Origin of the sequence: Nitratireductor sp. OM-1 (genome assembly GCF_003296175.1) — a bacterium.
Lineage (GTDB): Bacteria > Pseudomonadota > Alphaproteobacteria > Rhizobiales > Rhizobiaceae > Nitratireductor > Nitratireductor aquimarinus.
Window position 1 is genome coordinate 1973853 of the sequence record NZ_CP029208.1, and the last position, 57154, is coordinate 2031006.

Consider the following 57154-nt stretch of genomic DNA (forward strand, 5'->3'; position numbering starts at 1 on the left):
GCTGTCGATCCAGGTGATTCAGGCAGTGCTCAAGGATGCGCGCATGCGTGAGCAGGCGCATCTGATTCAGGCCGAGGTGGTGCGGCTGATGCAGGATGTGGGCCGGCTTGATGAAAGGGTGCGCAAGCTGCAGACCCACTTCATGCAGGCCAATCGCGACATCGATCAGATCCTGACCTCGACCGACAAAGTCACCAGGCGCGGCGAGAAGATCGAGGCGCTGGAACTGGGCGCGGGTGAGGCGGAGAAACCGGCAAAGGACGACAATCGCCTTGCGCCAAAACCGCCGACCGGCGAGGGCGGTCCCGGCTCCGGCCAGCTACGCCTGCGCGTCGTGGATGAATAGTTCGAATATTTTCGAAATAAGATTGACAGTGCGGGCGCTGGGATTTAGGCGTCCGTACCATGGAACTTGAAACCGCATCCTCCCAGCTTGAAGCGCTCGGCAATCCGGTGCGGTTGCGCATCTACCGCATGCTTGTGCGTGCGGGTGGCGAGGGCATGCCCGTCGGCGGGTTGCAGGAGCGGCTTTCCATGCCCGCCTCCACCCTCTCGCATCATTGCAAGAAGCTTCTGGAAACCGGCCTCATCACGCGCGAGCGGCAGGGCACCACGCTGATCTGCCGGGCGCACTACCCGGCGATGCACGCACTGATCGGTTATCTCGTGGACGAATGCTGTGTCGAAAGCTGCCAGCCCCAGAGCTCCGGGGAAAATTGACGATGGCGCGCGCCCGGACCGCTGAGCCTGGATACAGGCGCATGATTACGGCGCTCGGCATCGCGCAGATCTGTTCCTGGGGCTCGATCTTCTACAGTTTCCCGCTCATTGCCGAAGCCATGCGCATCGAACTCGGCTGGTCGAAGCCGCTTCTTTACGGCGGTGCGACGGCGGGGCTTCTTCTGGCAGCCTTCGCCGCCTATCCGGTTGGCGCGGCCATCGACCGGGGCTATGGGCGCTGGGTCATGAGCGGCGCATCGCTGACGGCGGGGCTCCTCTATCTCCTGTGGTCGCAGGTCGACAGCATCGCCTTCTTCTATGTGGTTGTGCCGCTTCTCGGCGGGCTTCAGGCGGCAACGCTTTACGAGCCGGCCTTTGCGGTGCTGGCCCGCCGTGTCGGTGCGCTTGAGGCGCGGCGCGCCATCACCGCGCTCACCCTGTGGGGCGGCTTTGCCAGCACGGTTTTCGTGCCGCTGGTGCAATGGCTCATCGCGACGCTTGGCTGGCGCGGTGCGCTGATGGTGCTGGGCGGGATCAACGCCTTTGTGTGCGCGAGCCTCTATTTCGCGGTGATCGATCCTGCCCGCGACAGGCCGAAGGAGCCGGCAGCCGAAGGCGCGCGGCCGGTCATGAACGGGCGCGAAGCGGTGTTCTGGGCGTTTCGTCAGCCAGTGTTCTGGGCGCTGGCGCTGTTCCTGGTGCTTTACGCCGGGGTGTTCTCCAGCCTGAGCTTCCACATCTATCCGCTGCTTCTGGAGCGGGGGCTGAGTGCCGCCGAAGTGGTGAGCATCGTCGCGGTCATCGGCCCGGCGCAGGTGGCTGGCCGCATCGTGATCTGGACGTTTGCGCCCAATGCGCCCGTACGCCTCATCGGCGCTGCCATGGTCGCGGTGTTTCCGCTGGTGCTTCTGGGCTATGCTTTCGCGCCGCCGCACGTGCTTCTGATCGCGGCGATTGCAGCCGTTTACGGCGCAGCCAATGGCATGATGACCATTGTGCGCGGCCTTGCCGTTCCCGAAATGCTGAGCCGCGAGGCCTATGGCGCGATCAACGGCGCGCTCATCACGCCGTCACGCACGATCGAGGCGCTGGCCCCGCTGGGCGTCGCCGCGCTGTGGGCGGCAAGCGGCGGCTATGATCTCTATCTGATGCTCGCCTTCGCGGCCACGCTGGTTATGGTGGGGGCGTTCTGGACGGCCTCTTTCATGGCCCGTCCAAAATTTCCGAAAACGCACTAAAACGAGCGAATTCCCGCGATTTTTCCCGAATTCTCGCGAAAACGGGAAAAATCTCTGGCTGTGAAATGTCCAGAGCAATTCCAGGAAAAGCGGGCACCGGTTTTCCGTCCGGAATTGCGCAAGAACTCTAGACCGAGAAGCGGGCCGTCAACGCTTCCAGCGCCGCGGCGTCGGCTGCCGGACGCTCGCGCAGCGCTGCCACGAGGCAGGCTTCGGAACGCAGGATCACGCCATCGTCGAGCACCTTCAGGTGATTGGCGTCGAGCGTCGAGCCGGTCGAGGTGATGTCGACGATGATGTCGGCGGAACCGGCTGCCGGCGCACCTTCGGTCGCGCCGAGGCTCTCCACGATGCGGTAGACCTGAATGCCGTGCTTCTGCGAGAAGAACTGCTGCGTCAGCCGCCAGTATTTCGTGGCAATCCGCAGGCGGCGTCCGTGACGGTGGCGGAAATCGGCGGCCACATCGTCCAGATCGGCCATGGTCGCCACGTCGAACCAGACTTCCGGCACCGCAACCACCACGTCTGCCCGGCCGAAGCCCAGCCGCGCGGCGATCTCCACCTTGCGTTCCCAGTCGGGAATGGTTTCGCGCACCAGGTCTTCGCCGGTCACGCCGAGGTCGACCGTGCCGCGCTCCAGCTCACGGGCGATTTCGGATGCGGAAAGGAACGCGATCTCCACCCCGTCGACGCCTTCCAGCGTCGCGCGGTAGCTGCGGTCGTTTTCCGGCAGGTGAACGGTCAGGCCGGCCTTTTCGAGCTGCGCCAGCGCATTTTCCTTGAGGCGGCCCTTGGAGGGCAGGGCGAGGGTGATGCTCATGCCGCCGTCTCCCTGAGTGCTGCAACGCGATCGAGCCAGATGGAAAAGCCGACGCCGGGAATGGGCGTCTCTGCGCCCAGAAGCGTCAGGAGCCGGTCATAGCGTCCGCCACCGGCTAGCGGCTGCACTGCATCCGAAGCGGCGATCTCGAACACGAAACCGGTGTAGTAATCGAGCGGGCGGCCAAAGCCGGCGTCATAGGTCAGTGCGTCGAGCGGCAGGCCCTCGGCCTCGATGCGCTCGGCACGCGCTGCAAAGGTTTCGAGCGCGTCGTCGAGGATGAGCCCGTTGTCGGCGGCGAAGGCCGAAAGCCGTTCGCCGGCCTCGGCAAAGGGCACGCGCAGGGAGACGAACGCCTTGAGCGCGCTCATCGCCTCGTCCGTCAGCCGCACGCTGCGCAGCTCGGCCTTTTCGATCAGGCGGCGGGCGATCTCTTCGGGCGTGCGCCCGGCGGATGGCGAAAGGCCGGTCTCTTCCATGACCGTGCCGACATGTTCGGCAAGGGCTGCCTCATCGCCCCGCGCCACAAGACCGGCAATCGCGCGCGGCAGATTGGCCGTGCCCTGCGGGTTGGCGAGGTCGTCGAGCGCCGCCTGCAAAAGCGTCTGCGAGCCGAAGGCGCGGGTGAGGCGCATCTGCCAGCCGCGCGGCAGGCCAAGGGCCGCCAGCACCGCTTCAAACACCGCCTGATCGCCAAGCGTCACAGACAGTGTCTCGCCCGGCAGAACGCGCGCCAGAAGCGCATGCGCATCGGCCAGCGAACGCGCATCTGCTCCCGCCCGGTCGCTTGTGCCCAGATCCTCGATGCCTGCCTGAAGGAATTCCGCACCGCCTTCGCGCTGCTGGCGGAACACCTCGCCCAGATAGGCATAGCGCTGCGGCGTGGCGGCGCGCTTGTCGATGTGGTCGCGGCAGACGGGAATGGTGAATTCCGGCCTGAGGCAAAGATTGGCTCCGGTCTCGCTCTCCGTCAGGAAGATGCGGCGGCGCAGATCCTCGCCGGCCATGTCCAGAAACGGATCGGCCGGCTGGATGATGGCGATGTCGGTCAGCGCCGCATCGCGTTCTTCGAAGATCGCTACGATCTCGTCGGCGAAGTCGGGTGCACGCAGGGTCATCGGGCGATCTCCCGCCTCACGCTGCGGGCAAGGTTTTCGCCCGATATCTGGCGTCGGCGCTGCCCCTCATCCGCCTGCCGGCACCTTCTCCCCGCCTGCGGGGAGAAGGAAGATGGCCGCAAGGTTGATGTCTCCCTCTCCCCGCTGGCGGGGAGAGGGTAAGGGTGAGGGGCGAGCGCTGCGCTGCTGAAACTTGCGATGGCGGCTGTCATCACGCCGCCTCGCCAGCCTGTGCGGCGAGCATCTTGCGCACCGCGTCCACCAGTTCGTCTTCGCTGACGGTCAGCTGCGCCACGCGCGCCTCGCGCCATTCTTCATTGCTTTCGATCTCGGCGGAGAGCCGCTTGCCTTCGAGCAGATCCTTGATCTGGATCTCGCCATTGGCGCGCTCGTCCGCCCCCTGAATGATGGCGACCGGGCTGCCGCGCCGGTCGGCATATTTCAGCTGGTTGCCGAATTTCTTCCAGTTGCCCTGATACATCTCGGCGCGAATGCCGGCAGCGCGCAGCTTCTGCGTGAACTGCTGGTATTTCGCCATGGCTTCCGTGTCGCCGTCCATGACGGTGACGAGCACGGGCGGCAGTACGGGGTCCTGACCGAGCTTGCCGAGGTTCTTCAGCGCCGTCATCAGGCGCGATACGCCGATGGAGAAACCCGTTGCCGGAACCGGCTGGCCACGGAAGCGCGACACGAGCCCGTCATAACGCCCGCCACCGCCAACGGAGCCGAAGCGCACGATATCGCCCTTCTCATTGGGGATTTCGGCGGTCAGCTCGGCCTCGAAAACGGGACCGGTGTAATATTCGAGGCCACGCACGACGGAGGGGTCGATGCTGATGCGGCTCTCATCATAGCCGGCTGCGCGGCACAGGCTTTCGATCTGCGCCAGTTCGGAAGCGCCCGACTGGAAGGTCGGGTTCTCGAGACCACCGGCCTTGCCGTCGATGTAGTCGAGAACGATCTGTGCGTTTGCATCATCCAGCCCGGCACCCTTCGTGAAGTCGCCTTCGCCTTCCTTGCCGCCGTCCCAGCGACCGGGGCCGAGAAGCAGTTTCACGCCTTCCGGTCCGAACTTGTCCAGCTTGTCGATGGCGCGCAGCACGGTCAGTTTCTGGCCGTCTTCGGAAACGCCAATGGCTTCCATCACGCCGTCGAGAACCTTGCGGTTGTTGACGCGGATCACATAGTCGCCGCGCGCAATGCCCAGCGCTTCCATCACATCGGCCATCATCATGCACATCTCGGCATCGGCGGCCACGCCCGGCGCGCCCACCGTGTCGGCGTCGAACTGCATGAACTGGCGGAAACGGCCCGGTCCCGGCTTCTCGTTGCGGAACACATAACCCGCCCGGTAGGTGCGGTAGGGAAGCTGGATGTCGTTGAAATTCTCGGCCACGTGACGCGCCAGGGGGGCGGTCAGGTCGTAGCGCAGCGAAAGCCACTGCTCGTCATCGTCCTGCAGCGAGAACACGCCTTCATTGGGCCTGTCCTGATCCGGCAGGAACTTGCCCAGCGCATCGGTGTATTCGAAGATCGGGGTCTCGATCGGGTCGAAACCATAACGCTCATAGACCTCTCGGATCCGCGCGTTCATCTCTTCGACGGCGCGAATGTCGCTCGCATGGCGGTCGACAAAGCCGCGTGGGAGCCTCGCCCGGGTCTTGTCAGCCTTTTTAGCCATGTCGAAATCCGTCCGTAAAATGAAGAAAACCGCGCCCGGAAGGGGGCGCGGCTGTCCTAACCGATCATGGCCAAAGCGGCAAGGGCGGCGTCAGCCGACAATGCGCAGGTTGGAGAGTTCGTCGCCAATGGCCTTGAAGGCGTCGTCCAGATCGCCGCTGGTGGCGTTCCAGAAAAGCTTAACCGGCTTGCCATTGCCGTCCTTGCGGGTGCGCGACTCGGAGGAGCAGGTTTTGAGTGCGTCGATCTGCTTTTTTTCATTGGCGTCGGTCGCATCAAGGTCCAGTGCGACGGTCATGACCATGATTTTGTCCGACTTCGCATTCTCGCAGATCGCACTCATATGGGAGGTCATGGCTTTGGAGTAGTTGCCGTTGGAATAGTCATAGCTGCTTGCACCGGTTGCCCCATCGAAAAGGCGGCTTTTGCCAGCGCGGTTTCGCACATAGCCATAGTTCGAATAGATCGATCTGGAACCGGCCAGATCATTGCCGCCATAGCGATAATAGGAGCCCGAATAGTCCTGGGCCGACACGCTGCCGGGCGTGTAATAGGTGTTCGCGCCATCGGTCAGCACGATGACCACCTTGTCATTGCCCGTTTCGTTGTCGGGGCGGCCTTCGGAGAAGGGCGCGCGTCCCGAAACGACCCGCCAGCCCCATGCCAGCCCCTCGGTCACATTGGTCGCGCCATTGGCTTCCATCGCGTCGATGGCAGTGTAGATGGTGTTGAGCCCTGTGGTCGAGCCCACATCGGTCAGCGCCGTGATGGGCTTGGTGCTGCAGCTTGCATTCGGCCCTTCGTCCATGCCCATGGCGCGGGTTTCATATGTGTCGTCATAGTATTTCGGCATATAGGCCTGATCATAGGCCGCGCTGGTGGAGCCGCTGGTGAAGTCACCCCACCAGTTGTTGTTTGCCGGGCGACGGTTGCCGTCTGTCTTGTCTGTTTCGTCCGGTGCGAACATGGGCACGAAAAGCGTTTCGGGCCTCGTGCGGTCGGCTGGAGCATCGTTGATGTTGAGCGGATAGGGCCGCATCTCCACGCACCCGCCCCAGCTGGCGAACGAACCATGCGTGCGGGTCGTTTTCTCCACCCAGCCATACCGTCTGCACGAGCCGTCACTGTAGAAGCGGGTGCATTCATAGGCCCAGTCCGTTGATGTGCTGGTAACGCGCTTGATGTCGTCGTAAAGCGTGAAACGGGTGACCTTCTGGCCGGCTTCAGCGCCCCAGTTTTCGCCGCGCTTGTAATAAATGCCGTTGCTCTGTTCGACGCGCTTTTCCGCATCGAACGCAGCCATCGTTGACCAGTCGAAATTCTCGTGATGGATCGGCGAGCGGCCGTCCGTGTCCATCCATGTGGCGGTTGCGTTGTCCGGGCCGACATTGACCGAAGCGGCGAAGGGCACGACGCCGAACTGAACCGGCTTTTGCACCTGCTTCATCTGCGCGCCTTCCTTTGCGATGGTCTTGACCAGTTCCTTGGCGGCGCTTTTCAGGATGGCGAGGCGTTTTTCGGAGGAGCCGGTGCCGGTGTAGCCCATGGAGCCGGAGTTATCGAGCACGAGTGCGACTTCCAGCGTGTTCTTGAGCCGAACCTCGCTCTGGGCCTTGAAGTCGATCTTCGTGTCGCCGCCCGGGTTTTCTCCGCGCAGCTTCTGAAACACGGGATAGAAGATCGGCGCGTATTTGAGCTGCGCCTCCAGCTTCAGCGTCCCGCCGCCAGTGTTCTGGTTCGGCAGGGTGATCAGGAGTGTCGCGTTTTCGGGTTTCACGCCGCCGAGGTTGGCCTCGAAGAAATCCTGCGCATAGGCCTCGGCCTCGGCGTCGGTCGCGCCCTGCGTCAGATATCGGGCCGTGGCGATGCCCGCAGCGTCGAGCGCGTTGAGCGTCATCTGTCGCTGGCGGGAAACCTGGCTGTAGTCGATTGCGAGCGCGGTCACACCCATGATCGGCGCCATCATCAGCGCCGTCATCATGGCGAAATTGCCGCGACGGTCATGCACGAAATTCCTGAGCATTTGTGCCACCCCAAGTTACAGTGCTGGCTAAACATCCACGTAGAGTGATTAACCGGTCGTAACTGGTGCGATCGCGTTGGTTTTTGTGGTTCCCGGCAGGTTAACCGCACTGTTCGAATGTGTGACAGTTCCGGGGTGCGGTGATAAAACCGGGTGACAGTGAAGCCCGCATCCGATAATTCCGGGCCTGCGCTTTTCTCACCGGACCTCCCAATGCTTGAGACGAACATTTCCCCCATGCCGCAAGCACCCCAGATTATCGACACGCTCGACCGCCTTACCGGCTCTTACGATGCCGTTCTCTGCGACGTCTGGGGCGTGATCCACAACGGCGTTTCCATTTTTCCCGAAGCGTGCGCCGCGTTATCGCGGGCGCGGGCCGCCGGCAAGGCGGTGGTGCTGATCACCAATTCGCCGCGGCCGCATCAGGGCGTTGAAGAGCAGCTTGGCGTGCTCGGCGTTCCCGATGACGCGTGGGACCGGGTGGTGACGTCCGGCGATGTGACGCGCGATCTGATCCGCAGCGCCCCGCGCCGGCTTTTTTACATCGGGCCTGACCGCGATCATGCGATCTTTGACGGGATCGACGTGGAGCTGGTCGAGGATTTCGAGGCGTCCGGCGTCGTTTGCACGGGCCTTTTCGACGATGAGAACGAGACGCCTGAAGATTATGCGCAGATGCTCGAGCGCCTGCGGATGCGCGATCTGCCTTTCATCTGCGCCAATCCCGACATCATTGTCGAGCGTGGCGACCGGCTCATCTGGTGCGCTGGCGCGCTGGCGCGCGATTACGGTCTTCTTGGCGGACGCACGCTGATTGCGGGCAAGCCGCATCGCCCGATCTATGAGGCTGCGTTCAAGGCGGCGGGCGAGATCATGGGACGTGAGCTTGAACGCGACAAGGCGCTGGCCATTGGCGATGGCGTGCTGACCGACGTGAAGGGCGCGGATCAGTATGGCATCGACGTGCTGTTCGTTACCGACGGCATTCATGCGCGCGAATATGGCAATGGCCAGGGACCGGAGGCCGAGCGCCTCGCCGCGTTCCTGGAAACCCATGGCCACAATCCCGTCGCGGCCATTCCACGGCTCAAATAGCAGGGTTTGCGCGTGGCCGGTCCGATCGAACGCATTGCCGATGTGAAAGGCCTGCCCGCCGCGCTGCGCGGCGGGGTGGTGGCCATTGGCAATTTCGATGGCGTGCATCGCGGGCACCAGTCGGTGCTTGAGCCTGCGCTGGAGATCGCCGCGCGTGAAAACGTGCCGGCGCTGGTGCTCACTTTCGAGCCGCATCCGCGCCAGGTGTTTCGACCGGACGTTCCGCTCTTTCGCCTCACGCCCGCGCCGATGAAAGCGCGGCTTCTGGGCGCGCTGGGCTTTGACGCCGTGGTCGAGCAGGCGTTCGACCGTGCCTTTTCCGGCCTGTCGCCGCAGGATTTTGTCAAAACGGTTCTGGTCGACGGGCTCGGCATATCGCATGTGGTGACGGGCTTCGATTTCCATTTTGGCAAGAACCGCAGCGGCACGCCGGCGGTGCTGGCCGAGGCCGGACGGGACAATGGTTTTGGCGTCACGGTTGTCGACGCCTATTCCGACGAGGGCGGGGCGGTCATTTCATCAAGCCGCATCCGTGGCCTTCTGGCCGGGGGCGAGGTGGCGGAGGCTGCCGGGCTTCTGGGCTATCGCTTTACGGTGGAGGCAGAGGTGACCGGCGGGCAGAAGCTTGGCCGCACGCTGGGCTTTCCCACCGCCAATATGGCGCTCTCGCCGGATGCGGAGCTGCGCCACGGCATCTATGCGGTGCGGTTTCGCCGCGCCGATGGCAGCCTGCACAATGGGGTGGCGAGTTTTGGCCGCCGCCCGACGGTGACCGAGGATGGCGCGCCGTTGCTCGAAACCTTCCTGTTCGATTTCGACGGCGATCTTTACGGCGAAACCTGTTCGGTCTCGCTGTTCGGCTTTCTGCGCGGCGAGGTGAAGTTTGACGGGCTTGATCCGCTGATCGCGCAGATGAAGCGCGACGAGGCGGAAGCGCGCGCATTGCTTGGCGATGTCAAACCCCATGGGCCGCTCGATCTGGCGCTGGCGTTCGAGGGGCTGGCCGGCTGACGCCAATCGCCTCTTTATTCTTCGGCCCGCCTCGGCTAAAAGCCGTTCCCATGATGACACGCGCCGGTTTCATACCGATTGCCATACGAATTATTGGCCCGGCCTTCCGTGCGGCCTGAGCGTCGCGGAAGGTCCGGGGTTTGTCGCGCGTCAAACGCGCTTTTTCCGTTTTACGATAATGGCTATGGCGAAGCCCTTCGCTGCTTTGCCCATCTCATGGCGAGACAATGACCGAGACGTCCGAAAAGATCGATTATTCCAAAACCCTCAACCTGCCGCAGACCGAGTTTCCGATGCGCGCCGGCCTTCCCAAGAAGGAGCCGCAGCTCGTTGAGCGCTGGCAGGACATGGACCTTTACCGCCTGCTGCGCGAGGATGCCGCCGGGCGTCCGAAATTCGTGCTGCATGACGGCCCGCCCTACGCCAATGGCAACATCCATATCGGCCATGCGCTGAACAAGGTTCTCAAGGACATCATCACGCGCTCCTTCCAGATGCGCGGATATGATTCCAACTATGTGCCCGGCTGGGACTGCCACGGTCTGCCGATCGAATGGAAGATCGAGGAACAGTATCGCGCCAAGGGCAAGAACAAGGACGAGGTTCCGGTCAACGAGTTCCGTCAGGAGTGCCGTGACTTCGCCGCCAACTGGATCCAGGTCCAGTCGGATGAGTTCCTCCGGCTGGGCATTGAGGGCGATTTCAAGAAGCCCTACAAGACGATGGACTTCCACGCCGAAGCGCGGATTGCCGGCGAGCTTCTGAAATTCGCCATGTCGGGCCAGCTCTATCGCGGCTCCAAGCCGGTGATGTGGTCGGTGGTCGAGCGCACGGCGCTGGCCGAGGCCGAGGTCGAGTATCACGATCACGAAAGCGACACGATCTGGGTGAAATTCCCGCTGGTCGATGGCGCTGCGGATCTTGAAGGCGCATGCGTTGTCATCTGGACCACCACGCCCTGGACGATCCCGGGCAACCGCGCCGTCTCCTATTCGTCGCGCATCTCCTATGGCCTTTACGAGGTCACGGGTGCGGAGAACGATTTCGGGCCGCAGGCCGGCGAAAAGCTGATCTTTGCCGATGCGCTGGCGGAAGAGTCGTTTGCCAAGGCGAAGCTTGAGTACAAGCGCCTGCGCGATGTGTCGGCTGCCGAACTTGGCGCGATGGTCTGCGCGCATCCGCTCAAGGGCGTTGGCGGCGGTTACGAGTTCACGGTTCCGCTTCTGCCGGGTGATCACGTGACCGACGATGCGGGTACGGGCTTCGTGCACACCGCGCCCGGCCATGGCCGCGAGGACTTTGACGCCTGGATGGATTCGGCTCGCGACCTGCAGGCGCGCGGCATCGACCCGGCGATCCCCTTCACCGTGGACGACGCCGGCTACTTCACCAAGGATGCGCCGGGCTTTGGTCCCGACCGCGAAGGCGGTCCGGCCCGCGTCATCGACGACAAGGGCAAGAAGGGCGACGCCAACAAGGCGGTCATCGAAGCGCTGATCGGCAAGAACATGCTGTTCGCGCGCGGGCGGCTAAAACACTCCTATCCGCATTCCTGGCGCTCCAAGAAGCCGGTCATCTTCCGCAACACGCCGCAGTGGTTCGTCTATATGGACAAGGATCTGGGCGATGCATCGACGTTGCGTTCGCGCGCGCTGAAGGCCATCGACGAGACCCGTTTCGTGCCTTCTGCCGGTCAGGCGCGCCTGCGCGCCATGATCGCCGACCGTCCCGACTGGGTGCTGTCGCGCCAGCGCGCCTGGGGCGTGCCGATCTGCGTGTTCGCCGATGAAGACGGCAATGTGCTGAAGGACGAGGCCGTCAACCAGCGCATTCTCGACGCCTTCGAGGCCGAGGGCGCGGATGCATGGTTTGCCGAAGGCGCACGCGAGCGCTTCCTCGGCGCGCGCGCCGGCGAGCCCTGGAAGCAGGTGATGGACATTCTGGATGTGTGGTTCGATTCCGGTTCCACGCACACTTTCACGCTGGAAGACCGGCCGGACCTGAAATGGCCCGCCGATGTCTATCTGGAAGGGTCCGACCAGCATCGTGGCTGGTTCCACTCCTCGCTTCTGGAAAGCTGCGCGACGCGGGGCAGGGCGCCTTACGACACGGTCATCACCCATGGCTTCACCATGGCCGAGGACGGCCGCAAGATGTCGAAGTCGCTGGGCAACACCGTGGTGCCGCAGGACATCATGAACCAGTCGGGCGCAGACATTCTGCGTCTGTGGGTCGCCACGACCGATTACTGGGAAGACCAGCGCCTCGGCAAATCGGTCATCCAGACCAATGTTGACGCCTATCGCAAGCTCAGGAACACAACCCGCTGGATGCTGGGCACGCTCGCCCACGACACGGGCGAGGATGTGCCTTTCGCCGACATGCCGGAGCTGGAGCGCCTGATGCTCCACCGCCTCGCCGAACTCGACCAGGTGGTGCGCAAGGGCTACGACAATTTCGACTTCAAGCGCATCATCCGCTCATTGCTCGACTTCATGGTCGTGGAACTGTCGGCGTTCTACTTCGACGTTCGCAAGGACGCGCTTTACTGCGATGCGCCGTCGAGCGTGCGCCGCAAGGCGTCGCTTCAGGTGGTCCGCACGCTGTTCGACTGCCTCGTCACCTGGCTTGCGCCGATGCTGCCCTTCACCATGGAAGAGGCATGGCTTGAGCGTCATCCCGATGCGCGCTCCGTTCATCTGGAGCAGTTCCCGGCGATTTCGCAGGATTGGCGCGACGATGCGCTGGCCGAGAAATGGCGCAAGATCCGCCAGGTGCGTCGTGTCGTGACGGGCGCGCTCGAGATCGAACGCAAGGAAAAGACCATCGGCTCCTCGCTGGAGGCCGCTCCGGTCGTCTATGTGAACGATGAGGGCCTGCAGCAGGCCATCGCCGACCGCGACATGGCCGACATCTGCATCACCAGCGGCATCGACGTGCGGCACGAAGCGCCGCCGGCCGATGCGTTCACGCTTGAAGATGTGCCGGGTGTCGGCGTTGTCTTCGCGCGGGCCGGTGGAGAGAAATGCGCGCGCTCCTGGCGCTACACGGACGATGTGGGCTCCGATCCCGCATTCCCGGAAGTGTCGGCGCGCGATGCGGCTGCGCTGCATGAACTGCAGGCGCTTGGCCGCCTCTAGGCGGGCAGGCGTTCGCGGATACGGGGGAAGCTTCGGCGCTGCCGATTGCTTCCCGCGGTCGCCTTCGCTACAAATGCCGCCGGGTAGGGACGCCACGTTGTCGCCGGATTCATGGGCGACACGCGGAGACTGAATACCCCGACGGTCTGGAACAATGGACGACAAGCAGATTGCCAAGCCCGAGCGGCGGCACTCTGGGAGAGAGGTGGCAGTGAAGAGAACGGAAACCACAACGTCACGGCCTTCCGTGCGCGCGGTTGCGGCTTCGGGCGCGCTGTGCCTTTCGGCTGTCCTTTTGTCCGGCTGCATGGGGTCTCCGACCTATGGCACCGACAAAACGGCCGACCAGCAGCTTATCGAGGATGTGACGGGTGTTCTCTCTCTTGGTCCGCGTGACAGGGAGAAGATCGAATACAAGCCGCGCGCCGGCATCGTGATGCCGTCCTCCACCGAGGTTCTGCCGCCGCCGCAGGAAAACGTGGCTTCGACATCGAACCCGGCATGGCCCGAATCGCCGGAAGAGCGGCTTGCCCGCATCCGCGCCGAAGCCACCGAGAACCAGGACAACCGCTTCTACAAGTCGCCCGTCGAGCGCGACATTGGCGTGAACGCGCGTAGCGATGACGGTTTCATCAATCCCGAAGTCGCCAAGAAGCAGCGCGAGGAATATTTCAAGCGCCGCGCCGCATCCGTCTCCGCACAGGGCACGCCGACGCAGCGCCGCTATCTGAGCGAGCCGCCGACGACCTATCGCCAGCCGGCAGAGACCGCGCCGACAGGCGTGCTGGGTGACGATGAGGCCAAGAAGGCCCGTGAAGCCAAGAAGGCCGCACAGAAGGGCGGCGGCGGATTCGACCTGGGCCGTCTCTGGCCCTGGGGCGGCTGATCATCGCCGAATGATCATTGCCGAATGATCATCGATTGAGACACAGCGGGCCATGGCCCGCTGTTTTCGTCAGCAGGCTGGTTGCGTTCAACGCTGCTTTTTGAAGAAGCTCTTGAGCATTTCGGCCGCGTCGGCTTCGCCGATGCCGGGATAGACATCCGGCGCGTGATGGCAGGTGGGAAGCGTGTAGAAGCGCGCACCGCTGGTCACGGCACCGCCTTTCTCATCGCTCGCGCCGAAATAGAGGCGGCGGATGCGGGCGAACGAGATTGCGCCGGCGCACATGGCGCAGGGTTCCAGCGTCACGTAAAGATCAGCGCCGGTCAGGCGCTCGGAACCGAGTTTTTCGCAGGCCTCGCGAATGGCGACGATTTCTGCATGGGCGGTGGGATCGTTGCATTCGCGGGTGCGGTTGCCGGCGCGGGCGATGATCGCACCGTCATGGACAATCACTGCGCCGACCGGCACTTCGCCGCGTTCTGCGGCAAGCCGCGCCTCTTCGAGGGCGGCGTCCATGAAGCCGGTGTAGTTCGCTTTCGTCGGTCTGCTCAATCTTTTTGCTCGCAAGTGGCACTGCGACTTGATACCTAGCCGCCTCTATAGCATCGGGTACAAAATCGGAATCGATTTTCGCGCCGTGCGATCTCTGATTTAATTTACTGGAGCGTTTCCGCCGCATAGTGCGTATTGCGGAGACCCAGGGCAAAAGGCCATCATGACGAACGACCGATCCAAAGACACGAACCGGCCCCAAGATACAAGCCGGCCCCAAGATACAAACCGGGAAGACAAGCCGCAGAAATCCGCTCACCAGAAGGACGCGGCCCCGCAGGACGCTGACAGGGCTGGCACCGAGCGCATCGCCAAGCGGCTGGCGCGCGCGGGCGTTGCCTCGCGCCGCGACGCCGAGGCGATCATCGAGGCCGGTCGTGTTTCGGTGAACGGAAAGGTGCTGACGACGCCCGCATTCAATGTCGGGGATTCCGATCGCATCCTGCTGGATGGCGAGCCGCTGCCGGCAGTCGAGCGCACGCGCCTCTTCCTGTTCCATAAGCCGGGCGGTGTCGTCACCACCAACCGCGACCCCGAGGGCCGCAAGACCATTTTCGACACGCTGCCCGAAGGGCTCCCGCGTCTGATCACGGTCGGCCGTCTGGACATCAACACCGAGGGCCTTCTGGTTCTGACCAATGATGGTGGTCTGGCCCGCGCGCTGGAACTGCCCGAAACGGGCTGGCTGCGCCGCTACCGCGTGCGCGTGCACGGCAAGGTCGATGCGACTGCGCTTGAAGGCCTGAAGGACGGCATTGCCGTTGATGGGGTGTTCTACGGCGCGATCGAGGCTTCGCTCGACCGCGAGCAGGGCAGCAATGCCTGGCTGACGCTGGGCCTTCGCGAAGGCAAGAACCGTGAGGTCAAGAACGTGCTTGGCGCGCTGGGCCTTGAGGTCACGCGCCTGATCCGCATTTCCTACGGCCCCTTCCAGCTTGGTGCGCTGGCCGAAGGCGAGGTGCAGGAAGTGAAGGGCCGCACCCTGCGCGAGCAGCTTGGCGAGCGTCTGGTCGAGAAGGCCGGTGCGAATTTCGATGCGCCCATCACCACCCCGTTCTCCAACAAGCCGGTGCGCGCAGGATACAAGCAGCGCGAGGCCGAGGCCGAGGAGAAGCAGGCCGGTCGTGAACGCGATGGCGGCAAGATCTTCATCAAGAACCGCAAGCGCGACCGCGAAGACAAGCGCGAGGCCGCCCGTGACCGTCTGCAGACGCGTCCGGCCCGCCGCGAGGAAGAGCGCGGTCCGCGCCAGAACCGTGGCAGCCATGTCTGGATGGCGCCCGGCGCACGGCCGCTGAGCAAGAAGAAACAGGCCGAGGCGGAAGCCGCCGGCGATCAGCCGATGAAGCGCGGCCCGAAGCCGGGCGGCGCAGAGCGCGGCGGCAAGCCTTTCCGCCCGCGCGGCGACAAGCCTTACGGTCAGGGCCGCCCGGAGCGTGACGAACGTTCGGGTGGCGGTGACAGGCCGCGTTTCTCCCGCGGCGGCAAACCATCCGGCGAGGGACGTGGCGACCGCGAGGACAGGCCTTTCCGTCCGCGCGGCGACAAGCCTTACGGTCAGGGTCGCCCGGATCGTGACGAGCGTTCGGGTGGCAGCGACAAGCCGCGTTTCTCCCGCGGCGGCAAACCATCCGGCGAGGGACGTGGCGACCGCGAGGACAGGCCTTTCCGTCCGCGCGGCGACAAGCCTTACGGTCAGGGTCGCCCGGATCGTGACGAGCGTTCGGGTGGCAGCGACAGGCCGCGTTTTTCCCGTGGCGGCAAACCGTCGGGCGAGGGACGTGGCGACCGCGAGGACAGGCCTTTTCGTCCACGCAGCGACAAGCCTTACGGACAGGGCCGTCCGGATCGTGACGAGCGCTCCGGCGGCAATGACAGGCCGCGCTTCTCGCGGGACGGAAAACCGTCCGGTGAAGGACGCGGGGACCGTCAGGACAGGCCCTTCCGCTCGCGCGATGATCGTCCCGCATCGGGCGACAAGCCGCGTTTCGCAAAGGGCGGCAAGCCTGGTGGCAAGAGCTTTGGAAAACCGGGCGGCAAGCCGGGAGCGGGAAAATCCTTTGGCAAACCCGGAGCAGGCAAGCCGGGTGGCGCGCCGCGTCCGGGCAAGGGGCGTCCTGCGGGCAAGAAGCCGGGCCGGGACAGCTAGGCCATGCGGATTGTGGGTGGAGAGTTTCGCGGCCGCAATCTGGTGACGCCCGCTTCGGACGCCATTCGGCCGACGACGGACCGCACACGGCAGGCGCTGTTCAACATTCTTGAGCACCGTTATGCGGACCGCATTGAGGATGCGCGTGTTCTCGACCTCTTCGCCGGCACGGGCGCGCTCGGGCTGGAAGCGCTTTCGCGGGGGCGTCATTTGCCCTTTTCGTGGAAGAAGCGGCAGCAGCGCGCGCCCTGATCCGCACAAATGTCGAGAATCTTGGCCTTCAGGGCCGCAGCAAGATCTTTCGCCGTGATGCAACGCGTCTCGGCGAGGTGGGAACCATGCTGCCATTCGACCTCGTTCTGGCCGATCCGCCCTATGGCAAAGGCTTTGGAGAACAGGCGCTTGCAGCGGCCCGTTCAGGCGGTTGGCTGAAGCCCGAAGCGCTGATCATGGTCGAGGAAGCAGCGGGTTCTCCCTTCCAGCCGCCGGAGGGATTCCGCCTTATCGAGCGGCGTGAATATGGCACCTCCTGTGCGAGCTTTGTCGAGCTCGCCTGAGTTTCGTCACTTTTGCACCGATAGCTTTGCCCAGTTATGAGCTCGTGCCATTGTGCGCGGGCACACCAGAAACAAACAGGGCTTGTCCATGAAAAATCCCATCGCGGGTGTCGCGCGTCATGCGGCATTCGCAGTTATCGTTGCAGTTGCAGCGCCGTCCATAGCCATCGCGCAGGAAGCCAAGGACGACACTGCCGTTTCCAGTTTCACCCTAGAGAACGGCCTCGAAGTTGTTGTGATCCCGGATCACCGGGCACCTGTCGCCACCCATATGCTGTGGTACAAGGTTGGCAGCGCCGATGAGGACCCGGGAAAATCGGGCATTGCCCATTTCTTTGAACATTTGATGTTCAAGGGCACGAGCACCTATCCTTCGGGCGAGTTCTCCGACGCCATCGCTGCGGTCGGCGGCAATGAGAACGCCTTCACATCCTACGATTTCACGGCCTATTATCAGCAGGTCGCCCCCTCGGAACTGCCGGAAATGATGCAGTTTGAGGCGGATCGCATGCGCAATCTGGTGCTTTCGGATGAAAACATCGAAACCGAGCGCAAGGTGGTTCTCGAAGAACGCCACCAGCGCGTCGACAATGTGCCGTCCTCAATCCTGTCGGAAGAGCTGAACGCCACGCTCTACCAGAACCACCCTTACGGAATTCCGGTGATCGGCTGGCAGCAGGAAATCGAGGGTCTGACCCATGACGACCTGAAGAGCTTCTACGACCGCTTCTACACGCCCAACAACGCCGTTCTGGTGGTCGCCGGCGATGTGGACCCGGAGAACGTGCGCGAGATGGCCGAGGAAACCTACGGCAAGATCGCGCGCGGGCCGGACCTTGCGCCGCGTGCGCGCCCCATGGAGCCGGTGCAGAAGACCGCACGCGAAGTGTCGCTGCGCGATCCGCGCGTGAGCGTGCCGAACCTTTCGATCAACTGGTTCGTTCCCTCCTACCGGACCGCCGAGAAGGGCGAGTTCGAGGCCGTGGCCATTCTCTCGGAAATCCTGGGCGAGGGGCTGCGCAGCCGTCTCTATCAGGAACTCGTGGTCAAGCAGGGTGTCGCGGCAAGCGCCGGCAGCTATCTGCAGGGCTCGGCCTATGACTATTCCGCGCTCGTTCTCTACGGCCAGCCGCGTGGCGACGCGGATCTGGCGACCGTCGAGAAGGCGATCATCGCGCAGATCGAGAAGATCAAGAATGAGGGTGTAACCCAGGAAGAACTCGACACGGCGCGCACCAAGATCCAGCGCGACCAGATCTTCCTGCGCGACAGCCAGGTGCGCAGCGCAAACCTGTTCGGCGCGGTGCTGACCACCGGCGGAACGGTCGAGGACGTTACGAGCCTGCCCGAGCGGCTTGACGCCGTGACGGTGGAAGACGTGAAGGCTGCGGCCGAGCGCTATCTGGACCTTGACCGTGCGGTCAAAGGCTATCTCCTTCCCGAAGGGGAAGAGCGTTCATGAGCCAGACATTGAATTTCATACCGGGTGCTTTCATGCGCAGTTTTTTCAAGGCCGGAACGCTGCTGGCCCTTATTCTTGTTGCCGGGCCTGTTCAGGCAGCGGTGAAAATCCAGGAGGTTTCCTCCGAAAAGGGCGTTGAGGCGTGGCTGGTCGAGGACCATTCGCTGCCGATCATCACCATGCAGTTCTCGTTCGACAGCGGTGCTGCGCAGGATCCGGACGGCAAGGCCGGTCTGGCGAACCTGATGACGGGCCTGTTCGATGAAGGTGCGGGCGACCTCGATTCCGACGCCTTCCAGACGAAGATGGAAGAACTCGGCGCGGAAATGTCGTTCAACGCGAGCTCCGACGCCATCTCCGGCCAGGTGCGGATGCTCTCGGAAAACAGCGATGAGGTGCTTGATCTCGTGCGTCTGGCGGTGACCAGCCCGCGTTTCGACATCGACCCGGTGGAGCGCATCCGCAGCCAGATCGCCGTTGGCATTCGCGCCGACGAGCGCAATCCGAGCAAGCAGGGCGGGGAAGCGCTGGCCAAGGCGCTTTATGGCGATCACCCCTATGCGCGTTCGACGGAAGGCACGCTGGAAACACTTGCCAGCATCACGCCGGAAGACCTGAAGGCGTTCCACAAACGCGTCTTTGGCCGCTCCAACCTCACCATCGGCGTTGTCGGTGACATTGACGCCGAGCGTCTGGCCGCCGTGCTCGACACGGTGTTCGGCGCGCTGCCGGAAGAGGCGGAGCTGCAGGTCGTGGAAGACATCGAGCCGAAGCTCGGTCAGGAAGTCCGCGTCGACTATCCCCTGCCGCAGACCACGCTGCGTCTCGTCTATCCCGGCATCGAGCGGGACGATCCGGAGTTCTTCTCCGCCTATCTGATGAACCAGATCCTCGGCGGCGGCGTGTTCTCTTCGCGTCTGTTCCAGGAAGTGCGCGAGAAGCGCGGTCTTGCCTATGGCGCATCGTCCTATCTGATGAGCCGCGACCACGCCCAGTCTCTGGCGATCCAGACGGCCACCAGCTCCGAGAAGGCGGATGAAACGCTTGCGGTGATGGAAGAGGTGATCGCGGGTCTGCGCGATGAAGGCCCGACCCAGGAAGAGCTCGACACCGCCAAGACCTATGTGATCGGTTCCTATGCGATCAACAATCTGGACTCCTCCACGGCGATTGCCCGCACGCTTGTCGGCCTGCAGGAGGATGATCTGGGTGTTGATTATATCGAGCGCCGTGCCGATCTTATCAACGCGGTAACACTGGATGACGTAAAGGAGGCGGCAACACGCCTCCTGACGCAGAAGCCAGCGCTTCTCGTGGTTGGACCGGCGAAGCAAGGCGGAGAGTAAGCGATGGAAACGGCGGTGACGAAAGGCAGGACAGGCGGCGAGGGAAGCGGCAGCGGGCCGACTTTCGCGCTGGCGCTCGGTGGTGGTGGCGCACGCGGCCTGTCGCATCTTCATGTTATCGAAACGCTCGATGAACTGGGGATCAAGCCGACCGTCATCGCCGGTTCCTCCATCGGAGCGCTGATGGGCGCGGGCTTTGCCGCCGGCATGCGCGGCACAGACATCCATGCCCATGCGCGCGCGATCCTGAGCAGCCGCACGGAAGTCGCCAGCCGCCTGTGGAAGGCGCGGCCCGGCAATTTCGCCGAGATGATGGAAGGCGGGTTCCGCGTCGGTCAGTTCAATGCCGAACGCATCATCCGCGCCTTCCTGCCGCCTGAGGTGCCGGAGACCTTCGAGGAGCTGGCAATCCCGCTCAAGGTCACCGCGACGGACTACTTTGGCCATTCTCTGGTCGTTCTGGATCAAGGTCCGCTGGTGGAGGCGCTGGCCGCTTCCGCCGCCATTCCCGCCGTCTTCCGCCCGATCGAGCGCAACAAGCGCACCCTGATCGATGGCGGCATCTACAATCCGGTTCCGTTCGACCTGATCGATGGCGAGGCCGATATTCTGATCGCCGTGGATGTGGTGGGCTCACCGTCCGATACGGGCGGCAAGCCGCCGACCTCCATCGAGCTCATGTTCGGTGCGAGCCAGCTGATGATGATGTCGATCATCGCGATGAAGCTGGAACACGGGCGGCCCGACATTCTCATCCGTCCGCCGGTTTCGCGGTTCCGGGTGCTTGATTTCATGAAGGTCGAGGCCATTCTCGGTGAAACAGAGCGCATTCGGGATGAATTGAAGCGGGCGGTTGAGGCCGCCGTTGCGAATTTCGAGAAAGCGCGGGCATAGCCAGACCGCTGGCCGTCTTTGGCTGGGTGATTACGCGGTTGTGACGATCCGGCATGGATCCTCGGGTCAAGCCCGAGGATGACGAGTGTGTTTTGCCGCTTGTACGCAACCGGATTCGAACGGGACTGGGCACCATCCCCCGTCGTCATCCCCGGGCTTGACCCGGGGATCCATGCCTGAGCATCCGGACAGCTCCGGCAACGCTCCTTGGCATCATGCGTGAAGGCAGACAGGGCCTCATCGCGGCCCTGTTCTGTTATGCGGACTGTTCGCTGTCGTGATCGAGGCGCTGGCTTTCCCGCTTGGGCTTTACAAGCGGTTCGGGCGTGACCGGGCGAACCCGCATCTTGTCGTTGCCGGCATAGATGCCCTTGACTGCCTGGATCGCCAGACGCTCGTCGTCGCGCCGGCGCACATCCTCGACGATTTCACTGGCGATCTCTTCGCTCGTGCCGAGCGCCTGCAGCGTCTTGCCGCCGAAGATCAGCGCCGATTCCACCGTTTCGCGTAACTCGTACTCGACATCGCGCTCGCGCAGCGAGAGCGTGTGGGCACGGTCATAGGAGCGCACGAAGAGCCGCACATGCGGGAACTCCGCGCGGATCAGGTTGACGATGTGGTCGGTGGACGCCGCGCCATTGGTGCAGACGGCCACGATCTTTGCATGGCGGATGCCGGCGGCTTCCAGAACTTCCTTGCGCCGTCCGTCGCCGAAATAGATGCGGAAGCCGAACCGCGCCGCTGCACGCACGCGGTCTGCCGAATGATCGATGATGGTTACGTCCGTGCCGCCCGAAAGAAGCACCTGCGAGACCATCTGCCCGAAACGGGAGAAACCGATCATCATGACGCCGGCACCTGCGCCTTCGAAGTCCTCGTCCATCTCCTCGTCGGGTTCATTGCGCACCAGCATTTCGCCGATCCGCACCGAAAGCGGCGTCAGCGCCATGGAAACGGTGACAATGGCGATGAGCAGCGAGGCCATGGCCTGGGGAAAGATGAAGGCGGCGGCGGCGGCGGTGAAAAGCACGAAGCCGAACTCGCCGCCCTGCGGCAGAAGGGCTGCCACGCGCAACGCGTCATTGTGCTGGCAGCTGAATGCCCGGCTGATCGCATAAAGAACGACCGCCTTGACCAGCATGAGGATGGGCACCGCGATGAGGATCGAGAGCCAGTTGTCGATGACGATGCCGAGGTCGAGCGAGAGGCCGATGGCCATGAAGAATAGGCCGAGCAGAATGCCGCGGAACGGCTCGATATTGGCTTCCAGCTCATGCCGGAAGGAGGACTCGGCCAGAAGAACGCCGGCGATGAATGCGCCGAGCGCCATGGAAAGGCCGGCAACCTCCATCAGGGCGGCGGCACCAAGAACCACGAGGAGAGCGGCCGCAATCATCACTTCCTTCGCGCCGGTGTTGGCGATCACGCGGAAGAGCGGGTTGAGCAGGTAGCGACCGGCCAGAACCAGTCCGAGAACGCTTGCGAGCGCGATCCCAAACCGTTCGAGGCTGATGGCGTCCGCGCCTTCGGCACCCGGCGAAAGCAGCGGGATCAGCGCCAGAAGCGGGGCAATGGCGAGATCCTGAAACAGCAGGATGGAGAAGGCCGTCTGCCCGTAGCGGCTGTTCAGCGACCCTTGAGATTCCAGTGTCTGAACGGAAAAGGCCGTGGAGGAGAGCGCCAGACCGAAGCCGATGACAAAGGCCGCGCCATAGGAAAGGTCGGTCAGGAGCATTGCGATCATCGCCAGCGCCACACCGGTGACTGACACCTGGATCAGGCCCATGCCGAAAATGCTTCGCCGCATCGCCCACAATCGCGCGGGCTTCAGCTCAAGCCCGATGATGAAGAGCAGGAAGACGACGCCGAGCTCCGCCACATGCAGAAGCTCCTTTCCATCCGAGATCAGGAGCAGGACCGGGCCGATTGCAATGCCGGCTGCCAGATAGCCGAGGATCGTGCCCAGACCGATGCGCGCGAACAAAGGCGCTGCAATCACGGCTCCACCCAGAAGAAGAAGGGGTTCGTAGTAGAGCGGTGCGGCGGCTTCGACGGCCATGGATACTCCGGATTCTGTTTGGAAATTCAGCTTACCATTGCACATATGGCCCGCGAACCATAAATGAAACAAATAGATATTCCCCTTTCGCCACGTTTTTCCATTCGGGATCGCAATGACAGACAAGAACGAAAAGCAGCAGCTGGCCGACCGCGTCGCTGCCCTTGTGGAGGCCGCCACGAAAGCCGGTGCGGATGCATCGGATGCGGTGGTCATGCGCGCCCGTTCCAAGAGCGTTTCGGTGCGCCTGGGCAAGGTGGAAGGCACCGAGGCTTCCGAAAGCGATGACATGTCGCTACGGGTTTTCGTTGGTAAGCGCGTGGCCAGTGTTTCGGCCCCCGCCAATGCCGATCCGGTTCCGCTTGCCGAGCGCGCGGTGGCGATGGCCAAGGCCTCGCCGGAAGACCCGTATCAGAGCCTTGCCGAGCCCGGCCGGCTGGCGCAGAACCTCGTGGATCTGGACCTGTTCGATGCGACCGAGGTTTCTGCCGACCGCCTGAAGGAAGACGCGCTTGCCGCAGAGGCGGCCGCACTCGACATTGCCGGGGTTACCAATTCTTCCGGCAGCGGTGCGAGCGCCGGCGCTGGCGGCATGGTGCTTGCCACGTCCGACGGTTTCATCGGTCAGTATGAGGCGACGCGCTTTGCCCGCTCCGTCAGTGTTCTGGCCGGCGAGGGCACCGGCATGGAGCGCGACTATGATTACTCGTCGCGGCTTCACTTTCTGGATCTCGATGCGCCGGAGAAGATCGGTCGCAGTGCCGGTGAACGGGCGGTCAAGCGCCTCAACGCCCGCAAGGTCGATACGGGCCGCTTCCCGGTCGTTTTCGATCCGCGCGTGGCGCGCGGTATTGCCGGCCATCTGGCGTCGGCCATCAATGGTGCGTCGGTTGCGCGCAAGTCGAGCTTTCTGCGCGACATGATGGGCAAGACGGTTGCTGCTGCCGGCATCACCATCACCGACGATCCGCTGCGCAGGCGCGGGTCTTCTTCGCGCCCCTTCGATGGCGAGGGCGTTGCCGGCGAAAAGCTGGTCATGGTGGAAGATGGCGTGTTGCGGCACTGGTTCCTTTCCACGGCGGTGGCGCGTCAGCTTGGTCTGCCCGACACCAATGGGCGCGGCGTTCGCAGTGCCTCTTCCGTCAACCCGTCCTCGACCAATCTGGCGCTGGAGCCGGGCGAGGAGACACCGGAGGCGCTCATTGCGGGCATCAAGGCGGGCTTCTACGTGACGGAAGTGTTCGGCCAGGGCGTCAATCTCGTGACCGGTGAATACAGCCGGGGCGCTGCCGGGTTCTGGATCGAGAACGGCGAAATCACCTATCCGGTGTCGGAGGTCACGATTGCCTCCAATCTGAAGGACATGTTCCTGAACATGATCCCGGCCAATGACATTGACCGCAATTTCGGCACGGCCGCGCCGACGCTGCTTCTGGAAGGCATGACGCTTGCCGGAAAATAACAGCCCACAGGATCTTTTGAAGGACGACCTGGCGCTGGTCACCGAGGTGGCGCGCGAGGCGGGCGGCATTGCGCAGAAATATTTCCGACGCGATCCGGAAGTGTGGTGGAAGGGCGGCACGTCGCCGGTCAGCGAAGCGGATCTGGCGGTGGACCGGTTTTTGCGCGAACGCCTGATGACGGCGCGCCCGGACTATGGCTGGCTTTCGGAAGAAACGGCTGCTGTCGATCATGAACTGGCGCGCGAGCGGGTGTTCATCGTCGATCCCATCGACGGCACGCGCGCGTTCATCGACGGGCGGCCCATCTGGTGCGTGAGCATCGGGATTGCGTTTCGCGGCAGAAGTGTCGTGGGTGTGCTGGAGTGCCCGGAGCTTTCTGAAACCTATCAGGGGCTTGAGGGCGGCGGTGCGTTTCGCAATGGGGAGCGCATTGTGGTAAAACCCGCCGGCGATGCGTTTGTGATTGCGGGCCCCAAGCCCATGGTCAAGGCGCTGCCGGAAGAGGTCGGCCAGAAGACGACGCCCTATGGTTATGTGCCGTCGCTTGCCTATCGCATCGCCATGGTGGCGAGCGGCGCGCTGGACGCCACTTTCGTCAAACCCAATTCCCATGACTGGGATCTGGCGGGGGCGGATGTGATCCTGCGCGAGGCGGGCGGGGCGCTGCATGATGCCAATGGCAGATTACCGGTCTATGCCGGGGCTGATCCGCGCAAGGGTGCGCTGGCTGCCGGCAGTGGCGCGTTGCTGGAAACGATGACGGCCACGCTTTCCGGGTATAGCCAATAAGCGTCTTCCTGTGAGAAGCCGCAACCACATCCGTTGGATCGCCATGCGTTCACACGGATGCGCGGAGTACATTATCGGTGGAGCTTCGGAACAGCGGAAAAACCGGTGTCCACTTTTCGGTCCGTTGCTCTAAACGGTTCCAAAATCCGAGGTTTTCCTCTACACGGGCGGTTAGCGATTTGCTTATTGCCACATTCGTCTGCAAATGGGCCTGGTCATGTCCGAGAAAAAAGAGAATTCCCAGCTTCTTCATCTGGTCTTTGGCGGCGAGTTGTCCTCGCTGACCGGAGTAACTTTCCGCGACCTCGATGATCTCGACGTCGTTGGAATCTATCCAGATTACAAATCTGCCGAAAAGGCCTGGCGCGCAAAAGCGCAGGAGACCGTTGATAACGCGCATATGCGCTATTTCATCGTTCACCTACACCGCCTGCTCGATCCCGCGTCGGAAACGACCAAGGGATAGCAAGGACCCACATATGGAAAACAAGGCGACTGCGCCTTCCCCTGCCGTGAGCGCAAAGCGGAAGAAGACGGGACCGCGCCCTTTCAAGGAGCTGTGGCGCCGTATTCGCAAGCCGCTGGCGAAGTCGCGCTTTGCGAAACAGGCGCTGGCGACGCTGATGGCGGGCGCAATTCGCCTGATCGACCGCACCAATCCGCGTGTCGAAGGGTCTGACGACCTGCAGGCGGCGATTGACCAGCATTCGCCGGCCATTGCAGCGCTCTGGCACGGCCAGCATATTCTTGGTCCGGCGATCAATCCGCGCAAGCACAAGATCGTTGCGCTGTTTTCGCGCAGCGCCGATGCCGAGCTGAATGCGCTCGTTGCCGAGAAGCTTGGTTTCGATACGGTGCGCGGCTCCGGCGGGCGCAAGGGCGAGCGCGATATCCGCAAGGGTGGCGCGAAGGCGCTGATCGCGCTGAAAAAGACGATCGACCGCGGCTGCAATGTTGCGATGATCGCTGACATTCCCCATGGCACGCCACGCGAGGCGGGGCTTGGCATCGTCACGCTGGCGCGGATTTCCGGCCGGCCAATCGTGCCGGTCGCCATTGCCACGAGCCGCCGCAAGGTGCTTGAGCGCACATGGGACAAAACCACCATCAATCTGCCCTTCGGGCGCAGCGCGGTCATTCTGGGCGAGCCCATTTTTGTCGCCGCCGATGCGGATGCGGATGTGATGGAAGAGAAGCGTCGCGAGGTCACGGATTCGCTCAATGAAGCGACCCGCAAGGCCTACGCCCTGGTCGATGACAGATGACCATGAGTGAACGCTGGGCACGGACCATCCTTACGACCTATCGCTGGGCAGGCGCGGCGGTTTTTCCGCTGATTGGCGGCTATATCGTCTGGCGCGCCGGCAAGGGCAAGGAAGACCGGGTGCGCCGGCACGAGCGTTACGGCAAGGCCGGCAAGCCGCGCCCGGAAGGCCCGCTGATCTGGATGCATGCGGCCAGCGTTGGCGAGACGGTGGCCGTGATCGGCCTGATCGAGCATCTGCTTGGCTATGGCATCAACATCGTTTTGACCACCGGCACGGTGACCTCCGCCAAGGTGGCGGAAGAGCGGCTTGGCGGCAATGTGATCCACCAGTATGTGCCGCTTGATCTGAAGCCGGCTGTCAGCCGCTTTCTGAACCACTGGAAGCCGGACCTGGCCATCATGGCCGAGTCTGAAATCTGGCCGATGACGATCCTCGAACTGGGCGCGCGCCGCGTGCCGCAGGTTCTCGTCAACGGGCGCCTGTCGGATCGCTCGTTCGCGCGCTGGCAGAAGCGGCCCTATCTGGCCGAGGCGCTGTTCGAGAACCTGGCGCATGTGGTTGCCCAGTCGGAAGTTGATGGCGAGCGCTTCCGCACGCTGGGTGCGCGGCCCGTGACCGTTTCGGGCAATCTCAAGGTCGATACGCATGTTCCGCCGGTTGACCCGGAGGCGCTGGCGCTTCTGGAAGGACAGATCGGCGAGCGCGAGACCTGGGCTGCCGTCTCCACCCATGAGGGCGAGGAGACCGTGGCGGCGGATGTTCATGAAAAGCTGAAGCCACGGCATGCCGACATTCTCAGCATCATCGTGCCGCGCCATCCCGAGCGCGCCGACGGGCTGGAAGAGGAATTCAAGGCGCGTGGCCTCAAGGTGGCGCGCCGCAGTCGCAATGATGCGGTGTCTGCCGATGTCGATATCCTGCTCGGCGACACGATTGGCGAGATGGGACTTTATCTGCGCCTGACCGAGATCGCCTTTGTGGGCCGGTCTCTGACGGGCGAGGGCGGGCAGAACCCGATTGAGCCAGCGCGTCTGGGCACGGCGGTTCTTTCTGGCTGCAATGTACAGAATTTCCGCGACGCCTATCGCCGTCTGATCGATGCGGGCGGTGCGCGGCTGGTGCGCGATGGCGAGATGCTGGCGGGCGGGGTGAACTTCCTGCTAAACAATTATTCCGCACGGCGCACCATGATCAAGGCCGGGCGGGCTGCGGTTGACGACATGTCGGGCGCGCTGAACCGCACCCTGCAGGCGCTCGATCCCTATATTCATCCACTGATCGTCAAGAGTCGTCTTGAGGACGATGAGGGCCATGGCTAGAGCATCGGGCCGAAAAGTGGAAACCGGTTTTCGGTCATCCCGATGCTCCGTGAACAGTGTAGATCGTCCTTCGCGCGTGCGAATGGAGGCGCGGCGATCCAGCGAGGCGCCTCCGTTCTGGTGGGAGCCGGCGGACTGGCGGGCGTGGAGCCTTGCCCCGTTCTCTGCGCTTTACGGTTTTGTGGCCGGCTACCGGATGGCGTCTGCCAAACGCGCGAAAGTGGATGTGCCGGTCCTGTGCGTGGGCAATTTCACCGTTGGCGGCGAGGGCAAGACGCCCGTTTCCATCGCGCTGGCGAAACAGGCGCGGAAGCTGGGGCGCAAGCCGGGCTTCCTGTCGCGCGGGCATGGCGGCTCCATGACCACGGCGCATCTGGTGGATGCGGAAAAGGATCTCTCGCGCCATGTGGGTGACGAGCCGCTGCTTCTGGCGCGGCATGCGCCGACCATGGTTGCGCCGGATCGCCTGACGGGCGCGCGCGAGCTGGTCGGCATCGGCTGCGACTTCATCATCATGGATGACGGTTTCCAGAGCGCGCGCATTCACATGGATTACGCGGTGATGGTGGTGGATGCGCGGCGCGGGCTGGGCAATGGCCATGTCATTCCAGGCGGCCCGCTGCGGGCGCGGCTGATCGACCAGCTGCGCTTTGCCGATGCGGTTCTGACCATGGGCGAGGGCACTGCGGCCGACCATGTGGTGCGCCAGACCTCGCGGGCGGGACGACCGGTGTTTCAGGCGCGGCTCAAGCCGCGTGGCATGCGCGCCATCAAGGGCGGGCAGTTTCTCGCCTTTGCGGGGATCGGCAACCCGAAGAAGTTCTTCGACAGTGTCGCCGAGGCCGGCGGCGCGGTGGTGGAGGGGAAGAGCTTTCCCGATCATCACCCCTATGATGATGACGACGCGCGCGATCTGATCGCAGCCGCTGGCAGGGACGGGCTTCAGCTCATCACGACGGAGAAGGATCTTGTGCGGCTGCGCGGCGGCAGCGGTGCGCTCGGCGAACTGGCCGAGGCAAGCCGGGTGCTTCAGGTGGAAGCGGCGTTCGAGGCGGCGGACATGCCGGTGACGATCATCGAAAACACGATCGAGAACTGGCGCGAGCGCAGCCTCAAATAAGTCTGGAGCAGCTCACCGTTTCATCGAAACGCTGCACCGCTCCATCTCTCTGTATTTTCGCAATCCCGGACGGAAAACCGGTTCCCGATTAACCGCGTTTGCGCAGTTCGGGATGCATTTCCAGTTCGCGGGCGAGCGAGGTGTCGGCGCTCACATAGGCTTCCTGGCGCTCGACGCTCCAGTATTTCAGGTCATCGAGCTGGATCGGCTGTTCGGTGACGGCGCAGCGCACGAAAGCGCCGGGGGTCATGACCTGAAAGTCGCCATCCAGATAGCGAATGCGTGCCTCGCGCGCGCCGGGTCCTTCGAAACGGTTCATCGTCTGGTGCCTCTTGTCATCAACTCTGGGCCTTAACCTTCCTGCCGCGCCAAGTAAACCTGCTTGTCGCCGGCGGGGCCGCGTGAGGTCTTGGTCTGGATCATCGGATTAACCCGAAAACCGGTGCCCACTTTTCGGTCCGATGCTCTAACGCCTGCCGAACAGGCGTTCGATATCGGTCAGCTTCAACTCGATATAGGTCGGGCGGCCATGATTGCACGTGCCGGAGCCGGGCGTTGCCTCCATCTGCCGCAGAAGCGCGTTCATCTCTTCGGCGCGCAGCCGCCGACCGGAGCGCACGGAACCGTGGCAGGCCATGGTCGCGGCGATGTGGTCGATGCGCTCCTTCAGCGTGTCGGCGGTGTCGTTCTCGGCGATCTCGTCGGCCAGGTCGCGCACGAGCTGCGGCACGTCGACCTTGCCCAGCATGGACGGGGTTTCGCGCACGGCGATGGCTCCGGGGCCGAAACGCTCCAGCCCCAGCCCGAACCGGGCGAGGAACTCCGCATGGGCGGCGACGCGGTCGGCGTCTTCTTCCGGCATGTCCACGATCTCGGGCAGAAGCAGCATCTGCGCGGGCAGGGCGCGCGAATGGAGCGCCTCTTTCAGGGCCTCGTAGACAAGGCGCTCATGGGCGGCGTGCTGGTCGACGATGACGAGAGAATCCTCCGTCTGCGCGACGATGTAGTTTTCATGCACCTGCGCGCGTGCGGCGCCCAGCGGGGAGCGCATCAATTCGGGTGCTGCCTCGACCTCGCCGGCGCGGGCATCGGCGCTCAGGCCGGCACCGACATCGAAAGCCGACTGGGCGGGCGCGGAAAAGCCGCCGGCGGCGGGCGCTGCGCCTGCAATGGAGGCGCTGCCCGTCATGTCCAGAGGGCGGGTGGGGGAGGTGTCGAGCCGCCAGTCCTGTGCGGGGCGCGGTGGCGGGGTGTAGCGATAATGTGCGCTGCCGCCGCCGGTCTCGACACCGCCGCCGGAAAAGCCGCCGGGCGCTGCGTGCTCGGGCTGGCGGAAGGCGGCCAGCATGGCGTCCGCTCCGGAGGTGGAGGCGCGCATGCCGCTGATCTCCAGCGCATGGCGGATCGCGCCGACGATGAGACCGCGCACAAGGCCCGGATCGCGAAAGCGCACATCGGCCTTGGCCGGATGCACATTGACGTCGACCAGCGCCGGATCGAGCGAGATGAAGAGCGCGACGACCGCATGCCGGTCGCGCGGCAGCACGTCCATGTAAGCGCCGCGAATGGCCCCGGTGAGGAGCTTGTCGCGCACCGGCCGGCCGTTCACGTAGAAATATTGCAACATCGCATTGCCGCGCGAAAATGACGGGATCGACACATGGCCCGACAGCGCGACGCCCTCGCGCTCGGCCTCGATGGGCAGCGTGTTTTCGGAGAAATCCTTGCCCATCACCTGCGCGATACGGCGCAGGAGCCCCTCGCCATCGGCCGGCACGGCGGGCAGCTCCAGCGTGTTGCGGTCGGAGCCCGTCAGGGTGAAGCGCACCTCGGGAAAGGCGAGCGCCATGCGCTTCACCACCTCGGTGATGGCGGCGGTCTCGGCGCGCTCGCTCTTCATGAATTTCAGCCGGGCGGGCGTGGCGAAGAAGAGATCGCGCACCTCCACCGTGGTGCCGCGATTGGCCGCCACGGGCCGGACCGGTGACACGCGCCCGCCTTCTACGGCGATCTCGGCGGCGCTGTCGGCCCCTTCCGGGCGCGAGCGCAGGGAAAGCCGCGCCACCGAGCCGATGGAGGGCAGCGCCTCGCCGCGAAAACCGAGCGAGCGAATGTCGTGAATGTCGTCGGTGAGTTTTGACGTGCAATGGCGCGAGACGGCGAGCGGCAGCTCGTCATGCTCGATGCCGCCGCCATTGTCGGTGACGCGCAGCAGCGAAAGCCCGCCGCCGGCGGTCGCCACCTCGATGCGGGTGGAGCCGGCGTCGAGTGCGTTTTCCACGAGCTCCTTCACGACGCTCGCCGGCCGCTCGATCACCTCGCCTGCGGCGATCTGGTTGATCACGGTGTCGTTTAGCTGGCGAATGGTGTGGGAGGCTGCAGTCATGGGGCAGATTTTACGGGGATTCGGAGGTGGGGAGAAGAGACGCCGCACCGCTTTCCAGCACTTGTGTCGGGGCGGGGCGAGGGAGCGCGTGGGCCGGACAGGGCGGCCCCTGCGGCCCGCAGGGGAAGAAGATGCAAGACTGTTATAATTGTAAACATAAATCGAGTGATCAGGTAAGTTTTGAGATATACGGCTTTACGTTGGGTCAACTTTAGAAAGCGACTGAATTATGTGCGTGAATTGTGACTCTGGAATTCTTAGCCGTCGTGGGCTGCTGACAGGCGGTCTGGCTCTTGCAATGGCTGCACCGCTTGCCGCGCGTGCATCCGCCGAAACCGGCGCGGCAGCGCCGGTCTCACCCGACGAGGCGTTGCAGCGCCTCATGGACGGCAATGCGCGCTATGTGGCCAACCAGCCCATCAACACCGATCATTCGGCGGGCCGCGCCAGCCGCGCGCAGGGGCAGCAGCCCTTCGCGGCCATCGTGAGCTGCGCGGATTCCCGCGTTGCGCCCGAGCTGATCTTCGATCAGGGGCCGGGAGAGCTTTTCGTCATTCGCGTGGCGGGCAATTTCATCAATGAGGACGGGCTGGCGAGCCTCGAATACGGGGCGGCCGTTCTCGGCATCAAGACGATCCTCGTGCTGGGGCACACGGCCTGCGGCGCGGTGGACGCCACGATCCAGGCTATTCAGGACAACACCCTGCCGCCCGGCCACCTGCCGAGCCTCGTGAACGCCATTCGCCCTGCGGTCTACGACGCCATGGCGGCAGAGCCGGAGGACCTGCTGGCGACCGCGACGGCGCGCAATGCGACGCTGAACGCGGAGAGGGCGCAGACGGCCGGCCCGATTCTCGGCGACCTCTACGCAGCCGGCAAGCTGAAGGCCGCTGCGGGCATTTATGACATTGCCACGGGGAAGGTGAACTTCCTTTAAAGGGAGCTTCCGCGACTGCCCTCCGCCTTCGTCATCCCCGGACTTGATCCGGGGATCCATTCCGTGACGGTTGTGGCGGGTTTCGGCCGACCGGCATGGATCCTCGGGTCATGCCCGAGGATGACGAAGGGGGGACAGCTTCATTTTCATCTGCACATGTGAAGGACCAAGCAGGCGAGTGAGAGGTGCCGAACTGCAGGGTGGCAAGCGCGGCATCGCCGTGCCTTTACCCTCATCCTGAGCTCGTCGAAGGGCGGGGGTAAAGGCATGCACCATGCGCTCCCCGCCGCTCTCCATGTCGCCCTCGCCCTTCGACGAGCTCAGGATGAGGGCTGTGTGGGCTATTGCGTTTCCTGCCCTGCGTCACCCCGGGCTTGACCCGGGTTTCATTCCGTGACCGTTGTGACGAGTTTCAACCGACCGGCATGGATCCTCGGGTCGGGCCCGAGGATGACGAAGGAGTGGGGGGGACGCATGATCAGTCCCGCCTTCATTTCATACTGAACGCTTGCCGCCCGCCCCTCATCCTCACCTTCTCCCCGCTCGCGGGGAGAAGGGCGCGCAGGCGGTGGGGCTATGCCTATGCGCTCGCTCCTTCGTCATCCCCGGACTTGATCCGGGGATCCATTCCATGACCGTTGTGGCGGGTTTTGGCCGGCCGGCATGGATCCTCGGGTCAGGCCCGAGGATGACGAAGGGGGGATAGATCATTTTCACCTGTACAGGTGAAGGACCAAGCAGGCGAGTGAGAGGTGCCGAACTGCAGGGTGGCAAGCGCGGCATCGCCGTGCCTTTACCCTCATCCTGAGCTCGTCGAAGGGCGGGGGTAAAGGCATGCACCATGCACTCCCCGCCGCTCTCCATGTCGCCCTCGCCCTTCGACGAGCTCAGGATGAGGGCTGTGTGGGTTATTGCGCTTCCTGCCCTGCGTCACCCCGGGCTTGACCCGGGTTTCATTCCGTGACCGTTGCGGCGGGTTTCGGCCGACCGGCATGGATCCCCGGGTCGGGCCCGAGGATGACGAAGGAGTGGGTGGGGATGGGGCGGGCAACATCGCGCAGGCGGTTTGGCTTATTGGTGTGCCGTGTCTCATGATGGATGTCTTCGTTCGAGCCCCCACCTCAATCCATCCCCTCCCGTCACCATCCTCTTCCAAAAAATCATTTTAAGCTTGAAGCAGTTTCGCATAGGATGCTGTATGCTCCAGTCAGGCGTCGAGAGAGCGCAACCGCATCAGGAAGGCACATATGAATATGGAAGCACCACAGGCCAAAGCCGCGTCGAAATCCTCGAAATCGAATTTCGTGTGGGACGACCCGTTCCTCATGGAAGACCAGCTCACCGATGAAGAGCGTATGATCCGCGATGCTGCGGCCGCCTTTGCCGCCGACAAGCTCGCGCCGCGCATCGAGCACGCCTACATGAACGAGGAAACCGACGCCGCGATCTTCCGCGAAATGGGCGAGGCGGGCCTTCTGGGCGTGACGGTGCCGGAGGAATATGGGGGCGTGGGCGCCGGCTATGTGTCCTACGGCCTGGTGGCGCGCGAGGTGGAGCGCATCGATTCCGGCTATCGCTCCATGATGAGCGTGCAGTCCTCGCTGGTGATGTACCCGATCCACGCCTATGGCTCGGAAGAGCAGAAGCAGAAATATCTGCCGAAGCTCGCTTCCGGCGAATATATCGGCTGCTTCGGCCTGACGGAGCCGGATGCGGGTTCGGACCCGGGCGGCATGAAGACGCGCGCGGAGAAGATCGACGGCGGCTACCGCCTGACCGGCTCCAAGATGTGGATCTCCAATTCGCCGATCGCCGATGTGTTCGTGGTGTGGGCGAAGTCTGCCGCGCACGGCAACAAGATCCGCGGCTTTGTGCTCGAAAAGGGCATGAAGGGCCTTTCCGCACCGAAGATCGGCGGCAAGCTTTCGCTGCGCGCATCGATCACCGGCGAGATCGTGATGGACGGCGTGGAAGTGGGCGAAGACGCGCTTCTGCCGAATGCCGAGGGGCTGAGCGGCCCGTTTGGCTGTCTGAACCGTGCGCGCTACGGCATCTCCTGGGGTGCGATGGGTGCGGCGGAAGACTGCTGGCACCGCGCGCGCCAGTACGGTCTCGACCGCAAGCAGTTCGACAAGCCGCTGGCGCAGACGCAGCTCTTCCAGAAGAAGCTCGCCGACATGCAGACCGAGATCGCGCTCGGCCTTCAGGCCAGCCTGCGCGTTGGCCGGCTGTTCGACGAGGGCCGGATGGCGCCGGAGATGATCTCCATCGTGAAGCGCAACAATTGCGGCAAGGCGCTCGACATTGCGCGGCAAGCCCGCGACATGCATGGCGGCAACGGCATCCAGATCGAGTACCACGTGATGCGCCACGCGCAGAACCTGGAGACGGTCAACACCTATGAGGGCACGCATGACGTTCACGCGCTGATCCTCGGCCGTGCGCAGACGGGCCTGCAGGCGTTTTTCTGATGCGATTGTGAGGGCAGGCGCGCGGCGGTGAGCGGCGCGCCCTGTCGGGAGAGTTTGAAAAGGGGCGGGCGCTTTGGGCGTCTGCCCCTTTTGCTTGGTGGGTTGGCGGGTAGGTTGGCGCTCGCCCCTCATCCGCCTGCCGGCACCTTCTCCCCGTGAACGGGGAGAAGGAGGATGTGGAGATAGCGGGGGTCTTTGGTTGCAGGGTTGGCAGAAGCGCCGAGGTCGCCCTCTCCCCGCGCGCGGGGAGAGGGTAAGGGTGAGGGGCGGGCGCTTTGGGCGTCTGCCCTTTTTTGTTGCGGGTGGTTTGGGAGGTGGGGGAACCGGCGCAGCCCTCATCCTGAGTTTGTCGAAGGGCGAGGGCGGCATGAAAGGGCTGCAGCGGGAAGCGCGGGTGCAAGCCTTCACCCCCGCCCTTCGACAAGTTCAGGATGAGGGTGAAGGCACGGGAACGCCGCGCGCGGGGATAGAGTAAGGGTGATGGGCGGGCATCGACACCTCTGTCGAGCTTCGCGGTCCGGCGGAAAAGCAATGCAGAATTGTCCATGGTCGAAAGCGGCGTCACTCTGTAGTAGTGGAGGAGAAGCCAGTCCCTCCCACCCCAGAGCGAGGCATTCATGACCGCGTCTTTCCTCTCCCATCTGCGCAAAGAACTCGATGGCCTGAAGGAGGCCGGGCTCTACAAGAGCGAGCGGGTCATTACCTCGATGCAGTCGGCCGAGATCGAGAGCGGCGGGCAGAGGGTGCTGAATTTCTGCGCCAACAATTATCTGGGCCTTGCCGACAATGAGGAGCTGCGCGAGGCGGCGAAGGCGGCGCTCGACCGCTATGGTTACGGCATGGCCTCGGTGCGCTTCATCTGCGGCACGCAGGAAGAGCACAAAGAACTGGAAGCGAAGATTTCCGGCTTTCTGGGCTATGAGGACACGATCCTTTATTCCTCATGCTTCGACGCCAATGCGGGCCTGTTCGAGACGCTGCTCGGGCCGGAGGATGCGATCATTTCGGATGCACTCAATCATGCGTCGATCATCGATGGCGTGCGGCTGTGCAAGGCGCAGCGCCATCGCTACGCCAACAACGACATGGGCGCGCTGGAGGAATGTCTGAAGCAGGCCGAGGGCGCGCGCTTCCGGTTGATCGCCACGGATGGCGTGTTTTCCATGGACGGCATCATCGCCAATCTGGGCGCGGTCTGCGATCTGGCGGAAAAATACGATGCGATGGTGATGGTGGATGACAGCCATGCGGTCGGTTTCGTGGGTGAAAACGGACGCGGCACGCCGGAGCATTGCGGCGTGGAAGGCCGGGTCGACATCATGACGGGCACGCTGGGCAAGGCGCTGGGCGGGGCCTCGGGCGGCTATACATGTGGCAAGGGTGAAGTGGTCGACTGGCTGCGCCAGCGCTCGCGGCCCTATCTGTTTTCGAACACGCTGGCCCCGGTGATCGCGGCGGCCTCGCTCAGGGTTTTCGACATGGTGGCGGGCGGGGCCGGCCTGCGCCAGAAGCTCTATGACAATACGGCGCGCTTCCGCACCGGCATGGAAAAGCAGGGGTTCACTCTTGCGGGCGCTGACCATCCGATCATCCCGGTCATGCTGGGCGATGCAGCGCTTGCCGAGAAGATGGCGTCGCGGCTTCTGGAGGAGGGCATCTATGTGATCGGCTTCTCCTTCCCCGTGGTGCCGAAGGGGGCTGCCCGTATCCGCACGCAGATGTCTGCCGCGCACTCGGCCGCAGACATTGACCGCGCGGTGGAGGCGTTTGGAAAGATCGGGCGTGAGCTTGGGGTGATCGCTTAGCTCATGAATGTAGGCGCAGGCCCCTCATCCGCCTGCCGGCACCTTCTCCCCGCAGGCGGGGAGAAGGAAGATGGCCGCAACGTTGGTGCTTCTCTCTTCTGGCGAGCAGGAAGAGGCTGAGGGGGGGATGGCCACGCCAATTGCTGCAAATATCGCTTTGGAAGGATAGTCGACGATGTCCAACATGATGAAGGCGCTCGTTAAATCCAGACCCGAGGAGGGCCTTTGGATGGAGCGTGTTCCCGTGCCCGAGATCGGGCCGAACGACGTGCTCATCAAGGTGCGCAAGACGGCGATCTGCGGCACGGACGTGCATATCTGGAACTGGGACGAGTGGGCGCAGAACACCGTGCCGGTGCCGCTGGTGACGGGCCATGAATTCGTCGGCGAGGTGACGGAGGTTGGCTCGGCGGTGACGGAATACAAGCCCGGCCAGCGGGTTTCCGGCGAAGGGCACATCGTGTGCGGCCATTGTCGCAACTGCCGGGCGGGGCGCGGGCATCTGTGCCACAACACGCTGGGCGTGGGCGTTCACCGCGCCGGCGCTTTCGCCGAGTTCATCGCGCTGCCGCAGCACAATGTGGTGCCGATCCCCGACAATATTCCCGATGAGATCGCGGCGATTTTCGATCCGCTTGGCAATGCGGTGCACACCGCGCTTTCCTTCGATCTGGTGGGCGAGGACGTTCTGGTGACGGGCGCCGGCCCCATCGGCATCATGGGCGCATTGGTGGCGCAGGCCGTGGGCGCGCGCAAGGTGGTCATCACCGACATCAATCCGGGCCGGCTGGAGCTCGCCAGAAAGCTTGGCGTGCAGCACACGATGAACGCGGCGGAAGAAACGCTGCCGGAGGTGATGCGCCAGCTCGGCATGACGGAAGGCTTTGATGTGGGGCTCGAAATGTCGGGGGCGGCTCCGGCCTTCCGCGACATGATCGACGTGATGAACAATGGCGGCAAGATCGCCATTCTGGGCATTGCGCCGGCGGGTTTCGAGATCGACTGGAACAAGGTCATCTTCAAGATGCTGCACCTGAAGGGCATTTACGGGCGCGAGATGTTCGAGACCTGGTACAAGATGATCGCGCTGGTTCAGACGCGGCTCGACGTGCGCGACCTGATCACCCACCGCATTGCCGCAGACGATTTCCGCGAAGGCTTCGCCGCCATGCGTTCGGGCGAGGCCGGCAAGGTGGTGATGAGCTGGTAGCGCCGCTGCAGCAATTCCAGGAAAAGCGGGAACCGGTTTTCCGTCCGGAATTGCTCTAATCTTCCAGTGCGGCGCGCTCCAGGGCTTCAAGGCCGGTGAGAAGGGCTGCGCGCTCTTCCGGCTTCATGCGGGCGAGAAGCCGCGTCTCGAAGCCGTGCGCGACGGGCACCATGTCTTCATAGGCCTTCTGGCCCACCCTGCTGAGGGTCAGGCGCTCCACGCGGCGATCCTGCGCGTCGGGCTCGCGCAGGAGCCAGCGCCGCTCTTCCAGCGAGGCGACGGCGCGGCTCACCTTGGTCTTGTGCATGGAAGAATGCGCGCCGATATCGGTCGCGGTCATGGTGCCGAACTGGCCGAGCGTGGCGAGTGTGCGCCATTCGGGCCGCGTCAGGCCGAGGCGTGCGCGATAGGCCTGCGAGAATTTGCGGCTGATCGCATCGGTGAGACGCGTGAGCCGATAGGGCAGAAAAGCCTCCAGTGCGAGGATGGTGCGGTCGGTTGCGTTCCGGGGGAAGCCGGGCGGGGGAACGGACGTGGTCATGTGCGGCGGTTTCTCCTTATGTTTCCCTCTCGAGCGCCGTGCGTCCATTTGGACGCAGAAAGGACGCTCTAACCTGTAGAACCCACGCATCGTGCTTTCCGAATTTCGGGCCGATGCTCTGGTACCGTTGATAGTTACATTCGCCATGGTTACGGTTGCAACCAATTCGTCGCTTCCCCGACTTCATGGAGGAATGAATGACCGTCCAGTACATGCCGGGCTTCGGCAATGACTTTGAAACGGAAAGCCTGCCCGGCGCGCTGCCGCAGGGGCAGAACTCGCCGCAGCAGCCCGCTTACGGGCTCTATGCAGAACAGCTTTCAGGCTCGCCCTTCACCGCGCCGCGCGGGACGAATGAGCGGTCCTGGCTCTATCGCATTCGCCCGAGCGTGAGGCACACCGGCCGCTTTACGGCGGTCAGCTTCGATGAGTGGAAGTCTGCGCCCAATGTGAACGATCACCAGCTTGCGCTCGGTCAGCTGCGCTGGGACCCGACGCCGATCCCGAACGAGAAGACCGATTTCCTGTCGGGCGTGCACACCATGACCACGGCGGGCGACGCGCAGGGGCAGGCCGGCATGGCGGCCCATGTCTACGCCTTCAACACGTCTATGGTGGATGACTATTTCTTCAACGCCGACGGCGAATTGATGCTGGTGCCGCAGGAAGGCGGTCTGCGCATCAAGACCGAAATGGGCATCATCGAGATCCAGTCCGGCGAACTGGCGGTTCTGCCGCGGGGCATGGTTTTCCAGGTGGAGCTGATGGACGGGCCGGCGCGCGGCTATATGTGCGAGAATTACGGCGCGAAATTCACCTTGCCGGATCGCGGCCCCATCGGCGCGAACTGCCTGGCCAATCCGCGCGACTTCAAGACGCCGGTCGCCTGGTATGAGGAAAAGGAAACGCCCTGCCGGCTGTTCGTGAAATGGTGCGGCCAGTTTCATGTGACGGAGATCGGCCATTCACCGCTCGACGTGGTGGCATGGCACGGCAATTACGCGCCTTACAAATACGACCTGTCCACCTTCTCGCCGGTGGGAGCGATCCTGTTCGATCATCCCGACCCGTCGATCTTCACGGTGCTGACCGCGCCATCGGGTGAGGAGGGCACGGCCAATATCGATTTCGTGATCTTTCCGCCGCGCTGGATGGTGGCCGAACACACGTTCCGCCCGCCCTGGTATCACCGCAACATCATGAGCGAGTTCATGGGCCTGATCAAAGGCCAGTACGACGCCAAGGAAGAGGGTTTCGTGCCCGGCGGCTCGTCGCTGCACAACATGATGCTGCCGCATGGGCCGGACACGTTTGGTTTCGAGAAGGCCAGCCATGGCGAACTGAAGCCGGTGAAACTGGAAGAGACCATGGCGTTCATGTTCGAAACCCGGTTCCCGCAGCACCTCACGCGCTATGCGGCCGAGACCGACACACTGCAGGAAGATTACATCGACTGCTGGAAGGACCTCAAGAAGCGCTTCAACGGAACGCCGGAGGGCGACTGGTCCTGATCGACCAGAGCGACCACAGGCGATATGATCGGCGTTGGTCCGGTGGACCTGCGCCGATTGCGCGTCTTCCCCAACGCATAAAGGACATTGCATGAAACTCGCTACGCTGAAGAACGGAACGCGCGACGGCAAGCTGGTCGTCGTCTCGCGCGACCTGACCCGTTGCACGGACGCTTCCTTTCTTGCGCCGACGCTGCAGGCAGCGCTCGATGACTGGTCCCGGATCGCGCCACATCTGGCAGCTCTTTCCGAAAGCCTGGATCACGGCTCGGTGCCGGCAGAGCGCTTCCATGAGCATGATGCGCTTTCGCCGCTCCCGCGCGCCTATCAGTGGGCGGACGGTTCGGCCTACGTCAATCATGTGGAGCTGGTGCGCAAGGCGCGCGGGGCGGAAATGCCCGCAAGCTTCTGGACCGATCCGCTGATGTATCAGGGCGGCTCCGACACGTTTCTGGCCCCGCGCGACCCGATCGTGATGGCGGATGAAGCCTATGGCATCGACATGGAAGGCGAGATTGCCGTGGTTGTCGATGACGTGCCGATGGGCGCGACGCCGGAAGAGGCGGCAGCGGCGATCCGGCTGGTGATGCTGGTGAACGACGTTTCGCTGCGGGGCCTGATCCCCGCCGAACTCGGCAAGGGGTTCGGCTTCTTCCAGTCGAAGCCGTCCTCGGCCTTCTCGCCGGTGGCTGTGACGCCGGAAGAGCTGGGCGATGCGTGGGATGGCGGCAAGCTCTCGCTGCCGCTTTGCGTGGACTACAATGGCAAGCCGTTTGGCCGGGCCGATGCGGGCGTCGACATGACCTTCGATTTCCCGACGCTGGTGGCGCATGCGGCAAAGACACGACCGCTCGGAGCGGGTGCGATCATCGGTTCGGGCACGGTATCCAATAAGCTCGACGGCGGCCCCGGCAAGCCGGTTGACGCCGGTGGCGTGGGCTATTCCTGCATTGCCGAAATCCGCATGATCGAGACCATCAATGACGGCAAGCCGTCGACGCCCTTCATGCGCTTCGGCGACACGGTGCGCATCGAGATGAAGGATGGCGAGGGCCATTCGATCTTCGGCGCGATCGAGCAGACCGTTCAGAAATACGAGAAAGGCGCGTAATGGCCAAGCAATTCGCATCCGCAGGTGATCTGACCGAAAAGAAGATCTCGTTTGACGAGATTGGCCGGGACCTCTGGGCCTTCACCGCCGAGGGCGATCCCAATTCGGGCATCATCATTGGCGACGAGTCGGTGATGGTGATCGAGGCGCAGGCAACGCCGCGCCTCGCCGAAAAGGTGATCGAGAAGGTGCGCTCCGTCACCGACAAGCCGATCAGCCATCTGGTGCTGACGCATTATCACGCGGTGCGCGTGCTTGGCGCATCGGCCTATCAGGCCCCGACCGTGATTATGAGCGACAAGGCGCGCTCAATGGTGGTGGAGCGTGGCAAGGAGGACTGGGATTCGGAATTCGTGCGGTTCCCGCGCCTGTTCCAGGGGCATGAATCGATCCCCGGCCTGACCTGGCCCACCACCACCTTTTCGCAGTCGATGACGGTGTATCTGGGCAAGCGCAGGGTGGATCTGATGTTCCTTGGTCGCGCTCACACGGCGGGCGACATCGTGGCGTTCGTGCCGGACGCCAATGTGATGTTCACCGGCGATATCGTGGAGTACCACTCGGCCTGCTATTGCGGTGACGGGCATTTCCACGACTGGCCGGCGACGCTGGAGGAAATCCGCGCTTTCGATCTGGACGCCATCGCACCGGGACGCGGTGACGCGCTGGTGGGGCAGGGCATGGTCAACGAGGCGCTCGACCTGACGGGCGATTTCGTGATGTCCACCTATCAGCCGGTGGCCCGTGTGGCGCAGGGCGGTGGCACGCTGAAGGAGGCGTGGGACGCCTGCCGCGCGGTGTGCGATCCGAAATTCTCCGACTATGCGATCTACGAGCATTGCCTGCCGTTCAACGTGGCGCGCGCCTATGACGAAGCGCTGGGCATCGACACGCCGCGCATCTGGACGGCCGAACGTGACCGCGAAATGTGGGACGCGCTGCAGGGATGACGTGATGAAGCGGGCCGGCGCGACGTTTGGAGGACGCGCGCCGCTCGCGATGTCGGCTTCCTTCTCCCCGCTTGCGGGGAGAAGGTCCCGGCAGGGGGATGAGGGGCTGGCGGCGACCTGATTGAGACTGGTTTTGCCGCGCATCCGCTGATTGCCGATGGCGCTTGCCCCTCATCCTTACCTTCTCCCCGCTTGCGGGGAGAAGGGGTCGTCAGCGCTGGCGCTGTTTTTTACGACCACCGACTTCATGACCGGAGTTGAGGGTCGTGCACTGGAAGAGGTTTGAGCCGCTTCTTTTTTGAGGAGAAGCGGCTGCAAGGGAGGGTGAAATCCAATGCCGCGTTACGAGTACAGTCCCTTTCCCTACAGCACGCCGCCTGAACTCGCCGAAGGGCATGTCGGGCAATATCCGGTCGCCATCATTGGCGCGGGGCCGGTGGGGCTTGCCGCCGCCATCGACCTTGCGCAGCGTGGCGTTCCCGTCGTCGTGCTTGATGACAATGATGTCGTTTCGGTGGGCAGCCGGGCGATCTGCTGGTCAAAACGCACGCTGGAGATTTTCGACCGGCTGGGCGTTGGCGAACGGATGGTCGAGAAGGGCGTGACCTGGAAGGTGGGGCGGCTGTTCCACCGCGACCGCGAGGTTTGGAACTTCGACCTTTTGCCGGAGGAAGGCCACAAGATGCCAGCCTTCATCAACCTGCAGCAATATTACGTCGAACAGTATCTGGTGGAGCGGGCGGCCGACTTTCCCGAACTGATCGATTTGCGCTGGAAGAACCGTGTTGCCGGGCTTGAGCAGAAGGGCAGCGATGTGCGCCTTCAGGTGGAAACGCCCGATGGCGCTTACGAGATGGACGCGGCCTGGGTGATCGCCTGTGATGGCGCGCGCTCGCCCGTGCGCGGCATGATGGGGCTCGATTTTGCGGGGCAGGTGTTCGAGGAGCGTTTCCTGATCGCCGATGTGGAGATGAAGGCGGACTTTCCCTCCGAGCGCTGGTTCTGGTTTGAGCCGCCCTTCCACAAGGGGCAGTCTGCGCTGCTGCACAAGCAGCCGGACGATATTTACCGCATCGATCTGCAGCTTGGCCCGGACGCCGATCCGGACGAAGAGAAAAAGCCGGAGAATGTGATCCCGCGCATCGCCAAGGTGATCGGGCACTCGAAATTCGAGCTCGACTGGGTGTCGGTCTACACATTCCAGTGCCGCAGGCTGGAGCGCTTCGTGCATGATCGCGTGATCTTTGCCGGCGACAGCGCGCATATCGTGTCGCCCTTCGGCGCGCGGGGCGGCAATGGCGGCATTCAGGACATCGACAATCTGTGCTGGAAGCTGGCGCTGGTGGTGCAGGGCGAGGCTCCGGCCTCGCTGATCGAGACCTATGACGAGGAGCGCGTTCACGGGGCGGATGAGAACATCCTGAACTCGGCGCGTTCCACTTCGTTCATGACGCCGAAGAGCGAGATGGAGCGTATTTTCCGCGACAGCATTCTGGAGCTTTCGCAGGAGCATGATTTTGCGCGGAGACTGGTGAATTCGGGCCGGCTTTCAAAACCGTGCTCGCTGGCCGGCTGCACATTGCAGGCGGCGTGGGATGGCGAGAGCCCGCTTGCGCCGGGCGAAGCGATGGCCGATGCGCCGGTGCGCGTGGAGGGCAGGGCGTCCTGGCTGCTCGGCGAGGCGGGCGGCGGTTTCGTGCTTCTGGCGGTCGATTGCGATCCGCCCATTGGCCTGCCTGCGGGGCTGCATGTGGTGCAGGTGACGAAACCCGGCGCTTCGGCGGTGGACGGTGTGGAGCATGTCGAGGACAGCGCGGGGGCGGTTGCGGCACGCTATGGCGCGGGGCGGCTTTATCTGTTGCGGCCCGACCAGCATGTGGCGGCGGTGTTCAGGCAGCCCGACGCCCATGAGATCGCCGCCGCCATGACCCATGCGATGGGGAGGGAATGACGATGGACAGAACGGATATCGGCCGTGACCGGCTGGGGGCTGACGGCGATGATTTCTATGCGGCCCTGATGGCGGCGCATGAGGGGCTCAGCCTTGAGGAAAGCGCGCGGCTGAACGCGAAGCTGGTGCTGCTTCTGGCCAATCAGGTGGGTGATCTGGAAACGATCTGCAAGGTGCTGGCAGCCGCACGCGGCAGCGCCTGACAGGTGCATGAGAGAAGGGGCAGGCCGTTTTCCGGTCCTGCCCCTTTTCCGCTTCCTGCGGGCCGCAATCGGTGCAGCCCGCATCTGACGTAGCGCCTATTCGGCGGCGTCGACCTTGATGACGCCGCGGCGGATCTGGTCTTCCTCGATACTCTCGAACAGGGCGCGGAAATTGCCCTCGCCGAAGCCTTCATCGCCCTTGCGCTGAATGAACTCGAAGAAGATCGGGCCGATAACGGTTTTGGAGAATATCTGCAGCAGGATCTTGGTCATGCCGCCATTCACCACGCCTTCGCCATCGATCAGAATGCCGTGCGTCTTCATGCGCTCGATGGGCTCGTCATGGCCCTGCACGCGGTCATGGCTGCGCTCGTAATAGGTCTCGGGCGGGCCGGGCATGAATTTCAGGCCGTTGTCGGCAAGCCTGTCGGTGGCATCATAGATGCCGTCGGTGCCGACCGCGATGTGCTGGATGCCTTCGCCCTTGTATTTCTTCAGATATTCGACGATCTGGCTCGTGTCGTCCTTGGACTCGTTGAGCGGGATGCGGATTTTGCCGCAGGGGCTGGTGATCGCGCGGGAAACGAGGCCGGTGATGCGGCCGTCGATGTCGAAATAGTGGATCTGCGTGAAACCGAAGAGCTCACGGTAGAAGTCCCACCACTTGTCCATGTTGCCGCGATAGACATTGTGGGTGAGGTGGTCGAGATAGTAGAAGCCGACGCCTTCCGGGCGCGGGTTCTTCTCGCCCAGCCAGTCGAATTCGGCCTCATAGGCCGAGCCTTTGTCGCCATAGGCGTCGATGAAGTAGATCAGCGAGCCGCCAATGCCGACAATGGCCGGCACGTCGAGCGTCCTGTCGTCGCCTTCATAGGGCTCTGCGCCCTTGGAAACCGCATGATCGAAGGCTTGCTTCGCATCGACCACGCGCCAGGCCATGGACGGTGCGCAGGGGCCATGCTCGTCGACGAAGCGCATGGCGTGGCTGCCGGGCTCGGCATTGACGATGTAGTTGATGTCGCCCTGACGCCAGACGGAGACCTTCTTCGTCTTGTGACGGGCCACTTCCGTGTAACCCATCTTGGTGAACAGATCGGCGAGTTTTTCCGGCTCCGAATGGGCGAATTCGACGAATTCAAAACCGTCCGTGCCGGCCGGGTTTTCCTTCGTGATTTCCGGGGGCGGTGCGTCGTGGGGGAACGGACCCATGGAATAACTCCTCCTGAATTGGGAAAATGCGCGCGTTTTTCAACGCATGGGGCATTTTAGGCGGAGTGGCCTGCAAGCGGCTTGCATTCTGGGGCGCATTTTGTGACAAGAGCGCGTGGATCGTGCATGTTGGAGGAGAATTGCATGGCTGAAGCGCGTATCGACGGATATGATCGCAAGATATTAGCCCTCTTGCAGGTCGATGCCCGGCTCACCAACAATGACTTATCGGAACGGGTAAACTTATCGCCCTCGCAATGCTCGCGCCGCCGGCAGCGACTGGAGGAGGAGGGCTATATTCGCGGCTATGCCGCGATGCTTGATCGTGACCGGCTGGGCTTTCCGCTGGTCAACATCATCACCGTAACACTCGCCACGCACAACCCCGACAATGCCCGCCGTTTCGGCGAATTGCTTGCGCGGTTGCCCGAAGTGCAGGAGGCGCACGCGCTGACCGGCGAGATGGACTACATATTGAAGGTCGTGACGCCCGACCTCAAATCGCTTTCCAATTTCGTCAATGGCGTGCTGTTGCCGCATGACTCGGTGCAGCATGTGAAAAGCGCCATTGTTCTGGAGACCCTGAAGGAAACCGGTGCGCTGCCGCTCTGAAAGTGCTTTGCGTTACGAATCTTGTGAGATTTTCCTCTTTATTGTTACATAATTTCCACTAAAGTCACGGCTGGACGGAGGGCGCGTTTCCAGAGGATACTTGGCGTGACGGCCACCCCGCGAAGAAAGGGAGTTCTTCGGGCGGAGACGCATCAGCCGTAAATGACGATACGAAGCGTTCGCTGGCGCTTTGACCATGCAATCGGGAGGAGAAGCATGAAATCATTTTCCGTGAGAAAATTAGCCCTGGCGGCTGCCGTAGCGGCAAGCGGGCTCGTGGGCGCTTCGGTGGCCTCGTTCGCGCAGGAGGTGACGCTGAGGCTGCACCAGTTCCTGCCGCCGCAGGCGAATGTGCCGAAACTGGTGCTCGACCCGTGGGCCGACAAGGTGGAGAAGGATTCGGGCGGGCGCATCAAGATCGAGCGTTATCCCGCCATGCAGCTCGGCGGCACGCCGCCGCAGCTTTACGATCAGGCGCGTGACGGCATCGTTGATATCGTCTGGACGCTGCCGGGCTCCACGCCGGGCCGCTTCCCCTCCACGGAAGTGTTCGAACTGCCCTTCATGATGACCAATGCCGAGGCGACCTCGCGCGCCTATTGGGATCTGTACGAAAAATACATGAAGGACACGGAATTCAAGGACACGCATGTGCTGGGTGTCTGGGTTCACGGTCCGGGCATGCTGCACTCCAAGGCACCGATCGAGAAGCTCGACGATCTGAAGGGCATGAAGATCCGTGCCCCCACGCGCATCATCAACTCGCTTCTTGGCCAGCTGGGCGCGACGCCCGTGGGCATGCCGGTGCCGCAGATCACCGAATCGCTCTCCAAGGGCGTGATCGATGGCTGCGTCATTCCCTGGGAAGTGACGCCGGCGCTGAAGGTGCCCGAGCTCGTTTCCAACCACACGGAATTTGGCGGCGATCAGGCGCTCTATACGACGACCTTCGTTCTGGCGATGAACAAGGCGAAGTATGACAGCCTGCCCGACGACCTGAAAAAGGTGATCGACGACAATTCCGGTCAGGAATTTGCAGCCTTTGCCGGCAGCACGCAGGCAGGGGCTGATGGTCCGAGCCGCCAGATCGCGGTGGATCGCGGCAACAACATCATCCAGATCAGCGCCGAGGACACCGAGACCTGGAAGAAGGCCGCCGAGCCGGTCTACGCCCAGTGGGTTGAGGAAATGAAAGAAAAGGGCATCGACGGTCAGAAGCTGATCGATGAAGCCCGCGCCCTGATCGACCAGTATACCAGTCAGTAAGGCCCTGAGGCCATGAAACCGAGGCGGGCCCCTGCGGTCCGCCCCTTTTTCTGAACGGTCTCGCCGCTTCGGCATGGGCGAGACGATCCGATCTTTCAACTTTGCATCGGTCCGGTGGGAACCGGCGGGCTCCGGCTCCGCATGCGTTCGGGCGCTTGCGTGGGAAGAAGTGGCTGGCTAACGTCATCGGACCCCGCCGAAAAGGCACAAGCCTAAAAGGCACAAGAATGAGTGGGAACGCCATGGGAAGGCACGCGGGACTGGACGTGCGACGGCACGTGGGAAGTCAGGGGGGACGGGAAGGCGCATGAGACTATCGAGCATCATTGTCTGGCTGGCCAGGACAATGGCCATTCTGGGCGGGATCGTTCTGGTGGCGGTGATCGTCATGACGGTCGCCAGCATTACCGGCCGCGCGCTGGTGCGCTTCGGGCTCGGCCCCGTGCCGGGCGATTTCGAACTGGTGCAGGCCGGCGTCGGCTTTGCCGTCTTTGCCTTTCTGCCCTGGTGCCAGCTCAATCGCGGTCATGCCACGGTGGACATTTTCACCGCTTTCCTGCCGGGCAGCGTGAACCATGTGATCGATCTGGTGACGGAGATCATCATGACGCTGGTTCTGGTGCTGATCGCCCGCCAGCTCTATTACGGCATGATCGACAAGCTGAGCTACAGCGAAACCACCTTCATTCTGCAGTTCCCCCTTTGGTGGCCCTATGCGGCCTGCCTGGTGGCGGCTGTCATCGCGGTGATCGTGTCGATCTACATGGTCTTCGTCCGCTATCGTGAATTCAGGGCCGGAACGCCGACGCCGGGGCTCGGGCAGGGGAGTGTCCATTGACCAATCTTGAAATCGGGCTCTGGTCCTTTCCGTTACTGCTGCTTCTGATCTTCCTGCGTCTGCCCATCGGTCTCGCCATGCTTCTGTGCGGGCTCGGCGGCAGCTGGATCGTGTTCGGCAATGTCACGCCGGTGCTCGCCAAGCTGAAGAACGAGACCTATTCGACCTTTTCCGGCTATTCGCTTTCCATCATTCCGCTGTTCCTGCTGATGGGGCAGTTTGCAACGCTGGGCGGCATGTCGCGGGCGCTGTTCAAGGCGGCTGAAACATGGATGGGCCACCGGCGCGGTGGTGTGGCCATGGCGGCGGTGGGCGCATGCGCCGGCTTTGGCGCGATCTGCGGCTCGTCGCTGGCGACGGCGGCGACGATGAGCCAGGTGGCGCTGCCGGAACTGCGGCGCTACGGCTATTCGGGCGCGCTCGCCACGGGCACGCTGGCGGCCGGCGGCACGCTCGGCATTCTTATCCCGCCATCGGTGATCCTCGTCATCTATGCGATCCTGACCGAGCAGAACATCGCGAAACTGTTCGTTGCGGCCCTCGTGCCGGGCGTTCTGGCTGCTGTCGGGTACATGCTCGCCATCTCGATCTATGTGCGGCTCTGGCCCGACTCCGCCGGCACGCGCGAGCGTGCGCCCTATTCGGAGCGGATGCGGGCGCTGCTCGATGTCTGGCCGGTGCTGATCGTGTTTCTGGCGGTTGTGGGTGGCATCTATCTGGGTGTCTTCACGCCGACGGAAGGCGCTGCGGTGGGGGCGGCGGGCACGGGCCTGATCGCGCTCATCAATGGCGGGCTGACACGCGAAACCTTCGTGGAATCAATCCTTGCGACGGCAACCGCCACGGCGATGATCTTCTTCATCGTTCTGGGTGCCGGGTTCTACAATTCGTTCCTGGCGCTGGCTCAGGTGCCGCAGCAGATGGCGGCGTTTGTGAGCGAGCAGGGCTACAGCCCCTGGATGGTGCTGACGCTGATCCTGCTGCTTTATCTCGTGTTCGGCTGCGTGATGGACTCGCTGTCCATGATCCTGCTGACCATTCCGATCTTCTTCCCGATCGTCACAGTTCTGGATTTCGGGCTGGGCGCGGAAGAATTCGCGATCTGGTTCGGCATTCTGGTGCTGATCGTCGTGGAGGTGGGGCTGATAACGCCGCCCGTGGGCATGAACCTGTTCGTGTTGAACTCCATGGCGAGAGACACGCCGATCTCGGCGACCTATCGCGGCGTTCTGCCCTTCGTGATGAGCGATATTCTGCGGGTGGCGCTTTTGACGCTGTTCCCGGCGATATCGCTGTTCATGTTGCGCTGGCTTTATTGAGGACACAAAAAAGCGGGGCCGGAAACGGGCCCCGCTTTTTTTTAGCGATCAATCACGCCCGGGCGGCGCTTCTTAAAGACCGCGTTCCTTGATGATGCCGTAGAGATTTGCCGAGCGCGCGCCGCTGCGGCAATAGGCGAAAACCGGGCCGGGAAGCTCTTTCAGAGCCGCTGCCATGTCGGTCACGTCGTCCATTGTCATGGCGCCGGAAACCACCGGCACATGGCGGAAGGAGAGCCCCGCCTCTTCTGCAGCGCGGGCGATGCTCTCGACTGCGGGCTGGCCTGCTTCCTCGCCCTCGGGGCGGTTGCAGATGATGCTCTTGAAACCGGCTGCCTTCACGGTCGCGATGTCTTCCGCCGTGATCTGCGCGGCGACGGCGTACTCTTCTGAAATCTGACGAATGTCCATACTGTCTCGTTCCGCTGTTTCGTTTGGCGTCGAATATAGGGTGCGACCCCGCCTTATGCGAGGTCGGCAAAGCCTCCGCCGGTCAATGCAAGCTGGCGAAGCAGCGGCGCAGGCTCAAAGAGCGGGTTGCCGGTCTTCTGATGCCAGTGCTCCAGCCGTTCGACGATTGTCCTGATGCCGAAGCGCTCGGCCCAGAACATCGGGCCGCCCTTGGCGACCGGGAAGCCGTAGCCATTGACCCACACCACGTCGATGTCGGAGGCGCGGGCGGCAATGCGCTCCTCAAGGATCTTCGCACCCTCGTTGATCATCGGGTAAAGTGTGCGCTCGGTGATCTCGTCCGCGCTGATCTCGCGCCGTTCGACGCCGAGTTCCGCAGCCTTCTTCTCGATGAGCTCCTGAACGAAGGGGTCAGGCTTCGGTGTGCGGGAGCCTTCCTCATAGAGATAGAAGCCGCGTCCGGCCTTCTGGCCGAAATGGCCCGCTTCGCACAGCGTGTCGGCGATGGGGGCGGTGAGACCGAGCGACTGGCGGTGCTTCCAGCTGATGTCGAGGCCGGCAAGGTCGACCATCTGGAACGGCCCCATGGGCCAGCCGAAATCGGTGAACACGCGATCGACCTGCTCGGGCGTTGCACCGGAGAGGAGAAGGTCTTCGTTCTGCTCGCGCCGGGCGGCAAGCATGCGGTTTCCGACGAAGCCATTGCACACGCCGACCACGACCGGAACCTTGCCGATTTTACGGGCAAGGGTCAGCGCGGTCTTGATGACTTCGGGTGCGGTCTCGTCGCCGCGCACGATCTCCAGAAGCTTCATGACGTGGGCGGGCGAGAAGAAGTGAAGGCCGACCACATCCTGCGGACGCTTCGTGGTGGCCGCGATCTCGTTGACGTCGAGATAGGAGGTGTTGGAGGCGAGGATCGCGCCGGGCTTCAGCACGCTGTCGAGCGCGGTGAAGACCTGACGCTTCACGCCCATGTCCTCGAACACGGCTTCGATGACGATGTCGCAGTCGGAAAGGTCTGCATAATCGGTGGTGCCGGAGATGCGCGCGATCCGCGCTTCCTTCTCTTCAGGCGCGATGGAGCCGCGCTTGACCGACCCGGCATAGGTTTTCTCGACATGGGCGAGACCGCGCGCAATGGCGTCCTCGTTCATCTCCAGAATGGTGACGGGAATGCCGCCATTGGCCAGCGCCATGGCGATGCCCGCACCCATCGTGCCTGCACCGATGACGCCCGCGCGGGCGATCTTGCGCGCCTCGGTCTCGCGACCGACGCCGGGCACTTTGGTGGCTTCGCGGGTGGCGAAGAAGAGATGACGCTGGGCGGCGGATTCGGCGCTGTCGCGGCGCTCCAGAAAGAGTTCGCGCTCGCGGTCGAGTGCTGCGTCGAACTCCATGGTGATGGCGTTGCGGACGGCTTCGGCCGCCGTGTGCGGGGCGGTGAGGCCGCGCGCCTTCTTCGTCACCGCCCTGACCGCTTCGTCAAAGGCGGCGAGGTCGACGGCGAGCTTTTCGGCGCGTGCGCGGATGTGGGGGTGTGCGTTGCCGGAGGCCGCCTTCTCGCGGGCGAATGCGATGGCTTCTGCAAGCAGATCGGTTTCGGCCAGCCGGTCGACCGCGCCGAGCCGCACCGCTTCGTCCATGCCGATGGGCTTGCCGGAGACGATCATCTTCAGCGCCGCTTCGGGGCCGACCAGGCGCGGCAGGCGCACCGTGCCGCCGGCGCCCGGAATGAGGCCGAGATTGACTTCGGGAAGGCCGATCATGGCGCTCTTCTCGGCCACCCGGTAGTGGCAGCCGAGCGCCAGTTCGAGGCCGCCGCCAAGCGCGGTGCCGTGGATGGCGGCCACGGTGGGCTTGTCGATGCTCTCGAGCATGGCGATCAGGTCGGGAAGGCTCGGCTCCTTCGGCGGCTTGCCGAATTCGGAAATGTCGGCTCCGGCGATGAAGGTGCGGCCTGCGCAGGTGATGACGATGGCCTGAACGGCGTCATCGGCTTTTGCCTGCTGCAGCGCTTCGAAGAGCGGCGCGCGCAGCGCATGGCCGAGCGCGTTGACCGGGGGATTGTCCAGAGTGAGGACGGCAATGCCATTGTCCCGGGTGATCTTTACGGTGTCGCTCATTCAAAGTCCTCTCGTCATCTGAATTGACCAGTTTGCCGTGCGGCGTGGGCAAATGCAGCGCGGCATATCGCCCGTTGGGAAATGTTCAGGCATCGGGCGCGGTGCTGCGCAGGAAGTCTGCAATGAGTGCGGCCGTTTTCTCCGGCTGCTCGATGCAGGGCAGGTGACCGGCGTCTTTCACGATCTCGAACCGTGCGCCTTCGATGAGCCCGGCAAGCGTACGCACCAGATCCGGCGGGGTCGAGCCATCGTGATCGCCGACGATGCACAGGGTGGGCAGTTTCAGGGTGGCTGTCGATTCCGTCAGGTCGGCATCGCGCAGGGCAAAGCCGGTGCCGGCATAGCCGTCGACCGTGGTGCGGGTGAGCATCGCGGTGTAGCCGATGAAATCGGCGTTGTCCGGCGAGCGGAAGGCGGGCGTGAACCAGCGTTCGAGGATGCCGTCCGAGATGGCGGCAATGCCTTTCGTGTTCACCGCCTCGATGCGGTTGTTCCAGAGGTCGTCATTGCCGATTCTGTGGGCGGTGTCGCAGAGCACAAGGCGCGACACGCGATGCGGATGCCAGGTGGCGAGGCCCTGGGCGATCATGCCGCCGACCGAAAGGCCGATAATGGTCGCTCCGGAAATGTCGAGATGGTCGAGCAGGGCGGCCAGATCATCGACGTGATCGGCAAGCGCATAGGGCTGCGGCGTGGCCTCGGAAAGGCCATGGCCGCGCTTGTCATAGAGAACGATGCGGTAATCGGCTTCAAGCCGCGCGACGACGCCATCCCAGATGCGGAAATCTGTTCCCAGCGAGTTGGAAAAGACCAGAACGGGCTTGCCGACCGTTCCCCTGACCTCGTGATGAATGACGACGCCGTTTACCCGCACAAAGCGCATACGCTCTCCTCCCATGGTTTGCCGTTAGGCGGCTTCTGTATGGGAGAAGGGCGCGGCGTCGTCAATGATCGGAAGATCGAAACGGCCTTGGGTTCTGATCCCAGAGCGCCGTGCGTCCATTCGGACGCACAAAGGACGCTCTAACCTGTTGAACCTACGCATCGTGTTTTACGAAAATCGATTCCGATTTTCGGGCCGATGCGTTAGCCGGCCATCGTCATTTCGACGGGACCGTTCAGCGAGTTGGAAACGGTGCAGCGGGCCTTGGCGCGCTTGATGAGCTCTTCGCACTGCGCCTCGTCGGGCATGGTGTCGAGCGATACGGTGGCGGCGTAGCTGCCGATACGGTCGGGCAGATCCTCGGCCTTCTTGCCGCTTACTTCCACGGAAACCGTGCCGACCTCGATCTTCATTTCCTGGGCAGCGTGGTGGAAGGAGAGCGCAAGGCATGCGCCGAGCGCGGAGATCATGAAGTCCACCGGCGTTCCGGCCTCTTCCGTGGAGGGCGAGGTGATGGCGACATTCTGCTTCGGCGCGGTGTCGACATTGATGACCTTGCCAGGGCCGATGGCCGTGGTGAAGGGACCGTAGGTTTTCGCTTTGATGCGGATCGCCATGTTTAGAGACTCCAGAAAGGCAATTCAGACGCGCCACATGTAATGGCGCGCCTGTCCCGCGTCCACCGGAGATGAGGCGAAGCCTCGGCGACCTATTGCCGGCGACGAAGAGGCGTAGCCTCAGCGGCCAATTGCCGGTGCGCCGAGCCCCCAGCTCCCGCGCAGATCATCGGCTGTCGCGAGCGGCGTGCCAAGCGCGGTGAGGGATGCAGCGACACTGGAAACGAGGGCCGCATTGTCCGGCGCGATCTTGCCATCGGGGCGTTGCAGATTGTTCTCGAAGCCGACGCGGGCATGGCCGCCCAGAAGGCAGCCCGCCGTGACGCAGGCGGCCTCGCGCGGGCCGAAGGCGCAGAGCATGAAGTGCGCGAAATCCGGCATGGTTCCGTCAAGGAAGGGCAGGAGATCGGCAGGATCGGAGCGCTGGCCTTCCGTGTAGCGGCCGAGCACGTAGAGAACCGGAATGTCGGGGAAGGGGATGAGGCCGTGCGCCATCATGCGCTTGAGCTGCAGCGCCTCTTCCGGGTGGTAGAGGATGATCTGCGGGGCGATGTTCTCGACGCGCATGAAGGAGAGAAATTTTGAAAACTCCTCTTCGTGCGAGGCGTCGGGCACCAGTTCGCGCAGGGCAAGCGATACCGCCTCCGGGCGCAGCTGGCGCACCACATCCATCTGCTCGCGCACGCCATAGCGCCCCACGGCCTCGGTGGTGATCTGGATCACCAGACGGTCGCCGACAGCCTTCCTGATGGCGGCGATGGCGTCGCGATAGGCATCGGCATCAAGGATGTGACGGCCTTCTTCATCGCGCACATGGCAATGGATCATGGCGGCACCGGCTTCAAGGCAGGCGGCTGCGGTTTCGGCCAGCTGGGCGGATGTCTGCGGCAGGGCGGGGTGGTCCGCGCGGGTGCGGCGGCCACCATTGGGGGCGACGGCGATGGCGGCGCGATGGGCGTTTGCAGATGCGCTCACGGAATACTCCATTTGAAGCATTTAATATCAATTTGCAACACTTGTTGCATACACTGAAGCGCCCGTCTAGGATGAGCCATCATGGATCGCGCCACACTTGCTGACCGCATTACGGAATCCTTCGAAGACCTGCCAGGGCAGCTTGGCGCGGCGGCGCGCTACATTCTCGACAATCCTGGCGATGTGGCGCTGCTTTCCATGCGCGAGCAGGCGCGGCGTGCGGGCGTTCAGCCCTGGACGATGACGCGGCTTGCGAAGCGTTTCGGCTTTGATGGTTACGACGAACTGCGCCAGCTTCACGGCGAGGCGCTGAAAGAACAGGCGCTCGGCTTTGCCGGCAAGGCGGGGGAGCAGGTTGCCAGGCAGAGGCAGGGCGGGAGTCATGCGCTGGCGCGCGATATCGCCGCGCAGACGGCAGCCCAGCTTGGCAATCTCGCTGACGCCGGCACGCTGGAAGCGCTGGCGCGCGCTGCGGCAACCCTGGCCGCAGCGCGCCGCATCTATTGCTTCGGGCTGCGCTCGAGCCACGCGGTGGCGGCGCATTTCACCTATTCGATGACCTTTCTCGGCGAGAAGGCGCATCTGCTCGACCATGTGAACGGGGCAGGGCTCGACAAGCTGCGCCACGCGACCGCCGAGGACGTGTTCTTCGTGACCACGGTTGCGCCCTACACGCGGGCGACGGTGGAAGCGGCGGCCAGCGCCAGGGCGCTGGGGCTGACCGTGGTTGCGCTGACGGACAGTGCCGTTTCACCGCTCGCCAGCCTTGCAGACCAGTGCGTGATCGTTTCGACGGAGAGCCCGTCCTTTCTGCACACGATGACGCCGGCCTTCGCGGCCGCCGAAATTCTGGCAGCGCTCGTTGCCGGCGAAGGAGGCGAGGAGGCGCTCGCGGAAATCGCAAAGACCGAAGCGCTGCTTTCCACCCTCAATACCCATTTGCTCGATCCCGCGCCGCGTGCGCATCGTTCTGGAAAACCCAAATGACACACATTCTGCATCGTCAGATCCATGCCTCACTGCCGGTCGCCAAAGGCGGCCGCGGCGTCGAACTCTTCGATGAGGCGGGCAATGCCTATATCGACGCATGTGGCGGCGCTGCCGTCTCGTGCCTGGGCCATGGTCACCCCGATGTGGTGGATGCGCTGAAGAAGCAGGCGGAGACGCTCGCCTATGCGCACACAAGCTTCTTCACCAACGAGCCGGCCGAACAGCTCGCGGATCGCCTGATTGCGGGTGCGCCCGAGGGCATCAGCCATGCCTATTTCGTGTCTGGCGGTTCGGAGGCCAACGAGGCGGCGCTGAAGATGGCGCGCCAGTATTTCGTCGAGAAGGGCGAGCCGCAGCGGCGCAGGATCATCGCCCGCCGGCAGAGCTATCACGGCAACACGCTGGGCACGCTGGCGACCGGCGGCAATGAGTGGCGGCGCGAGCCGTTCAGGCCGCTCCTGATCGAGACCCATCACATCGACCCGTGCTACGCCTATCGCTACCAGGAGGCCGGAGAGAGCGAAGAGGCTTATGGCCTTCGCGCGGCGCAGGCGCTGGAAGACAGGATCAACGCGCTGGGGCCGGACACGGTGATGGCGTTTGTCGCCGAGCCGGTGGTCGGGGCCACGGCGGGCGCCGTGCCGGCGGTGAGCGGCTATTTCAAACGCATCCGCGAGATCTGCGACCGTTATGGCGTCCTGCTCATTCTTGACGAGGTGATGTGCGGCATGGGACGCACGGGCACCATGCATGCCTGCGCGCAGGACGGGATTGCACCGGACATGCTGACCATCGCCAAGGGGCTCGGCGGCGGCTATCAGCCCATCGGCGCGGTGCTTCTGGGGCAGCACATTTTCGATGCCTTCGCGGAAGGGTCGGGTCTGTTCCAGCATGGCCACACCTATATCTGCCACCCGATGGCGTGCGCAGCCGCGCTGGCCGTGCAGGACGTGATCGAGCGCGACGGGCTTCTCGCCAATGTGCGCGAGATGGGCGCGTATCTGCGCGAGCGCCTTGAAGCGCGTTTCGGCAACCACGCCCATGTGGGCGACATTCGCGGGCGGGGCCTGTTCCTCGGTCTGGAACTGGTGGCCGACCGCGGGACGAAGGAGCCGTTCGATCCGGCGCGCAAGGTCCATGCAGCGGTCAAGAAAGAAGCGATGAAACGCGGCCTCATGGTCTACCCGTCCGGCGGCACGATCGACGGAACGCGCGGCGACCATGTGTTGCTGGCTCCGCCCTTCATCATCGACAGGGCCGTCGCGGACACGATTGTCGAGCGGCTCGGAGAGGCGGTGGACGCGGCTACAGGGTAATTTTACGTAAACGGAGGAGGAAGAAATAATCCGCAGGAAAAACAGAAGTTTGTGTTTTGCGCGCTAATGGCGTTGACACAGATTTCAGTCATAGCAAATTGCAAATTGCGCGTCCGAGCCATTGACTCGGGACGGGGGGCGTTTAACGCTTCACGTCAGGTCTTTGCGGGCCGCGCTTTGCCGGGCATCTCGCACGCAATGCCCGGCTGCGGTTGTTCGGTCCGGACCGACCACAGCATCTTTCGACGTGCACGTATGCGTAAAGCATCATTTCATTAGGGAGACGCACTATGAAACCTCATCGCATTCTCGGTTTTGGCCTCGCGGCCGCGATGCTCGGCTCGCTGGCGACCGGGACGGCCAGCGCCCAGGAGCAGCGCTTCGTTTCCGTCGGCACTGGCGGCGTGACGGGCGTTTACTATCCGGTTGGTGGCGCGATCTGCCGCCTGATGAACCAGAACCGTCGCGAGACGGGCATTCGCTGCTCGGTCGAGTCGACCGGTGGTTCCGTCTTCAACGTCAACGCCATCAAGGGCGGCGACCTGGAATTCGGCGTCGTGCAGTCCGACGTTCAGTACAATGCCAACAAGGGCGAAGCCAATTTTGCCGATGGCGGCGCACACGAGAAGCTGCGTTCGGTCTTCTCGCTGCATGCCGAGCCGCTCACCCTTGTGGCGCGCAAGGAAGCAGGCATTGCCTCCTTTGACGACCTCAAGGGCAAGCGCGTGAACATCGGCAATCCGGGTTCGGGCCAGCGCGCCCTCATGGATCTGCTGATCGCCGAAAAGGGCTGGACGAACTCCG

At 63.5% G+C, this 57154-nt stretch carries 48 protein-coding genes and 1 pseudogene (2 of these 49 only partly in view); 34 read left to right on the top strand and 15 right to left on the bottom strand.

Features of this window, described 5'->3' with window-relative positions; translation table 11 throughout:
• The 3 genes in view from DEJ54_RS09345 to DEJ54_RS09355 are tightly spaced (at most 59 nt apart) and all read left to right on the top strand, a layout consistent with a single transcriptional unit that may run on beyond the window.
• On the top strand, window positions 1-346 hold the final stretch of the coding sequence (locus tag DEJ54_RS09345) for a DNA recombination protein RmuC (RefSeq protein WP_371685970.1). Its footprint begins 914 nt before the window's first position; the window shows 346 of its 1260 coding nt (coding positions 915-1260); its start codon lies off the left edge, out of view; its stop codon occupies window positions 344-346.
• Window positions 347-405: 59 nt separating this feature from the next.
• Window positions 406-720 carry a helix-turn-helix transcriptional regulator gene (locus DEJ54_RS09350; protein ID WP_113154323.1) on the top strand — a complete coding sequence of 105 codons (315 nt, stop codon included), beginning with the start codon at window positions 406-408 and terminating at the stop codon, window positions 718-720.
• A gap of 41 nt (window positions 721-761) precedes the next feature.
• Window positions 762-1958, top strand: coding sequence for an MFS transporter (locus tag DEJ54_RS09355; RefSeq protein ID WP_245447764.1), 1197 nt, complete (start codon window positions 762-764; stop codon window positions 1956-1958).
• 127 nt (window positions 1959-2085) lie between these two features.
• On the opposite strand, the gene hisG is transcribed toward DEJ54_RS09355, so the two are convergent.
• From hisG to DEJ54_RS09380, 4 genes are all read right to left on the bottom strand, one after another.
• Window positions 2086-2778 (bottom strand): ATP phosphoribosyltransferase, encoded by a 693-nt coding sequence (hisG, locus tag DEJ54_RS09360; RefSeq protein WP_113154325.1) that lies wholly within the window; start codon window positions 2776-2778, stop codon window positions 2086-2088.
• Window positions 2775-3896, bottom strand: coding sequence for an ATP phosphoribosyltransferase regulatory subunit (locus DEJ54_RS09365; RefSeq protein ID WP_113154326.1), 1122 nt, complete (start codon window positions 3894-3896; stop codon window positions 2775-2777). The genes hisG and DEJ54_RS09365 overlap by 4 nt, the downstream gene beginning before the upstream one ends.
• Before the next feature lie 211 nt (window positions 3897-4107).
• Window positions 4108-5577: a histidine--tRNA ligase gene (hisS, locus tag DEJ54_RS09375; protein ID WP_113154327.1), complete on the bottom strand. Its 1470-nt coding sequence runs from the start codon at window positions 5575-5577 to the stop codon at window positions 4108-4110.
• A gap of 90 nt (window positions 5578-5667) precedes the next feature.
• Window positions 5668-7599 (bottom strand): TadE/TadG family type IV pilus assembly protein, encoded by a 1932-nt coding sequence (locus DEJ54_RS09380; RefSeq protein ID WP_113154328.1) that lies wholly within the window; start codon window positions 7597-7599, stop codon window positions 5668-5670.
• Window positions 7600-7836: 237 nt separating this feature from the next.
• Between DEJ54_RS09380 and DEJ54_RS09385 the strand changes: the two genes are divergently transcribed.
• The 4 genes from DEJ54_RS09385 (at window position 7837) to DEJ54_RS09400 (ending at window position 13734) form a co-directional block, all read left to right on the top strand.
• A complete protein-coding gene (locus DEJ54_RS09385) occupies window positions 7837-8697 on the top strand; it encodes a TIGR01459 family HAD-type hydrolase (protein ID WP_113154329.1) in 861 nt (286 codons plus the stop codon).
• A 12-nt stretch (window positions 8698-8709) separates the two neighbouring features.
• On the top strand, window positions 8710-9708 hold the full coding sequence (locus tag DEJ54_RS09390; protein WP_113156191.1) for a bifunctional riboflavin kinase/FAD synthetase: 999 nt from the start codon (window positions 8710-8712) through the stop codon (window positions 9706-9708).
• A 227-nt stretch (window positions 9709-9935) separates the two neighbouring features.
• Window positions 9936-12848 carry an isoleucine--tRNA ligase gene (ileS, locus tag DEJ54_RS09395; protein WP_113154330.1) on the top strand — a complete coding sequence of 971 codons (2913 nt, stop codon included), beginning with the start codon at window positions 9936-9938 and terminating at the stop codon, window positions 12846-12848.
• Window positions 12849-13059: 211 nt separating this feature from the next.
• Window positions 13060-13734, top strand: coding sequence for a hypothetical protein (locus tag DEJ54_RS09400; protein ID WP_113156192.1), 675 nt, complete (start codon window positions 13060-13062; stop codon window positions 13732-13734).
• An 87-nt stretch (window positions 13735-13821) separates the two neighbouring features.
• Here the strand turns inward: DEJ54_RS09400 and DEJ54_RS09405 are convergent, their stop codons facing one another.
• On the bottom strand, window positions 13822-14250 hold the full coding sequence (locus DEJ54_RS09405; RefSeq protein WP_113156193.1) for a nucleoside deaminase: 429 nt from the start codon (window positions 14248-14250) through the stop codon (window positions 13822-13824).
• Between the two features lie 199 nt (window positions 14251-14449).
• Here DEJ54_RS09405 and DEJ54_RS09410 point away from each other — a divergent pair, with 199 nt between their 5' ends.
• The 5 genes and pseudogenes from DEJ54_RS09410 to DEJ54_RS09430 all read left to right on the top strand — a co-directional run bounded on the left by DEJ54_RS09410 (window position 14450) and on the right by DEJ54_RS09430 (window position 20694).
• Complete coding sequence (locus DEJ54_RS09410) at window positions 14450-16435, top strand: pseudouridine synthase (protein WP_113154331.1); 1986 nt, start codon at window positions 14450-14452, stop codon at window positions 16433-16435.
• Window positions 16436-16438: 3 nt separating this feature from the next.
• Window positions 16439-16992: pseudogene (gene rsmD / locus DEJ54_RS09415) on the top strand (16S rRNA (guanine(966)-N(2))-methyltransferase RsmD).
• A gap of 88 nt (window positions 16993-17080) precedes the next feature.
• Window positions 17081-18454 (top strand): pitrilysin family protein, encoded by a 1374-nt coding sequence (locus tag DEJ54_RS09420; RefSeq protein WP_113154332.1) that lies wholly within the window; start codon window positions 17081-17083, stop codon window positions 18452-18454.
• A complete protein-coding gene (locus tag DEJ54_RS09425) occupies window positions 18451-19800 on the top strand; it encodes a pitrilysin family protein (RefSeq protein WP_113154333.1) in 1350 nt (449 codons plus the stop codon). Before DEJ54_RS09420 ends, DEJ54_RS09425 begins: the two co-directional genes overlap by 4 nt.
• 3 nt (window positions 19801-19803) lie before the next feature.
• Window positions 19804-20694, top strand: coding sequence for a patatin-like phospholipase family protein (locus DEJ54_RS09430; protein ID WP_113154334.1), 891 nt, complete (start codon window positions 19804-19806; stop codon window positions 20692-20694).
• Between the two features lie 256 nt (window positions 20695-20950).
• Here the strand turns inward: DEJ54_RS09430 and DEJ54_RS09435 are convergent, their stop codons facing one another.
• Window positions 20951-22753, bottom strand: a complete 1803-nt coding sequence (locus DEJ54_RS09435) for a monovalent cation:proton antiporter-2 (CPA2) family protein (RefSeq protein ID WP_113154335.1) — start codon at window positions 22751-22753, stop codon at window positions 20951-20953.
• A gap of 115 nt (window positions 22754-22868) precedes the next feature.
• Here DEJ54_RS09435 and DEJ54_RS09440 point away from each other — a divergent pair, with 115 nt between their 5' ends.
• The 6 genes from DEJ54_RS09440 to lpxK all read left to right on the top strand — a co-directional run bounded on the left by DEJ54_RS09440 (window position 22869) and on the right by lpxK (window position 28712).
• The gene (locus DEJ54_RS09440; protein WP_113154336.1) at window positions 22869-24215 is read left to right on the top strand and encodes a TldD/PmbA family protein; all 1347 of its coding nucleotides are present in this window, start codon (window positions 22869-22871) and stop codon (window positions 24213-24215) included.
• A complete protein-coding gene (locus DEJ54_RS09445; protein WP_113154337.1) occupies window positions 24202-25005 on the top strand; it encodes a 3'(2'),5'-bisphosphate nucleotidase CysQ in 804 nt (267 codons plus the stop codon). The genes DEJ54_RS09440 and DEJ54_RS09445 overlap by 14 nt, the downstream gene beginning before the upstream one ends.
• A gap of 217 nt (window positions 25006-25222) precedes the next feature.
• Window positions 25223-25471 carry a DUF4170 domain-containing protein gene (locus DEJ54_RS09450; protein ID WP_113156194.1) on the top strand — a complete coding sequence of 83 codons (249 nt, stop codon included), beginning with the start codon at window positions 25223-25225 and terminating at the stop codon, window positions 25469-25471.
• A gap of 13 nt (window positions 25472-25484) precedes the next feature.
• Entirely contained in the window at window positions 25485-26270 is a 786-nt protein-coding gene (locus DEJ54_RS09455) for a lysophospholipid acyltransferase family protein (protein WP_113154338.1), read from the top strand.
• 2 nt (window positions 26271-26272) lie between these two features.
• A complete protein-coding gene (gene waaA / locus DEJ54_RS09460; protein WP_113156195.1) occupies window positions 26273-27592 on the top strand; it encodes a lipid IV(A) 3-deoxy-D-manno-octulosonic acid transferase in 1320 nt (439 codons plus the stop codon).
• 82 nt (window positions 27593-27674) lie between these two features.
• Window positions 27675-28712 carry a tetraacyldisaccharide 4'-kinase gene (lpxK, locus tag DEJ54_RS09465; protein ID WP_113154339.1) on the top strand — a complete coding sequence of 346 codons (1038 nt, stop codon included), beginning with the start codon at window positions 27675-27677 and terminating at the stop codon, window positions 28710-28712.
• An 88-nt stretch (window positions 28713-28800) separates the two neighbouring features.
• Here the strand turns inward: lpxK and DEJ54_RS09470 are convergent, their stop codons facing one another.
• Window positions 28801-29031, bottom strand: coding sequence for a DUF2093 domain-containing protein (locus DEJ54_RS09470; protein ID WP_113154340.1), 231 nt, complete (start codon window positions 29029-29031; stop codon window positions 28801-28803).
• Window positions 29032-29178: 147 nt separating this feature from the next.
• Entirely contained in the window at window positions 29179-31098 is a 1920-nt protein-coding gene (gene mutL, locus DEJ54_RS09475) for a DNA mismatch repair endonuclease MutL (protein ID WP_113154341.1), read from the bottom strand.
• Between the two features lie 229 nt (window positions 31099-31327).
• Between mutL and DEJ54_RS09480 the strand changes: the two genes are divergently transcribed.
• From DEJ54_RS09480 to tdh, 4 genes are all read left to right on the top strand, one after another.
• Window positions 31328-32035 (top strand): carbonic anhydrase, encoded by a 708-nt coding sequence (locus tag DEJ54_RS09480; RefSeq protein ID WP_113154342.1) that lies wholly within the window; start codon window positions 31328-31330, stop codon window positions 32033-32035.
• 1247 nt (window positions 32036-33282) lie between these two features.
• Window positions 33283-34506: an acyl-CoA dehydrogenase gene (locus tag DEJ54_RS09485; protein ID WP_371685866.1), complete on the top strand. Its 1224-nt coding sequence runs from the start codon at window positions 33283-33285 to the stop codon at window positions 34504-34506.
• 617 nt (window positions 34507-35123) lie between these two features.
• On the top strand, window positions 35124-36311 hold the full coding sequence (locus DEJ54_RS09495; RefSeq protein ID WP_113154344.1) for a glycine C-acetyltransferase: 1188 nt from the start codon (window positions 35124-35126) through the stop codon (window positions 36309-36311).
• Window positions 36312-36486: 175 nt separating this feature from the next.
• The gene (tdh, locus tag DEJ54_RS09500; RefSeq protein ID WP_113154345.1) at window positions 36487-37521 is read left to right on the top strand and encodes an L-threonine 3-dehydrogenase; all 1035 of its coding nucleotides are present in this window, start codon (window positions 36487-36489) and stop codon (window positions 37519-37521) included.
• Between the two features lie 55 nt (window positions 37522-37576).
• Here tdh and DEJ54_RS09505 read toward each other — a convergent pair whose 3' ends face one another.
• The gene (locus tag DEJ54_RS09505) at window positions 37577-38062 is read right to left on the bottom strand and encodes a MarR family winged helix-turn-helix transcriptional regulator (protein WP_113154346.1); all 486 of its coding nucleotides are present in this window, start codon (window positions 38060-38062) and stop codon (window positions 37577-37579) included.
• 197 nt (window positions 38063-38259) lie between these two features.
• On the opposite strand from DEJ54_RS09505, the gene hmgA reads away from it, so the two are divergent.
• From hmgA to DEJ54_RS09530, 5 genes are all read left to right on the top strand, one after another.
• A complete protein-coding gene (gene hmgA, locus DEJ54_RS09510; protein ID WP_113154347.1) occupies window positions 38260-39573 on the top strand; it encodes a homogentisate 1,2-dioxygenase in 1314 nt (437 codons plus the stop codon).
• Window positions 39574-39664: 91 nt separating this feature from the next.
• Window positions 39665-40684 carry a fumarylacetoacetate hydrolase family protein gene (locus DEJ54_RS09515; protein ID WP_113154348.1) on the top strand — a complete coding sequence of 340 codons (1020 nt, stop codon included), beginning with the start codon at window positions 39665-39667 and terminating at the stop codon, window positions 40682-40684.
• Window positions 40684-41634 (top strand): MBL fold metallo-hydrolase, encoded by a 951-nt coding sequence (locus DEJ54_RS09520; protein ID WP_113154349.1) that lies wholly within the window; start codon window positions 40684-40686, stop codon window positions 41632-41634. Before DEJ54_RS09515 ends, DEJ54_RS09520 begins: the two co-directional genes overlap by 1 nt.
• A 334-nt stretch (window positions 41635-41968) precedes the next feature.
• The gene (locus DEJ54_RS09525; protein WP_113154350.1) at window positions 41969-43585 is read left to right on the top strand and encodes an FAD-dependent oxidoreductase; all 1617 of its coding nucleotides are present in this window, start codon (window positions 41969-41971) and stop codon (window positions 43583-43585) included.
• Between the two features lie 2 nt (window positions 43586-43587).
• Window positions 43588-43788 (top strand): DUF2783 domain-containing protein, encoded by a 201-nt coding sequence (locus tag DEJ54_RS09530; protein WP_113154351.1) that lies wholly within the window; start codon window positions 43588-43590, stop codon window positions 43786-43788.
• 96 nt (window positions 43789-43884) lie between these two features.
• Here the strand turns inward: DEJ54_RS09530 and hppD are convergent, their stop codons facing one another.
• The gene (hppD, locus tag DEJ54_RS09535) at window positions 43885-44997 is read right to left on the bottom strand and encodes a 4-hydroxyphenylpyruvate dioxygenase (RefSeq protein WP_113154352.1); all 1113 of its coding nucleotides are present in this window, start codon (window positions 44995-44997) and stop codon (window positions 43885-43887) included.
• 144 nt (window positions 44998-45141) lie between these two features.
• Here hppD and DEJ54_RS09540 point away from each other — a divergent pair, with 144 nt between their 5' ends.
• The 4 genes from DEJ54_RS09540 to DEJ54_RS09555 all read left to right on the top strand — a co-directional run bounded on the left by DEJ54_RS09540 (window position 45142) and on the right by DEJ54_RS09555 (window position 49032).
• Window positions 45142-45609 carry an Lrp/AsnC family transcriptional regulator gene (locus DEJ54_RS09540; protein WP_113154353.1) on the top strand — a complete coding sequence of 156 codons (468 nt, stop codon included), beginning with the start codon at window positions 45142-45144 and terminating at the stop codon, window positions 45607-45609.
• Window positions 45610-45825: 216 nt separating this feature from the next.
• Entirely contained in the window at window positions 45826-46875 is a 1050-nt protein-coding gene (locus DEJ54_RS09545) for a TRAP transporter substrate-binding protein (protein ID WP_113154354.1), read from the top strand.
• 307 nt (window positions 46876-47182) lie between these two features.
• The gene (locus DEJ54_RS09550) at window positions 47183-47713 is read left to right on the top strand and encodes a TRAP transporter small permease (RefSeq protein ID WP_113154355.1); all 531 of its coding nucleotides are present in this window, start codon (window positions 47183-47185) and stop codon (window positions 47711-47713) included.
• On the top strand, window positions 47710-49032 hold the full coding sequence (locus tag DEJ54_RS09555; RefSeq protein WP_113154356.1) for a TRAP transporter large permease: 1323 nt from the start codon (window positions 47710-47712) through the stop codon (window positions 49030-49032). The genes DEJ54_RS09550 and DEJ54_RS09555 overlap by 4 nt, the downstream gene beginning before the upstream one ends.
• 72 nt (window positions 49033-49104) lie before the next feature.
• Here the strand turns inward: DEJ54_RS09555 and DEJ54_RS09560 are convergent, their stop codons facing one another.
• From DEJ54_RS09560 to DEJ54_RS09580, 5 genes are all read right to left on the bottom strand, one after another.
• The gene (locus DEJ54_RS09560) at window positions 49105-49443 is read right to left on the bottom strand and encodes a TIGR01244 family sulfur transferase (RefSeq protein ID WP_113154357.1); all 339 of its coding nucleotides are present in this window, start codon (window positions 49441-49443) and stop codon (window positions 49105-49107) included.
• Between the two features lie 53 nt (window positions 49444-49496).
• Window positions 49497-51569: a 3-hydroxyacyl-CoA dehydrogenase NAD-binding domain-containing protein gene (locus tag DEJ54_RS09565; RefSeq protein WP_113154358.1), complete on the bottom strand. Its 2073-nt coding sequence runs from the start codon at window positions 51567-51569 to the stop codon at window positions 49497-49499.
• Window positions 51570-51654: 85 nt separating this feature from the next.
• The gene (pcaD, locus tag DEJ54_RS09570) at window positions 51655-52452 is read right to left on the bottom strand and encodes a 3-oxoadipate enol-lactonase (protein WP_113154359.1); all 798 of its coding nucleotides are present in this window, start codon (window positions 52450-52452) and stop codon (window positions 51655-51657) included.
• A gap of 203 nt (window positions 52453-52655) precedes the next feature.
• Window positions 52656-53069 carry an OsmC family protein gene (locus DEJ54_RS09575; RefSeq protein WP_113154360.1) on the bottom strand — a complete coding sequence of 138 codons (414 nt, stop codon included), beginning with the start codon at window positions 53067-53069 and terminating at the stop codon, window positions 52656-52658.
• Window positions 53070-53189: 120 nt separating this feature from the next.
• Window positions 53190-54056 carry a 3-keto-5-aminohexanoate cleavage protein gene (locus DEJ54_RS09580; RefSeq protein ID WP_113156197.1) on the bottom strand — a complete coding sequence of 289 codons (867 nt, stop codon included), beginning with the start codon at window positions 54054-54056 and terminating at the stop codon, window positions 53190-53192.
• A gap of 69 nt (window positions 54057-54125) precedes the next feature.
• On the opposite strand from DEJ54_RS09580, the gene DEJ54_RS09585 reads away from it, so the two are divergent.
• From DEJ54_RS09585 to DEJ54_RS09595, 3 genes are all read left to right on the top strand, one after another.
• Window positions 54126-55031, top strand: coding sequence for a MurR/RpiR family transcriptional regulator (locus tag DEJ54_RS09585; RefSeq protein ID WP_113154361.1), 906 nt, complete (start codon window positions 54126-54128; stop codon window positions 55029-55031).
• Entirely contained in the window at window positions 55028-56350 is a 1323-nt protein-coding gene (locus tag DEJ54_RS09590; protein WP_113154362.1) for an aspartate aminotransferase family protein, read from the top strand. The genes DEJ54_RS09585 and DEJ54_RS09590 overlap by 4 nt, the downstream gene beginning before the upstream one ends.
• A 290-nt stretch (window positions 56351-56640) precedes the next feature.
• Window positions 56641-57154 carry the 5' portion of a TAXI family TRAP transporter solute-binding subunit gene (locus tag DEJ54_RS09595; RefSeq protein WP_113154363.1) on the top strand. It continues 467 nt past the right edge of the window, so only the first 514 of its 981 coding nucleotides appear in the window; it begins with the start codon at window positions 56641-56643; the stop codon falls past the right edge of the window.

What these genes read in the sequence shown, in the direction of transcription:
- DEJ54_RS09455 (WP_113154338.1), top strand. Translation starts at nt 25,485, where the DNA reads ATGGAAAACAAGGCGACTGCGCCTTCCCCTGCCGTGAGCGCAAAGCGG.
- DEJ54_RS09530 (WP_113154351.1), top strand. Translation starts at nt 43,588, where the DNA reads ATGGACAGAACGGATATCGGCCGTGACCGGCTGGGGGCTGACGGCGAT.
- DEJ54_RS09385 (WP_113154329.1), top strand. Translation starts at nt 7,837, where the DNA reads ATGCCGCAAGCACCCCAGATTATCGACACGCTCGACCGCCTTACCGGC.
- ileS (WP_113154330.1), top strand. Translation starts at nt 9,936, where the DNA reads ATGACCGAGACGTCCGAAAAGATCGATTATTCCAAAACCCTCAACCTG.
- DEJ54_RS09410 (WP_113154331.1), top strand. Translation starts at nt 14,450, where the DNA reads ATGACGAACGACCGATCCAAAGACACGAACCGGCCCCAAGATACAAGC.
- DEJ54_RS09450 (WP_113156194.1), top strand. Translation starts at nt 25,223, where the DNA reads ATGTCCGAGAAAAAAGAGAATTCCCAGCTTCTTCATCTGGTCTTTGGC.
- DEJ54_RS09365 (WP_113154326.1), bottom strand. Translation starts at nt 3,896, where the DNA reads ATGACCCTGCGTGCACCCGACTTCGCCGACGAGATCGTAGCGATCTTC.
- DEJ54_RS09585 (WP_113154361.1), top strand. Translation starts at nt 54,126, where the DNA reads ATGGATCGCGCCACACTTGCTGACCGCATTACGGAATCCTTCGAAGAC.
- pcaD (WP_113154359.1), bottom strand. Translation starts at nt 52,452, where the DNA reads ATGCGCTTTGTGCGGGTAAACGGCGTCGTCATTCATCACGAGGTCAGG.
- DEJ54_RS09580 (WP_113156197.1), bottom strand. Translation starts at nt 54,056, where the DNA reads ATGGAGTATTCCGTGAGCGCATCTGCAAACGCCCATCGCGCCGCCATC.
- hisS (WP_113154327.1), bottom strand. Translation starts at nt 5,577, where the DNA reads ATGGCTAAAAAGGCTGACAAGACCCGGGCGAGGCTCCCACGCGGCTTT.
- DEJ54_RS09560 (WP_113154357.1), bottom strand. Translation starts at nt 49,443, where the DNA reads ATGGACATTCGTCAGATTTCAGAAGAGTACGCCGTCGCCGCGCAGATC.
- DEJ54_RS09575 (WP_113154360.1), bottom strand. Translation starts at nt 53,069, where the DNA reads ATGGCGATCCGCATCAAAGCGAAAACCTACGGTCCCTTCACCACGGCC.
- DEJ54_RS09520 (WP_113154349.1), top strand. Translation starts at nt 40,684, where the DNA reads ATGGCCAAGCAATTCGCATCCGCAGGTGATCTGACCGAAAAGAAGATC.
- DEJ54_RS09590 (WP_113154362.1), top strand. Translation starts at nt 55,028, where the DNA reads ATGACACACATTCTGCATCGTCAGATCCATGCCTCACTGCCGGTCGCC.
- hmgA (WP_113154347.1), top strand. Translation starts at nt 38,260, where the DNA reads ATGACCGTCCAGTACATGCCGGGCTTCGGCAATGACTTTGAAACGGAA.
- DEJ54_RS09480 (WP_113154342.1), top strand. Translation starts at nt 31,328, where the DNA reads ATGTGCGTGAATTGTGACTCTGGAATTCTTAGCCGTCGTGGGCTGCTG.
- hisG (WP_113154325.1), bottom strand. Translation starts at nt 2,778, where the DNA reads ATGAGCATCACCCTCGCCCTGCCCTCCAAGGGCCGCCTCAAGGAAAAT.
- DEJ54_RS09565 (WP_113154358.1), bottom strand. Translation starts at nt 51,569, where the DNA reads ATGAGCGACACCGTAAAGATCACCCGGGACAATGGCATTGCCGTCCTC.
- hppD (WP_113154352.1), bottom strand. Translation starts at nt 44,997, where the DNA reads ATGGGTCCGTTCCCCCACGACGCACCGCCCCCGGAAATCACGAAGGAA.
- DEJ54_RS09485 (WP_371685866.1), top strand. Translation starts at nt 33,283, where the DNA reads ATGAATATGGAAGCACCACAGGCCAAAGCCGCGTCGAAATCCTCGAAA.
- DEJ54_RS09550 (WP_113154355.1), top strand. Translation starts at nt 47,183, where the DNA reads ATGAGACTATCGAGCATCATTGTCTGGCTGGCCAGGACAATGGCCATT.
- DEJ54_RS09430 (WP_113154334.1), top strand. Translation starts at nt 19,804, where the DNA reads ATGGAAACGGCGGTGACGAAAGGCAGGACAGGCGGCGAGGGAAGCGGC.
- DEJ54_RS09515 (WP_113154348.1), top strand. Translation starts at nt 39,665, where the DNA reads ATGAAACTCGCTACGCTGAAGAACGGAACGCGCGACGGCAAGCTGGTC.
- tdh (WP_113154345.1), top strand. Translation starts at nt 36,487, where the DNA reads ATGTCCAACATGATGAAGGCGCTCGTTAAATCCAGACCCGAGGAGGGC.
- DEJ54_RS09540 (WP_113154353.1), top strand. Translation starts at nt 45,142, where the DNA reads ATGGCTGAAGCGCGTATCGACGGATATGATCGCAAGATATTAGCCCTC.
- DEJ54_RS09470 (WP_113154340.1), bottom strand. Translation starts at nt 29,031, where the DNA reads ATGAACCGTTTCGAAGGACCCGGCGCGCGCGAGGCACGCATTCGCTAT.
- waaA (WP_113156195.1), top strand. Translation starts at nt 26,273, where the DNA reads ATGAGTGAACGCTGGGCACGGACCATCCTTACGACCTATCGCTGGGCA.
- DEJ54_RS09545 (WP_113154354.1), top strand. Translation starts at nt 45,826, where the DNA reads ATGAAATCATTTTCCGTGAGAAAATTAGCCCTGGCGGCTGCCGTAGCG.
- lpxK (WP_113154339.1), top strand. Translation starts at nt 27,675, where the DNA reads ATGGAGGCGCGGCGATCCAGCGAGGCGCCTCCGTTCTGGTGGGAGCCG.
- DEJ54_RS09355 (WP_245447764.1), top strand. Translation starts at nt 762, where the DNA reads ATGATTACGGCGCTCGGCATCGCGCAGATCTGTTCCTGGGGCTCGATC.
- mutL (WP_113154341.1), bottom strand. Translation starts at nt 31,098, where the DNA reads ATGACTGCAGCCTCCCACACCATTCGCCAGCTAAACGACACCGTGATC.
- DEJ54_RS09435 (WP_113154335.1), bottom strand. Translation starts at nt 22,753, where the DNA reads ATGGCCGTCGAAGCCGCCGCACCGCTCTACTACGAACCCCTTCTTCTT.
- DEJ54_RS09380 (WP_113154328.1), bottom strand. Translation starts at nt 7,599, where the DNA reads ATGCTCAGGAATTTCGTGCATGACCGTCGCGGCAATTTCGCCATGATG.
- DEJ54_RS09440 (WP_113154336.1), top strand. Translation starts at nt 22,869, where the DNA reads ATGACAGACAAGAACGAAAAGCAGCAGCTGGCCGACCGCGTCGCTGCC.
- DEJ54_RS09420 (WP_113154332.1), top strand. Translation starts at nt 17,081, where the DNA reads ATGAAAAATCCCATCGCGGGTGTCGCGCGTCATGCGGCATTCGCAGTT.
- DEJ54_RS09525 (WP_113154350.1), top strand. Translation starts at nt 41,969, where the DNA reads ATGCCGCGTTACGAGTACAGTCCCTTTCCCTACAGCACGCCGCCTGAA.
- DEJ54_RS09495 (WP_113154344.1), top strand. Translation starts at nt 35,124, where the DNA reads ATGACCGCGTCTTTCCTCTCCCATCTGCGCAAAGAACTCGATGGCCTG.
- DEJ54_RS09405 (WP_113156193.1), bottom strand. Translation starts at nt 14,250, where the DNA reads ATGGACGCCGCCCTCGAAGAGGCGCGGCTTGCCGCAGAACGCGGCGAA.
- DEJ54_RS09425 (WP_113154333.1), top strand. Translation starts at nt 18,451, where the DNA reads ATGAGCCAGACATTGAATTTCATACCGGGTGCTTTCATGCGCAGTTTT.
- DEJ54_RS09350 (WP_113154323.1), top strand. Translation starts at nt 406, where the DNA reads ATGGAACTTGAAACCGCATCCTCCCAGCTTGAAGCGCTCGGCAATCCG.
- DEJ54_RS09505 (WP_113154346.1), bottom strand. Translation starts at nt 38,062, where the DNA reads ATGACCACGTCCGTTCCCCCGCCCGGCTTCCCCCGGAACGCAACCGAC.